50 protein-coding genes and 1 pseudogene (1 of these 51 running past the window's edge) are annotated in these 57,671 nt (G+C 68.1%); 26 read left to right on the top strand and 25 right to left on the bottom strand.

All coding sequences use genetic code 11. The features are described 5' to 3' along the window. On the top strand, positions 1–310 hold the end of the coding sequence (locus ACWDUA_RS17620; RefSeq protein WP_449752294.1) for an ATP-binding cassette domain-containing protein. It extends 2,099 nt beyond the left edge of the window; only the last 310 of its 2,409 coding nucleotides appear in the window; its start codon lies beyond the left edge, outside the window; the stop codon is at positions 308–310. A gap of 24 nt (positions 311–334) precedes the next feature. Here ACWDUA_RS17620 and ACWDUA_RS17615 read toward each other — a convergent pair whose 3' ends face one another. Both ACWDUA_RS17615 and ACWDUA_RS17610 read right to left on the bottom strand, forming a co-directional pair. Continuing rightward, positions 335–850, bottom strand: coding sequence for an FKBP-type peptidyl-prolyl cis-trans isomerase (locus ACWDUA_RS17615; RefSeq protein WP_449752293.1), 516 nt, complete (start codon positions 848–850; stop codon positions 335–337). An 83-nt stretch (positions 851–933) separates the two neighbouring features. Next, positions 934–1,968, bottom strand: coding sequence for an LLM class F420-dependent oxidoreductase (locus ACWDUA_RS17610; RefSeq protein ID WP_449752292.1), 1,035 nt, complete (start codon positions 1,966–1,968; stop codon positions 934–936). Between the two features lie 180 nt (positions 1,969–2,148). Here ACWDUA_RS17610 and ACWDUA_RS17605 point away from each other — a divergent pair, with 180 nt between their 5' ends. After that, on the top strand, positions 2,149–2,739 hold the full coding sequence (locus ACWDUA_RS17605) for a PadR family transcriptional regulator (protein ID WP_449752291.1): 591 nt from the start codon (positions 2,149–2,151) through the stop codon (positions 2,737–2,739). Positions 2,740–2,767: 28 nt separating this feature from the next. Here the strand turns inward: ACWDUA_RS17605 and ACWDUA_RS17600 are convergent, their stop codons facing one another. Then, positions 2,768–3,172 (bottom strand): nuclear transport factor 2 family protein, encoded by a 405-nt coding sequence (locus ACWDUA_RS17600; RefSeq protein ID WP_449752343.1) that lies wholly within the window; start codon positions 3,170–3,172, stop codon positions 2,768–2,770. An 85-nt stretch (positions 3,173–3,257) separates the two neighbouring features. Beyond that, entirely contained in the window at positions 3,258–4,163 is a 906-nt protein-coding gene (locus ACWDUA_RS17595; RefSeq protein ID WP_449752290.1) for a LysR family transcriptional regulator, read from the bottom strand. Between the two features lie 717 nt (positions 4,164–4,880). Here ACWDUA_RS17595 and ACWDUA_RS17590 point away from each other — a divergent pair. Both ACWDUA_RS17590 and ACWDUA_RS17585 read left to right on the top strand, forming a co-directional pair. Beyond that, positions 4,881–6,722: an acyclic terpene utilization AtuA family protein gene (locus ACWDUA_RS17590; RefSeq protein WP_449752289.1), complete on the top strand. Its 1,842-nt coding sequence runs from the start codon at positions 4,881–4,883 to the stop codon at positions 6,720–6,722. Next, positions 6,719–8,212, top strand: coding sequence for a CoA transferase (locus ACWDUA_RS17585; RefSeq protein ID WP_449752288.1), 1,494 nt, complete (start codon positions 6,719–6,721; stop codon positions 8,210–8,212). Before ACWDUA_RS17590 ends, ACWDUA_RS17585 begins: the two co-directional genes overlap by 4 nt. On the opposite strand, the gene ACWDUA_RS17580 is transcribed toward ACWDUA_RS17585, so the two are convergent. The 4 genes from ACWDUA_RS17580 to ACWDUA_RS17565 form a co-directional block, all read right to left on the bottom strand. Next, the gene (locus ACWDUA_RS17580) at positions 8,186–9,271 is read right to left on the bottom strand and encodes a hypothetical protein (RefSeq protein WP_449752287.1); all 1,086 of its coding nucleotides are present in this window, start codon (positions 9,269–9,271) and stop codon (positions 8,186–8,188) included. The two genes, ACWDUA_RS17585 and ACWDUA_RS17580, sit on opposite strands and share 27 nt — an antisense overlap. A 54-nt stretch (positions 9,272–9,325) precedes the next feature. Then, entirely contained in the window at positions 9,326–10,561 is a 1,236-nt protein-coding gene (locus ACWDUA_RS17575) for an acyl-CoA dehydrogenase family protein (protein ID WP_449752286.1), read from the bottom strand. A 62-nt stretch (positions 10,562–10,623) separates the two neighbouring features. Continuing rightward, entirely contained in the window at positions 10,624–11,565 is a 942-nt protein-coding gene (locus tag ACWDUA_RS17570; protein ID WP_449752285.1) for a LysR substrate-binding domain-containing protein, read from the bottom strand. A 229-nt stretch (positions 11,566–11,794) separates the two neighbouring features. Continuing rightward, complete coding sequence (locus tag ACWDUA_RS17565) at positions 11,795–12,787, bottom strand: isopenicillin N synthase family dioxygenase (RefSeq protein ID WP_449752284.1); 993 nt, start codon at positions 12,785–12,787, stop codon at positions 11,795–11,797. A gap of 214 nt (positions 12,788–13,001) precedes the next feature. On the opposite strand from ACWDUA_RS17565, the gene ACWDUA_RS17560 reads away from it, so the two are divergent. The 3 genes from ACWDUA_RS17560 to ACWDUA_RS17550 are packed head-to-tail and all read left to right on the top strand — an operon-like array spanning position 13,002 to position 18,744. Continuing rightward, positions 13,002–14,459 (top strand): DUF3375 domain-containing protein, encoded by a 1,458-nt coding sequence (locus ACWDUA_RS17560; RefSeq protein WP_449752342.1) that lies wholly within the window; start codon positions 13,002–13,004, stop codon positions 14,457–14,459. After that, positions 14,456–15,403: a DUF4194 domain-containing protein gene (locus ACWDUA_RS17555; protein ID WP_449752283.1), complete on the top strand. Its 948-nt coding sequence runs from the start codon at positions 14,456–14,458 to the stop codon at positions 15,401–15,403. The genes ACWDUA_RS17560 and ACWDUA_RS17555 overlap by 4 nt, the downstream gene beginning before the upstream one ends. Further along, positions 15,400–18,744, top strand: coding sequence for an ATP-binding protein (locus ACWDUA_RS17550; RefSeq protein ID WP_449752282.1), 3,345 nt, complete (start codon positions 15,400–15,402; stop codon positions 18,742–18,744). Before ACWDUA_RS17555 ends, ACWDUA_RS17550 begins: the two co-directional genes overlap by 4 nt. Before the next feature lie 78 nt (positions 18,745–18,822). On the opposite strand, the gene ACWDUA_RS17545 is transcribed toward ACWDUA_RS17550, so the two are convergent. From ACWDUA_RS17545 to ACWDUA_RS17515, 7 genes are all read right to left on the bottom strand, one after another. Next, on the bottom strand, positions 18,823–19,242 hold the full coding sequence (locus tag ACWDUA_RS17545) for a DUF5313 domain-containing protein (protein WP_449752281.1): 420 nt from the start codon (positions 19,240–19,242) through the stop codon (positions 18,823–18,825). Positions 19,243–19,408: 166 nt separating this feature from the next. After that, positions 19,409–19,762, bottom strand: a complete 354-nt coding sequence (locus ACWDUA_RS17540; protein WP_449752280.1) for a VOC family protein — start codon at positions 19,760–19,762, stop codon at positions 19,409–19,411. 102 nt (positions 19,763–19,864) lie between these two features. Continuing rightward, complete coding sequence (locus ACWDUA_RS17535) at positions 19,865–20,923, bottom strand: ABC transporter permease (RefSeq protein ID WP_449752279.1); 1,059 nt, start codon at positions 20,921–20,923, stop codon at positions 19,865–19,867. Positions 20,924–20,961: 38 nt separating this feature from the next. Next, a complete protein-coding gene (locus ACWDUA_RS17530) occupies positions 20,962–21,606 on the bottom strand; it encodes a TetR/AcrR family transcriptional regulator (RefSeq protein WP_449752278.1) in 645 nt (214 codons plus the stop codon). Between the two features lie 95 nt (positions 21,607–21,701). Continuing rightward, positions 21,702–22,175: a hypothetical protein gene (locus ACWDUA_RS17525; RefSeq protein WP_449752277.1), complete on the bottom strand. Its 474-nt coding sequence runs from the start codon at positions 22,173–22,175 to the stop codon at positions 21,702–21,704. Positions 22,176–22,317: 142 nt separating this feature from the next. After that, complete coding sequence (locus ACWDUA_RS17520; protein ID WP_449752276.1) at positions 22,318–23,364, bottom strand: ParB/Srx family N-terminal domain-containing protein; 1,047 nt, start codon at positions 23,362–23,364, stop codon at positions 22,318–22,320. Between the two features lie 219 nt (positions 23,365–23,583). After that, positions 23,584–25,821, bottom strand: coding sequence for an NADP-dependent isocitrate dehydrogenase (locus ACWDUA_RS17515; RefSeq protein ID WP_449752275.1), 2,238 nt, complete (start codon positions 25,819–25,821; stop codon positions 23,584–23,586). Between the two features lie 196 nt (positions 25,822–26,017). Here ACWDUA_RS17515 and ACWDUA_RS17510 point away from each other — a divergent pair, with 196 nt between their 5' ends. After that, positions 26,018–26,437, top strand: coding sequence for a hypothetical protein (locus tag ACWDUA_RS17510; protein ID WP_449752274.1), 420 nt, complete (start codon positions 26,018–26,020; stop codon positions 26,435–26,437). A 199-nt stretch (positions 26,438–26,636) separates the two neighbouring features. Here ACWDUA_RS17510 and ACWDUA_RS17505 read toward each other — a convergent pair whose 3' ends face one another. Next, positions 26,637–27,488 carry a 3-hydroxybutyryl-CoA dehydrogenase gene (locus ACWDUA_RS17505; RefSeq protein WP_449752273.1) on the bottom strand — a complete coding sequence of 284 codons (852 nt, stop codon included), beginning with the start codon at positions 27,486–27,488 and terminating at the stop codon, positions 26,637–26,639. 192 nt (positions 27,489–27,680) lie between these two features. On the opposite strand from ACWDUA_RS17505, the gene ACWDUA_RS17500 reads away from it, so the two are divergent. Further along, the gene (locus ACWDUA_RS17500; RefSeq protein ID WP_449752272.1) at positions 27,681–28,472 is read left to right on the top strand and encodes a hydroxymethylpyrimidine/phosphomethylpyrimidine kinase; all 792 of its coding nucleotides are present in this window, start codon (positions 27,681–27,683) and stop codon (positions 28,470–28,472) included. 268 nt (positions 28,473–28,740) lie between these two features. Then, positions 28,741–34,230, top strand: a complete 5,490-nt coding sequence (locus tag ACWDUA_RS17495; protein ID WP_449752341.1) for an ATP-binding protein — start codon at positions 28,741–28,743, stop codon at positions 34,228–34,230. Positions 34,231–34,305: 75 nt separating this feature from the next. On the opposite strand, the gene ACWDUA_RS17490 is transcribed toward ACWDUA_RS17495, so the two are convergent. Continuing rightward, positions 34,306–34,872: an ester cyclase gene (locus ACWDUA_RS17490; RefSeq protein ID WP_449752271.1), complete on the bottom strand. Its 567-nt coding sequence runs from the start codon at positions 34,870–34,872 to the stop codon at positions 34,306–34,308. A gap of 121 nt (positions 34,873–34,993) precedes the next feature. On the opposite strand from ACWDUA_RS17490, the gene ACWDUA_RS17485 reads away from it, so the two are divergent. Both ACWDUA_RS17485 and ACWDUA_RS17480 read left to right on the top strand, forming a co-directional pair. Next, positions 34,994–35,710, top strand: a complete 717-nt coding sequence (locus ACWDUA_RS17485) for a TetR/AcrR family transcriptional regulator (protein WP_449752270.1) — start codon at positions 34,994–34,996, stop codon at positions 35,708–35,710. 84 nt (positions 35,711–35,794) lie between these two features. Beyond that, positions 35,795–36,811, top strand: a complete 1,017-nt coding sequence (locus tag ACWDUA_RS17480) for an FAS1-like dehydratase domain-containing protein (protein ID WP_449752269.1) — start codon at positions 35,795–35,797, stop codon at positions 36,809–36,811. A gap of 48 nt (positions 36,812–36,859) precedes the next feature. On the opposite strand, the gene ACWDUA_RS17475 is transcribed toward ACWDUA_RS17480, so the two are convergent. From ACWDUA_RS17475 to ACWDUA_RS17460, 4 genes are all read right to left on the bottom strand, one after another. Next, positions 36,860–38,257, bottom strand: coding sequence for an aminotransferase class III-fold pyridoxal phosphate-dependent enzyme (locus ACWDUA_RS17475; protein ID WP_449752268.1), 1,398 nt, complete (start codon positions 38,255–38,257; stop codon positions 36,860–36,862). A 115-nt stretch (positions 38,258–38,372) separates the two neighbouring features. Continuing rightward, entirely contained in the window at positions 38,373–38,627 is a 255-nt protein-coding gene (locus ACWDUA_RS17470; protein WP_449752267.1) for a hypothetical protein, read from the bottom strand. After that, complete coding sequence (locus tag ACWDUA_RS17465) at positions 38,620–39,450, bottom strand: COG4705 family protein (RefSeq protein ID WP_449752266.1); 831 nt, start codon at positions 39,448–39,450, stop codon at positions 38,620–38,622. Before ACWDUA_RS17465 ends, ACWDUA_RS17470 begins: the two co-directional genes overlap by 8 nt. A gap of 15 nt (positions 39,451–39,465) precedes the next feature. After that, positions 39,466–40,185 (bottom strand): phosphatase PAP2 family protein, encoded by a 720-nt coding sequence (locus ACWDUA_RS17460; RefSeq protein WP_449752265.1) that lies wholly within the window; start codon positions 40,183–40,185, stop codon positions 39,466–39,468. 96 nt (positions 40,186–40,281) lie between these two features. On the opposite strand from ACWDUA_RS17460, the gene ACWDUA_RS17455 reads away from it, so the two are divergent. Then, positions 40,282–40,962, top strand: coding sequence for a response regulator transcription factor (locus ACWDUA_RS17455; protein ID WP_053776798.1), 681 nt, complete (start codon positions 40,282–40,284; stop codon positions 40,960–40,962). Here the strand turns inward: ACWDUA_RS17455 and ACWDUA_RS17450 are convergent. Next, positions 40,932–42,458 carry an ATP-binding protein gene (locus ACWDUA_RS17450; RefSeq protein ID WP_449752264.1) on the bottom strand — a complete coding sequence of 509 codons (1,527 nt, stop codon included), beginning with the start codon at positions 42,456–42,458 and terminating at the stop codon, positions 40,932–40,934. The two genes, ACWDUA_RS17455 and ACWDUA_RS17450, sit on opposite strands and share 31 nt — an antisense overlap. Positions 42,459–42,559: 101 nt before the next feature. Between ACWDUA_RS17450 and ACWDUA_RS17445 the strand changes: the two genes are divergently transcribed. After that, entirely contained in the window at positions 42,560–43,321 is a 762-nt protein-coding gene (locus ACWDUA_RS17445) for an ABC transporter permease (protein WP_053776838.1), read from the top strand. A gap of 86 nt (positions 43,322–43,407) precedes the next feature. Here the strand turns inward: ACWDUA_RS17445 and ACWDUA_RS17440 are convergent, their stop codons facing one another. Continuing rightward, positions 43,408–44,178, bottom strand: coding sequence for a metal-dependent transcriptional regulator (locus tag ACWDUA_RS17440; protein ID WP_449752263.1), 771 nt, complete (start codon positions 44,176–44,178; stop codon positions 43,408–43,410). 133 nt (positions 44,179–44,311) lie between these two features. Beyond that, positions 44,312–44,764, bottom strand: a complete 453-nt coding sequence (locus ACWDUA_RS17435) for an Lrp/AsnC family transcriptional regulator (protein ID WP_020789986.1) — start codon at positions 44,762–44,764, stop codon at positions 44,312–44,314. A gap of 119 nt (positions 44,765–44,883) precedes the next feature. On the opposite strand from ACWDUA_RS17435, the gene ACWDUA_RS17430 reads away from it, so the two are divergent. From ACWDUA_RS17430 to ACWDUA_RS17420, 3 genes and pseudogenes are all read left to right on the top strand, one after another. Next, positions 44,884–45,498, top strand: a complete 615-nt coding sequence (locus tag ACWDUA_RS17430; protein ID WP_449752262.1) for a LysE family translocator — start codon at positions 44,884–44,886, stop codon at positions 45,496–45,498. A gap of 146 nt (positions 45,499–45,644) precedes the next feature. Continuing rightward, positions 45,645–46,007, top strand: a pseudogene (locus tag ACWDUA_RS17425) (FAS1-like dehydratase domain-containing protein); the annotation flags it as partial. Beyond that, a complete protein-coding gene (locus tag ACWDUA_RS17420) occupies positions 45,911–46,480 on the top strand; it encodes a MaoC/PaaZ C-terminal domain-containing protein (protein ID WP_449752340.1) in 570 nt (189 codons plus the stop codon). The pseudogene ACWDUA_RS17425 and the gene ACWDUA_RS17420, both read left to right, overlap by 97 nt. Here ACWDUA_RS17420 and ACWDUA_RS17415 read toward each other — a convergent pair. Then, the gene (locus ACWDUA_RS17415; RefSeq protein WP_449752261.1) at positions 46,425–47,954 is read right to left on the bottom strand and encodes a PucR family transcriptional regulator; all 1,530 of its coding nucleotides are present in this window, start codon (positions 47,952–47,954) and stop codon (positions 46,425–46,427) included. The two genes, ACWDUA_RS17420 and ACWDUA_RS17415, sit on opposite strands and share 56 nt — an antisense overlap. Before the next feature lie 88 nt (positions 47,955–48,042). On the opposite strand from ACWDUA_RS17415, the gene ACWDUA_RS17410 reads away from it, so the two are divergent. The 9 genes from ACWDUA_RS17410 to ACWDUA_RS17370 all read left to right on the top strand — a co-directional run bounded on the left by ACWDUA_RS17410 (position 48,043) and on the right by ACWDUA_RS17370 (position 57,439). Continuing rightward, positions 48,043–49,029 carry an isopenicillin N synthase family dioxygenase gene (locus tag ACWDUA_RS17410; protein WP_449752260.1) on the top strand — a complete coding sequence of 329 codons (987 nt, stop codon included), beginning with the start codon at positions 48,043–48,045 and terminating at the stop codon, positions 49,027–49,029. Between the two features lie 334 nt (positions 49,030–49,363). Next, positions 49,364–50,356 carry an isopenicillin N synthase family dioxygenase gene (locus ACWDUA_RS17405; RefSeq protein WP_449752259.1) on the top strand — a complete coding sequence of 331 codons (993 nt, stop codon included), beginning with the start codon at positions 49,364–49,366 and terminating at the stop codon, positions 50,354–50,356. Continuing rightward, on the top strand, positions 50,356–50,640 hold the full coding sequence (locus tag ACWDUA_RS17400; RefSeq protein WP_449752258.1) for a 2Fe-2S iron-sulfur cluster-binding protein: 285 nt from the start codon (positions 50,356–50,358) through the stop codon (positions 50,638–50,640). The genes ACWDUA_RS17405 and ACWDUA_RS17400 overlap by 1 nt, the downstream gene beginning before the upstream one ends. Before the next feature lie 152 nt (positions 50,641–50,792). Next, positions 50,793–51,197, top strand: a complete 405-nt coding sequence (locus ACWDUA_RS17395; protein ID WP_449752257.1) for a VOC family protein — start codon at positions 50,793–50,795, stop codon at positions 51,195–51,197. Between the two features lie 141 nt (positions 51,198–51,338). After that, positions 51,339–52,712, top strand: a complete 1,374-nt coding sequence (locus ACWDUA_RS17390; RefSeq protein WP_449752256.1) for a uracil-xanthine permease family protein — start codon at positions 51,339–51,341, stop codon at positions 52,710–52,712. Positions 52,713–52,785: 73 nt separating this feature from the next. Further along, a complete protein-coding gene (gene hydA / locus ACWDUA_RS17385; protein ID WP_449752255.1) occupies positions 52,786–54,207 on the top strand; it encodes a dihydropyrimidinase in 1,422 nt (473 codons plus the stop codon). Positions 54,208–54,220: 13 nt separating this feature from the next. Beyond that, the gene (locus tag ACWDUA_RS17380) at positions 54,221–55,243 is read left to right on the top strand and encodes a TIGR03842 family LLM class F420-dependent oxidoreductase (protein ID WP_449752254.1); all 1,023 of its coding nucleotides are present in this window, start codon (positions 54,221–54,223) and stop codon (positions 55,241–55,243) included. Between the two features lie 31 nt (positions 55,244–55,274). Continuing rightward, entirely contained in the window at positions 55,275–56,597 is a 1,323-nt protein-coding gene (locus ACWDUA_RS17375; RefSeq protein WP_449752253.1) for a M20 family metallo-hydrolase, read from the top strand. A gap of 86 nt (positions 56,598–56,683) precedes the next feature. Further along, positions 56,684–57,439: a 1-acyl-sn-glycerol-3-phosphate acyltransferase gene (locus ACWDUA_RS17370; RefSeq protein ID WP_449752252.1), complete on the top strand. Its 756-nt coding sequence runs from the start codon at positions 56,684–56,686 to the stop codon at positions 57,437–57,439. Positions 57,440–57,671 lie beyond the last annotated feature (232 nt).

Raw genomic sequence — 57,671 nt, 5'->3', positions numbered from 1 at the left:
GCTGAAGCTCGCCGTCGAGATGGGGGAGAAGGGTGAGATCTACATCCTCGACGAACCCACCACCGGTCTGCATCTCGCCGACGTCGAGCAACTGCTGTCGCTGCTCGACCATCTCGTCGAGCAGGGCCGGTCGGTGATCGTGATCGAACACCACCAGGCGGTGATGGCCCACGCCGACTGGATCATCGACCTGGGTCCGGGTGCCGGCCACGACGGCGGGCGGGTGGTGTTCGAGGGCACCCCCGCCGAGTTGGTGGCCGACCGGCAGACACTCACCGGCCGTCACCTCGCCGACTATGTGGCCGGCTGACCGGGTCCGATCAGCCGGGTCCGATCAGCTGACGACGTCCTGGATCTCGATGACGAAGACGAGGGTGTCGCCGGCCTGGATACCGGCGGACGGCTGCCCGGAGGTGTACCCGTCGGCGGGGGCGATCGAGACCACGACGGTGGAACCGACCTTCTGACCGGCGATCGCCTTGCTGAACCCCGGGATCACGTTGCCCAGCGGAAACTCAACGGGCGTGCCGCGGCCATAGCTGCTGTCGAACTCCTGGCCGTCGCGCCCGTTGACGCCGAGGTAGTTGACGCGCACCGCCGCGGTGTCGGCGACCACGGCACCGCTTCCTTCGGCGAGGACATGCACCTGGGTCTCGGTGACCGTGTACGGCGTGGTCACCGCGATCTTCGGTGCGGTGTCGCCGCTGGGCGGGGTCACCGAGATACTCCCGGTCGCGCCCTTCGACTCCCACGTGTCGGCGGCCGATGTGTCGTCGGAACCGCACGCGGCGACCACGGTGACGAGGAACAGGGACACGAAGGCAGCGCACAGGCCGCGGTACAGACGCATGCGGTCACGCTAGCCGACGCGCCGACCGTCCCTCGCCGGTGGTGTCAGGGGTGCCGACGCCCCGGAGATCACGGCGTCGGGGTTCACGACACCAGCGTGGCCAGCTGCTCGACCTCGGCGACACTGCCCGGCGAGACCAGCATGGTGGACACCCCGGCCCGTTCCCAGACGCCGATCTGCTCACGAACATGGTCGAGATCGCCGACGATCGCCGAGTCGTCGACCACCTCATCCGGGATGATCGAGGCGGCCTCGTCCTTACGACCCGAGCGGAACAGTGCGGTCACGTCGTCGACCACCTCCGAGTAGCCCATCCGACGGTAGACCTCGGCGTGGAAGTTGGTGTCCTCGCTGCCCATTCCGCCCATGTACAGCGCCAGGAACGGCTTGATGGCGGCATAGCTGGCGTCGCGGTCGTCGGTGATGACGATCTGTGCGGCCGCACAGATCTCGAAGTCCTCGCGGCTGCGTCGGGCACCGGGCCTGGCGAATCCCTCGTCGAGCCACTCGTTGTAGGTGTCGGCCAGGCGCGGGGTGTAGAACAGCGGCAGCCAGCCGTCGGCGATCTCGGCGGCGAGGGCGATGTTCTTGGGGCCTTCGGCGCCGAGCATCACCGGGATGTCGGAGCGCAACGGGTGGGTGATGGCCTTGAGGGGTTTCCCCAGGCCGGTGCTCCCGGGGCCGTCATAGGGCAGCGGGTAGTGCGGGCCCGCACTGGTGACCGGGGCCTCACGTGCCCACACCTGCCGCATGATGTCGATGTATTCACGGGTGCGCGCAAGGGGTTTCGGGAACCTCTGCCCGTACCAGCCTTCGACGACCTGTGGGCCGGACACGCCGAGTCCCACGATGTGGCGTCCGCCGGACAGGTGATCGAGGGTCAGCGCGGCCATGGCGCAGGCGGTGGGTGTGCGCGCCGACAACTGCAGCACCGACGTCCCGAGTCGGACACGTTCGGTGGACGACCCCCACCACGCGAGCGGGGTGTAGGCGTCCGAGCCCCACGCCTCGGCGGTGAAGATGCTGTCGAATCCGCTCGCCTCCGCGGCGGCGACGAGCTCGCGGTGCGCCGGGTTCGGGCCGGCACCCCAATATCCCAGTTGCAGACCGAGTTTCACTGAACGTCCCTTCGTCGACGGAGTGGGGTGAGGGTGTGGGTGCCGAGGTCACGGCACGTGTACTGGTAACCGAACCTATCCCGTCGGTGCACCGGTCACAACCCCCAACATAGTCATATCCATGACTGATGGCGTGGCTAGAATGGTTCAGACCGTGACCACTGTGCGAAAGGGGGCCCGATGGCTCTGCGTCACGCCATCCTGGCCGAGCTGCTCGACGACGCCGGCGCGTCGGGATACCGGCTGACGAAGACCTTCGACGTCGCCGTGGCCAGCTACTGGTACGCCACCCCGCAGCAGCTGTACGCCGAGCTCACCCGGCTGGAGGCGGAAGGGCTGATCAGTGGACGCGAAGTGGTCCAGGAGCGCCGCCCCACCAAGCGGGTGTACACGCTGACCGACGCCGGCCGCAACGTGCTCGAAGGCTTCGTCGAGACGACGTCGCGCCCGACGTTCATGCGCGACGACCTGCTGGTGAAGGTGCGCGCCTGCGACATCGGCGAGGTCCCGGCCCTGATCGACGACCTCCGTGCACGGTCGCAGCAGGCGCTGGCCAAGGCCGAGTTCATCGAGGGCCTGCTCGCCAAACTGCGTGGCGACATGTCCGAGGACCGGTTCCTCGCCGAGAGTCCGCACATCGGGCCATATCTGACCGGCCTCCGGGGAATCGCCTACGAGCGGGAGAACGCGGCGTGGTGCCGTCGGGCCGCCGACGTCCTCACCGCGCGTGCCGACGGGCGACCCGCGACCGATCCACCGGCGTCGGCCTGAGGGCCCGTCGGCCGGCGAACGACTGCGGCTACTCGACGCCGAGTTCGGTCGCCACCTCGGCCTTGATCTGCTCGAACTGCGCACCCATCGCCGCGGCGAGTGCGTTCGCCCCCGACAGCGGTCGCACCATCACCATGAAGTCGTCGATCCGGCCCTCGTCGTCGAGGTGCAGGAAGTCGCACCCGGTCACGGACTTGTCGCCGACCTTCGCCTCGAACACCAGCGCATGATCGCGTCCCTCCGGATCGCCGATCTCGCGGATGTAGCGGAAGTCGCTGAACACCCGCAACACGCCGCGCAGGATCGCCGCCGTCATGGGCTTGCCCTCGTACGGACCGAACGCCACCGGGCTGGTGAACACGACGTCGTCGGCCAGCAGGTCGGCCATCGCCTGCGCATCATGGTTCTCGACGGCCTCGCGGAATGCACGCATCAGATCCCCTTTAGTCATGGATTTGAGTATTGGACCCCACCCTAGGATGACCGCGCCCTGGTGTCCAGGGAATCGGTGTGTGGGCTCAGCGTGGAGCGGGCATGTCACACACCAGGTCGACCAGATCGGCGACGAGGGGTTCAGCGGCGGCGCGGCGTTCGCGCCACACGGCCACGGTGCTGATGTGGGCACGGGTCTTCTCCAGTGGGATCACCTGGACCGGTTCTCCCTGGAACATCCGGCTGACCACACCCTCGCCGAGGGTCACGAGTGCGAACGCCTGTCCCGTCGCCACCAGGTGGGCGAGTCCGGCGAAGTTGCCGTCGCTCAACGTGATCCGCTTGTGCACGCCACTGCGTTCGAGGAGGGCGTCGAGGTTGCGGTAGATCTCGGGGGCGGCGTCGTGGTTGATCGAGGCGAACGGGATGTCAGCGAGGTCGGCGAGCGAGATCGACCGCGGCGAGCCGGTGACAAGGCTTGATGCGACCGCCGCACCCACCGGCTGACGATCGAGCATCACGCTGCCGAGGCCCTCGCCTCCCGCCGGTCCGTGCACCAGGGCGAGGTCGATCTCGCCTGCCCGGAGATCACGGAGCAACGGAGCGGTGCTCGCCGGAACGAGCCGCGGTCGGATGTCGGGATATGACTCGGCCAGCGCATCGAGCAGACGATCCCGCAATGCCGGGGTCACTTCGGGGGCGATGCCGATGACGGCCTGTCGGTCGGACTGCTCGTTCGCCGCGGACACGACGGCCGGAAGTCCGTCCACCTGGTCGAGGATGTCGACCGCACGTGGCAGCAGGGCCCGACCCGCATCGGTCAGGTCGATCCGTCGGTGCGCCCGGACGAACAACTCGGTGCCGAATTCGCGCTCCAGGTCTTTGATCCGCTGACTCAGCGGCGACGCCGCCATGTGCAGACGCGCCGCGGCCCGGCTGAAGCTGCGCTCCTCGGCCACGGCGACGAAGTATCGGAGATGGAGCAGATCCACGCCGCTCAGCGTATGCCACACGCCAGGTCGACCCCCGTGTGGTCGACGGCCGGTTGCTGATTGAGCCGGGACCGAGCATCGCGAGGACCCGTGTCGAAATCTCTGCAGCCTGCATTGGGTGCGTGACCACCTCGGGGGTGGCGGCGTCGGCGAGCCCGGCCGGCGGGGGTTTCGACTCGTCTCGTCGCTACGCTCCTCGTCGGCTCAACCATCAATGGCCACACGATGATTGAGCCGGGACCGAGCATCGCGAGGACCCGTGTCGAAATCTCTGTAGCCTGCGTCGGGTGGTGACCACCTCCGGGGTGGCGGCGTCGAGGAGCCCGGCCGGTGGAGGTTTCGACGTCTCTTGTCGTGGTCCGGTTGCTGATTGAGCCGGGACCGAGCATCGCGAGGACCCGTGTCGAAATCTCTGTAGCCTGCGTCGGGTGGTGACCACCTCGGAGGTCGCGGCGTCGAGGAGCCCGGCCGGCGGAGGTTTCGACTCGTCTCGTCGCTACGCTCCTCGTCGGCTCAACCACCAATGGCCACACGCTGATTGGGCCGGGACCGAGCATCGCGAGGACCCGTGTCGAAATCTCCGCAGCGAGGGCTGGGTGTCAGGTGTCGATGACCACTGCGGTCATCGACGTGTTCGCGGATCGGTCGTGGTGCGCGTGGTCATCCACCGATAGCGTCGGACTCGAACCACTCGCCGGCGACCGAAAGGAAGAACCGATGACCCGCGCACCGATCAGGATCGCCAACTTCTCCGGATATCTGGGGGATCGGCGTACCGCCATCGACGAGGCGCTCGCCGGTGACCCGGTGGACGTACTCATGGGCGACTACCTCGCCGAGATCACCCTCGCCTCGCTGTCGGCGGCCTACCACCGTGACCCGAGCCGCGGATACGTCGAGTATTTCGTACGCCAGCTTCGTCCCCATCTGGCGACCATCGCCGAACGCGGGATCAAGGTGGTGACCAACGCGGGCGGATTCCATCCGGCACGGCTGGCAGAGGTGTTGCGCGCCGAGATCGTCACCGCCGGGGTGGATCTGCACGTCGCCCACATCGAGGGCGACAACGTCCTCACCGACCTCGAACGACTCCAGTCCGAAGGCCATGTCTTCGACAACCTGGACAGCGGTGCGCCACTGAGCAGCTGGACCGCCACGCCGATCGCCGCCAACGCCTACCTGGGCGGATGGGGAATCACCGAGGCCCTGCACGCAGGCGCCGACATCGTCGTCTGCGGACGTGTCACCGACGCATCGCTCACCGTCGGCCCGGCAGCGTGGTGGCATGGCTGGTCCACCGATGACTGGGACGCCCTTGCGGGGGCTGTCGTCGCCGGCCATATCATCGAGTGCGGACCCCACGCGGTGGGCGGCAACTTCTCCGGCTTCCTCGACATCCCCCACCGCACGGTGCCGGGCTTCCCGATCGGCGAGATCGCCGCCGACGGCACGTGTGTCATCACCAAACATGCCCGCGATGGGGGTGCGGTCACCGCCGACACCGTCACCGCGCAGTTGGTCTACGAGATCCAGGGCCCGGTCTATCTGAATTCCGACGTCACCGTGCGGCTGGACCACGTTCGCGTGGACGAGGTCGGACCGGACCGGGTGGCGGTCACCGGAGCCGCGGGTGCGCCCCCACCTTCCACCACCAAGGTCGCACTGTTCGGCCAGGTCGGCTTCAGTGTGGTCAACACGGTGTTCGTGACCGCACCTCACGTCGAGGAGAAGATCGCGCTGATCCGCGATCAGCTCGTCCGGGAACTGCCCGATGGTGTCGACGTCGACCTGACTCCGATCGGTACCGCCGCCGACGATCCCGAATCGCAGTGGGCGGCGACCGTCGCGCTGCGGGTGATGGCGACCGCCGACGACGCCGAGACACTCACGTCGGCGCACGTCGGCGCTGCGCTCGGCAGCCTCTACCTGCAAGGAATCCCGGGATACTTCCATGACGGTGCGGCCGGCCTGCACTCGGCGCCGCAGCCTCGGATCGACTACTGGCCCGGTCTGCTCGACCAGACCGCAGTCGAACACCGGGCGGTGTTCGCCGGCGGCAACTCGCTGCCCGCGCCGGTTCCGGCCACCGCACCGGTGATCGCGCAGCCGGTCCACCCGGAGCCTCGCGAGGCTCCGTTGTCGGATCGGGTCACCCGCGTCCCGCTCGGAACCCTGGTGCACGCCCGTAGCGGTGACAAGGGCGGCAATTCCAATGTCGGTGTGTGGACGCCGGATCCGCGTGCATGGCTGTGGTTGCGGAGGTTCCTGACCACCGACGAGGTCCGGCGACTGCTGCCGGAGACCAAAGACCTCGACATCGTCCGACACGAGTTCCCGGACCTGCGCGCCATCCACTTCGTGTTCAAGGGACTGCTCGGCACCGGCGGATCGTCGAATCTACGTATCGACCAGGTGGGCAAGGCGATCGGGGAGTACCTGCGCTCTCGGCAGGTCTTGATCCCCGACGATCTCCTCGGCACCGCCGACCCCGAACTCGGCACCGCCGGGCCCGCAACCGCCGGTGTACCCGGACACACCGACACGGAGGCCGCGCAGTGACCGCCCTGACCGAGCGACTCCGGCACGCCGTCGCCAACCCCGCGACCGACGACACCTTCGATCCCACAACCGAACTCGGCGACGTCCTCGCCGGAATCGGCATGACAGCCGCCGACACCGGCGGTGCGATCGACTTCATCGGCGCCGACCCGGTGGTGCCGAGCACCATGCGGCTCGGCGGTGCGTCGGCGATAGCGCTGGCCGCCAAGTCCGCAGCCGTCGCGAAACTGTGGCGGATGCGCGGTGGCGCCGGTCAGGATATCGCGGTGGATCTCCGCAGCGCACCACATCGGTTGTGTCCCTTCTACGACGCGCGCTGGGAACTGCTCAACGGCTATCCCTGCGGGTCGCCCGCGAACGCGTCGAATGCCCTCGGATTCCGGTTCTATCGGACCGGCGACGACCGCTGGGTCATGCCGCTCAACCTCTATCCGAAGATCAAGATCGCCGCGCAACGTCTGCTCGGGGTACCCGAGGACACGCGGGCGGTGACCGAGGCCATCGGGACCTGGAAGGGCCGCGAACTCGAGGCCGCGGGTGCCGAGGCGGGTGTGGTGATGCCGATGCTGCGCACCACTTCGGAGTTGATCGACGAGCACCACTACCGCGATGTTCTCGCGGACATGCCGCTGATCGAGATCACCCGTATCGGCGACGGCGACCCGATCCCGCTGCCCGCGGGCGCCGAGCAACCCCTCGACGGAATCCGTGCGCTGGGAATGGGCCACGTGATCGCCGGCGCCGGCGCCGGCCGGGCCCTGGCGCTGCACGGCGCCGACGTGCTCAACCTCTGGCGCCCCAACGAACTCGAACACGACGCCACCTACGTCACCGCGAACGTCGGCGTGCGCTCGTCCACGATCGATCCCTACCTGCCCGACGGTGCCGAACGCATCGGGGCGCTGCTGCGTGACGCCGATGTCTTCTACGCCAACCGCCGACCCGGCTACCTGACCAAGATCGGGCTCGGGCCGGAGGTTTCGGCCGGTCATCGCGGGATCGTCTACGCCACAGCATCATTGAACGGTGAGACCGGTCCGTGGTCGGGCCGTGTCGGATTCGACCAGACCGCGGGCAGCCTGGCCGGCCTGATGCTGCGCGAAGGCGGGGGTGACCAGCCTGCGCTGCCACCGATTCTCGTCGTCAACGACTACATCGTGTCGTGGTTGATGACGGCCGGGATCGCCGAGGCCCTGGCCCGGCGCGCCGAGGTCGGCGGCAGTTACCGCGTCCACGTCTCGCTGACCCGGGTCGCGCTCTGGATCGCCGCTCTGGGCGTCTTCGACCGCGACTACGCCCACGAGATCGCCGGCACCGACTCCGGCGGGGGAGCACACCGCTACCTCGATCCCGAGACCTTCACCGCCGACACCCCACTCGGCACGTACCAGGGCGTGACCGACCAGGTCCGGATGTCGGGCACCCCGGGCCGCTACCGCACCGTCCTCGTCCCGCGTGGGTCGTCACGCCCGGAGTGGTTGCCGCGCTGATCCGCCATGATCGGTGTCGGGCACGGTGAGCAGTTCCGAGTCGCGCAGCTGCTGCCACGCCAGCAGTACCGCCGACAGCTGCTCTACCGAATGGCGACCCAATCCGCACTCGGTTCCATATCCGAACCGGGGAAGGAACTCCGCGGCGATCCGCGCCCGCTGCGTGGCACCGTCGGCGCCGTCCTCGGCATGGACGAGTCCCAGATGGAACTCGGTGTCATCCTCGAGGGCGAGGTCACGCAGTGGTCGCCAATGGGCCCGCCGGGTCCAGGTCGCGACGGTGGCGGCGTGGAAGGCGTCGATGCGCCGGCTGACATGACGCGACAACCCGTTGGCGAGGACCACGATGGCCGACGCGTCGCGAGGCAGGATGTGTCGCCCACCGCGGGCTGCGGCTGCCGCATCCGGTGGATCCCCCATGAACGGTGACGCCCCGAACTTCGAATCGCCGTAGCAGAGGTGAAAGGTCAGTTCGGCCGCCTCGTCCACCCAGTCTCCGAGGCGTGCCGTCGCCGTGAAGATCGCCTCGTGCCCTGCATAGGGGTTGGCGAACCAGCCTTCGATGGTCGCGAGTTCGGTGGGGAGGTCCCACTGTACGGCCAGGTCGCGCGCCGGGATCACCTCCTGCAGTGCCACCACCGACTCCCGGAGTGCGTCTTCGTAGGCGGTGGCCACCTCCACCTGGGAATCGCCGTCGACAAAGGAGTTCACCGCGTTGAACGGGGTCGGGATCGACACCAGGAACCGGGAATCCGCCGCCAGGCGTCCCGCATCACGTGCGCGGACGAATGACCGGTACGAGTCGGCGGCGGTGGTGTGGTAGTCGACCGGACCGAAGACGACCGAGGTCCCGGGACGCACGCGTGCGCGACCGTCCGTGACGTCGAGGGTCGGATTCGCGAGGAAGTGACCGGCCTGCGTCAGCACCCAGTTGGCTCGGTCGCCGGGTTCGCCGTCGGGCACACGTGTCACACCCGGTTGGAGATGTTCGCCGACGAGATCGAAGGCGGCGTCCACATCGGGGACGTTGATGCTGCCGGTGAGGTAGAAACCGGTCATCGAGATCTCAACTTTCGGTCGGTGGAAGGTTTGGTGGAATTGCGGGCCGGACGGTCAGAGCAGCAGGCCATGGCGCGGCGGGAAGGTGCCACGCAGAGTGTGATTGCCGAGATGGACGTACTTCCAGCGTGCGGGATCGTGCAGTGAATGGGTCCGCACATTGCGCCAGTGCCGGTCGAGCCCATACCGGCGGTCGGTCGCCGACGCCCCGGCGAGTTCGAGTACGCCGCCGGCGATCTCGACAGCGAATTCCTGTGCCAGCGCCTTGGCCGCGGCGACGGTCAAGGATGCTGATGCCGCCGACTCCCGGGACAGTGGTTGCTCGCCGATCGCGTGGTCGATCAGCGCGGTGCCGCTCTGCAGGACGGCCTCCAGCGCGTACAGTCGTGCGGTGAGTTCGCCGATCCGGCGGACGACGTGCGGTTCGTCGGCGGCGCTGTCGACTCCCGCCTCGAACCAGGGCCGGCTGCGAGTTGCGATGAATCGGGCGCCGTCCTCCAATGCGGCACGGGCGATCCCGATGTCGACGGCAGCGTGCAGGGCCTGGTCGAAGGCGCCGAGAACGGTCGGGGCCGCGGTGTACGGATCGGGGTCGGTGCCTTCGTCGATCACCCGCTCGTCGACGACGACCACCGACTCGAACTGCACACGGCCACTGGCGGTTCCGCGCTGCCCGAATCCGGTCCATGCCTCGAGATCCAGGGTGACCCCCGCTGCATCGGGCCGCACGAACACCGTGGCTCCGCGTGCGGGCCCGTCGTCGTCGATCCGTGCTGCGACGGCGATCCACCTGGCTCCGAGGACCCCGGTGGCGTAGAACTTGGTGCCGTCGAGCTGCCACCGCCCGTCGGTGTCGCGGCGGATGGTGGTCGTGCGCTCGACTGCGGTACGGGTTCCGCGTTCGGTCGAGGCGTTGCCGAGTTGGGCACCGCCGAGCACTGCGGCGTAGATCTCCGGGGCGGGTGCAGTGTTCCCCAGTCCACGGATCGCGGCATTGATCACATAGTGCGACAACAGCAATTGGCCGACCGCCGAGTCGGCGCGCGACAGCTCACGGAGAACCTCGACGGCCGTCGACGGTGGGAGGTCGGGACCGCCGTACTCGGCGGGCACCAGGATTCCGAGGAGCCCCGAGCGGGCGACGACGGTCAGCGCCTCGGTCGGGAGGGTGCCGTCGAGTTCGCGTCGTAGGGCACCGTCGGTGATCTCGCCGGCCACGGCGTCGGTAACGGAACGTACGTCATCGACGGTGAAAAGTACAGGGACAGTGTTTATCTCGATAGACGTCAACGGCTTCTCCTTGGTCGGTCGCAGCCGAGGCTATCGGTGTCCACCCCTCCGGCGGGGCGGCGTCAAGCAACTCCCGCGGGGTGTTCAGGAAGTCTGGAAGCCCGCGCCGCGCCCGCGCTCTGCAGCAACCCGACGAGGATCGCCACCGGACTCTTCGGAGCGGGAACCGCGGGAGTGGCGACGGCGATCCGCCGCGATGGTCGCGGACCCGCGATCGGGCGGATCGTGACGTCGTCGCGCACCGACTGCATGGCCAGCGTCGGGACCAGCGAGATGCCCAGCCCGGCGGCCACCATCGCCTGCACCGTGGCGTAGTCCTGGGATTCGAACGACACATCAGGGATGAAACCCGCTGTGTCGCAAGCTCGTCGGAAGACCTGTGCGTCGGGACACCGACCGGTGGCCGAACTGACGATCCACTGTTCGCCGGCGAGGGCACGGAGTGGGATCGCGGTGCTCGCCGCGAGCCGGTGTGAGCGGGGGAGCACCGCGAGGAACTCGTCGTCGCACACCGGTGCGGTCACGACGCCGCGATAGAACGGACCGGTACCGGCGACCTCGGTGACCACGCAGGCGTCGGCATCACCATCGGTGAGCAGGGCGATCCCGTCGTCCGGATCCGCGACGAGGATCTGCACGTCCACGTCGGGGATCGCCCGGCGTAGACGCACCAGGGAGGGCGGGACGATGGTCGACGCCGCGCTCGAGAACGCCGCGAGGCGGACCGGCCGTGCGTCGGCGCAGGCGGCACGTTCGAGGTCGCGTTCGGTCTCGGTGATCTGATCGAGCAGATCGGGGACGTGCCGGAGCAGCCGTTGTCCGACCGATGTCAGCCGTACTCCGTTCGGAGTCCGGATGAACAGGTCATGCCCCAGATCCCGCTCGAGGGCGGTGACCTGTTGGGAGACCGCCGAAGTCGTGTATGCGGTCGCCGTCGCCGCCGCGCTCATCGAGCCGCGCCTGGCCACCTCGGCGAACACCGTCAACTTGCGAACGTCGAACATCCGCCGACCGTAGAGACCACACCGTTCGTCGACCAGCCTTGTACGCAGCACGCGGGAAATACTCCGCGGGTCGTGAAGGGGTGGATCCGCTGGATCACGGGGTGCCCCCGATGGCGGGATTCTCGATGCCGGGATGTCGTCGACAGGGGTGTCCGTCGCCCGGCCGGCGACGTCGGCCCGCGCGGTCAGCGGTCCGGGCTCCCCTCGGCCGGGTCGAGGACGTCGGTGGTCAGTACGCCGACGCCGGTCCCGCCGGCACGATCCCGTGGTGGCGTTCGGCGACGTCGGGGTGCGCGCGGGTCCGCGACTTCCAGGCGTTCTCGCCGTAGGTGTGGAAGATCGGGTTGTCCGGGTCGGTCTCCACACCGCGGGACAGGGCGGCGAGTTCGGCGGGCAGATCGATGATCGGTATCCGTGCGTCGAGCGCCGGGTTGAAGAAGAACGGGATCGACACCCGGTCGGTCCCGGGTGCCGGGGCCAGCACGCGATGCCGCGTGGCACGCAGGTAGCCGCCGGTCGCGACCTCGAGCAGCTCACCGATGTTGACGATGAACGCCCCCTCGACCGGTGGCGCGTCGATCCAGTCGCCGTCGAGGGTCTCCACCTGCAGTCCTGCCGAACCCGGCTCGACGAGGAGCAGCGTGAGCACCCCGGAGTCCTTGTGCGCCCCCACTCCCTGCTCGCTGTCGGCGGTCCCGGGATAGCGCACCACCTTCATCAACGTCGCCGGCCGATCGGCGAAGGCTGCGTCGAAGTGGTCGGCGGGTGCACCGAGCGACTGCGCCCACAGCCGCAGCAGTCGCACTCCCACCTCGCCGCAGGCATCGATCCACGACTCGAACACCTCCCGGAATCCGGCGGGCTCACCCGGCCACAGATTCGGTCCCTGCAGGTTCCAGTAGCCCTCGGCGTCGTCGATCACCGGTCGGTCCGGGCCGATGTCGATCTGTTCGCGCCAGTCGACCTGACCGTTGGTCAGTTCGCCCCCGAGTCGGGAGTAGCCGCGGAACTGTGGGCTCCCGAGCTGGCTGATCGTGTTCTTCTGCTCGTCCGGCAGGGCGAAGAACTCGCGGGCCAGGGTCAGGACGGCGGCGATCCGGTCGGCGGGGATTCCGTGTCCGACCAGGTAGAAGAACCCGTGCTGATGGGCCGCCTCCCGTAGGGCGGTGCGGAAGGTGTCCGGATCGGTGTCGGCGTCGGCGAGGTCCAGGATCGGCAGCATGACTCCATGCTGGCACCGCGTCGCGCACCCGGACCAGCCCGTGCAGACTTTCTTCACAGGGTGAGCGGAATCCGCACAGCCGCGGGTGTGGCTCACCTGACCTGCACAGTTGTCCGGTGATTCACAATCGTGCAGACGCGACGACGGTCGTGGCGGCCGGTCGTGGGAGACTACTACCTCGAATCCGATGTCCCGACAACCCTGTGAGGCGGCGATGGAGAGCACTGCGCAGCCCACGCTGACCCAGGCGTGGGATGCCAATCGGTCGATCCAGAAATCGGCGGCCGTCCGGCTGTTCGCGGCGACCAATTCGGCGTTGTACGTCACGTTGATGGAGCGTCACCTCGACTTCGGTGCGCGCCGAACGGAGACCGACCTGGCGATCCGCCTCGAACGCGACATCGCCGAGCTCGGTCTCATCGACCAGCCGAGCGGCCTGGAACTGCTCAAACTGTGGGCCAAGCACGGCTGGCTGCACCGTGTGCCGGATCCGGTGGTCTCCGCCCAGAACATCTGCCACCTGACCCCCGAGGCCCGGTCGGTCCTCGACTACACCCGCCGGCTCCGCCGCGAGGACTCCGTGGCCACCGGCGGATCGATCAACGGTGTGGCTGCCGGCCTGCGTCGGGTGGCCGGTCAGGTCAGCAACGATCCGCATCAGCTCCGAGAGGACCTCGAGCACCAGATCGAGGAGCTCGATGCCGAACTGGCCGATCTCGACGCCGGACGACGACGCGACCCGGATCTGCGGGCGGCCGAGGACGAGGCCCGCGCCATCGCCTACCAGATGGAGCAGATCCTCTCCGACATCGGCCAGTACGGCAGCATGCTCGACCGCATCACCACCGCACTGCTCGACGACCCGAACGATTCCGACCTCGCCTACCGTGACCGGCAGCGACAGATGTTCGACGACTACGAGGAGTTGCTCGAATCGCCGCAGAGCGGGTCATACCACGCGTTCACGCACATGGTCCAGGACCCGTCGCAGCGCGCCCGACTGGTCGCCGACATCCAGACCGTCACCGACCAGTTGCCCGGCATCGACCCCGGCCTGCGATCGGTGATGGACAACTTCTTCGGTCTGGTCACCGAGCAGATGGGCGAGGTGGGCCGAATCCGGCAGCGTTGCGCCCGACGTATCCGACGGTTCGTCGCCTCCGGCACCCTGGAACAGAGCCGCGGCATCGCCCGCCAGCTCAACGACGCGCTGGCCACCGCGAACGAACTGCTCTCGCTGTCGCTCGCCGACCGTCGGCTCGGCTACGAGATGCCGCTCGCCCCCCCGTCGATCATCTCCAACGGTCGCCTCGCGTTCGAGATCCGTACGCCCGAACCGCCGACGCCCGCCGTGGTGGCAGGCGGTGAGGCCAATCTGGACTCGTTCGTCTCCCTCGCCGGCCAGGTCGACACCGTCGAGCTGACCGCCGTCGTGAACACCGCCGTCGAGGACGGCCCGGTCTCGCTGGCCGACATGATCGATCAGCTCGACCAGCCCTTCCTGGCCCACGTCATCGTCCTGTGGTCGTGGGCCCTGCGACAGCCCTCCGATGCCGCCGGCGAGACCACCGTGGTGCGTTTCGCCTCCCTCGAGGGGGAAGACCGCTACATCGAGGTGCCGGCCCTCACCTTCACCGAACCGATCCCGACCGCGGAGGTCGACGCACTGTGACCAGCACGACCAACTCGACCGATACGACGGGAGGCGCCGACCTGTCCGGTACCACCGACACATCCGCTGCGGACGACGTCACCTCGCCGCCGACCGATTCCACGCCCGCCGTTCCACCCGTCCCCGACGAGTTCACCGGCTACGACGACCTTCCCGCCGTCGCCCGTGGTTCCGGTGACGACGGCCCGCGCACGCCACGTTTCGACGGCGATGTCAGCGCGATGCCCGACCGTGCGTGCTGGGCGTTGCAGAACCTGCTCGCCCGACGCTACGTCAGCGGCGACCGCACCCCGCAGCTGTGGGCCTGGGTGATCGAGTACCAGGAACTCCTGCGGATCCGGCTCTCGGAGCTCGATCTGCGGCTGCGGCTGGCCACCGAGCTCGAGGTGGCCTTCGTCGAGCAGGCCGGCTACGACTCCCGATGGGGTCGGCGCCTGCTCAAGCGCGAGACCATCCAGACCTACGACGCCATCCTCGCCCTGCATCTCGCCAAGCACGTGCGGGCCGCACGCGAGGAGCGCGTTCTGATCACCACCGAGGAGATCCACGAACTGTTCGCCGGGGTGTCGAACACCATCGACCGCGACCTCGCCTTGTTCGACAAGCGGATCGTCAAGGCGATCGACAAGCTCGAGGAGATCGAGATCCTCCGACGGCACCGGGACGATCCGGACACGTTCACCGTCAGTCCGGCGATCACCGCGATCATGACCGCATCGGTGATCACCGACCTGCAGCGCCAGTTCGAACAGTTCATCGGATCCGGCGAGGAGCCGGCCGAGTCCGGAACCACCGATCACCGCGGTGGCGGGAGCACACCCGACGGGTTCGACGGCCTCGGCCATGACGGGGACGACGACCACGGCGATCCCGGCAGCGCCGCCGCCGACGACACCGCGGACGACGACACCGAGGACACCGCAGACGAAGGAGACGACTGGTGAGCGATCGGGTCGACCAGTTCCACCTGTCCCGGCTCCAGCTGATCAACTGGGGTGTCTTCGACGGCTACCACTCGATTCCGTTCAGCACCAACGGTTCTCTGATCACCGGGTCATCCGGCAGCGGCAAATCGTCACTGCTGGATGCGATCTCGCTGGCGTTCCTGCCCGACCACCGCCGCAACTTCAACGCCTCCGGTGACGCGACCGCCGCGGGTGCGGCCAGCGGCAAGCGCACCGTCGGCAAGTACGTGCGCGGCGCCTGGGGTGAGCGTCGTGACGGCGTCACCGCGACCCGCGAGATCATGTACCTGCGGGGCACCGGACCGGCGTGGGCGGCCATCTCGGTCACCTACACCTCCGACTCCGGGACGTCGATCACCGGTCTGGTGCTCAAGTGGCTGGCCACCGGCAAGATGACCGACGCGCACAGCGCCTACTTCATCGCCGACGACGACGTCGACATCGTCGACGTGTGCAACGAGTGGGCCCAGAGCAACCACAACTCGGCACGGCTGCGCGAGCGCGGCTGGCGCGGTGGGCCGGGGGAGGGCAAGTACCTGGCGTCGCTGTACTCGCTGATCGGCATCCGCGGATCCGATGCGGCACAACAGTTGCTCGGAAAAGCCAAGTCACTCAAGAGCGTCGGCGGTCTCGCCCAGTTCGTTCGCGAGTTCATGCTCGACGAACCGACCAGTATCGCCGGGATCAAGGCTGCCCTCGACCAGATCGATCCGCTGGTCGAGGCGCGGGAACTGCTCGACGTGGCGCGGCGCAAGCGCACCATCCTGGGCAACATCGAGGCCGTCCAGGAACGGTATGCCACCGAGGCGGCCAAGTTCACCGTCCTCGACACCATCGACACCGCGGCAGCACGTGCCTATCTGACCAATCTACGGCTGCGCAACGCCGGACCCGAGATCGCCGATCTCGACGACCAGATCGCGCGTCTGGACGGCGATCTCGCCGCGCTGACCGCCCAACACGACCAGCTGCGCACCGATCACAGCCATCTGCTGTCGCGGATTTCCTCCAGCACAGCCGATCTCGCGCCGTTGCAGGAGCAGTTGGCGGCGGCGCAGAAGGCGGCCAACGAGGTTTCGGTGCGCCGCGCGTCCTACGAGTCCAAGATGTCGGCGCTCGATGTGGAGATCCCGGAGACCGCCGAGGACTTCTGGCAGCTGCGCGAGACGCTGATCGAGGACGCCACCCGTCTCGACGGCCGGCTCGAGGCGGGCAAGCACCACTACGCCGAGGCCCTGGCCGAGGAGGTCACCGCCCGCACCCGCCGCGACGCCGCCTACGAGGAGCTCACCCGCGTCCGGACGGCCGGGTCGGCGCTGCCGCGCGCCGAACACGAGATGCGCCGCGTCCTGGCCGATGCCCTGCAGATCGACGAGTCCGAGCTGCGGTACGTCGCCGAGATGGTCGAACTCGACCCGGAACAGGAACGCTGGCGTCCCGCGGTCGAGAAGGTGCTGCGCACCGCAGGCCTGCGACTGCTGGTACCCGACGACCACTTCCGTTCGGCGCTGCGGTTCGTCAACACCCACGACATGCGCGGTCGCATCCAGCTGCACCGGGCCGAACGCCGGGCCGTCCCCGCGATCGAGCCGGGCACCCTGGGCGCCACGCTGCGCGCCGTGGACCCCGACCATCCGAGTTCGGCCGAGGCACTCGCGATCCTCGGTCGCCTCGGCAACTACGCGTGCGTCGACTCACCGGCCGACTTCGCCGAGCACACCAAGGCGGTCACCGACCAGGGCCTGCGCAAGGACTCGGCGAAGCTCGCGATCAAGGACGACCGACAGGTCCTGCGCGCCTCGCAGTACATCTTCGTCGGCAACGTCGACGCCAAGATCGCCGCGCTACAAGAAGAACTCGACCACGAGGAGACTGTGCACGAGGCGGCGCAGCTCGCCAGTGCGTCACTGGAGACCGAGCGCACCGACAAGGCGCGCCGTCGTGACGCCTACCGGGCGGTGTGTGAGCAGTTCACCCAGTGGAGTGAGATCGACGTCGACACCGCCGACGACCGGGCCGAGCGGCTCAGTGATCAGTACGAGCTGCTGATGGAGGACAACCCCGACATCGAGGCGCTGCAGCGCAAGGCCGAGGAGATCTGGGAGCAGGTCCGCGCGGCGATCTCCAAGGCTGCGCTGGTCCGGGACCGGATGGCCACCCACGATCACCGCCGCACCGCCCTGCTCGACCTCGTCGACCGGATCAAGCCGGAGGACATCCCTGCCGCCGCCGAGACCGCCCTCGACGCGTTCCGGGAGGATTCACCGGCGACGCTGGATGTGCTTGCGCCCGAACCCTATCGGCAGGAACTGATGAAGGCCGTGGTCCGGGACCGTGACCGGATGCGCGCCGACGCCCGACGTTCCCGTGACGAGCTCGCCCGGATCCTCGACACCTATGACGAGGAGTTCCCGGACGCCATCCCCAACGACAGCGACGATTTCGACGAACGGATCCACGACTACGTGGCACTGTGCCGTCGCATCGACGAGCGGGAGTTGCCGTCGGCGTATGAGCGGATGCGGCGCCTGATCACCGAGCAGGCGCCTGGGGCGATCCTCAACCTGCACATGGCCGCCGACGCCGAGGAACGTCGCATCCTCGACCAGATCGAACGTGTCAACGCCGGTCTGGGATCGGTGGCGTTCAACCGTGGTACCCGGCTGCGGCTACAGCCGGGTCGCAAGGCCCTCGCCGCGGCCGCCGAGCTCACCGAGAAGGCCCGGCTGATCGCGCAGCGTTCCACCGCGGTCGCCTTCGGTGACGAGCAGGCGATCCTCGAGCAGTACGCCGACATCCTGATGCTGCGTGAGCGGCTGGCCGGCGGTACCCCGGAGGACCGGCAGTGGACGCGGGATGCGCTCGACGTGCGCAACCGATTCGACTTCTACTGCGCCGAGCACGACGTGCAGACCGGGGAGACGATCCGCACCTACTCCAATGCCGGGGACAACTCCGGTGGCGAGCAGGAGAAGCTCATGGCGTTCTGTCTGGCCGGTGCGCTGAGTTTCAACCTGGCCAGCCCCGACGGGCACGACAACCGGCCGATCTTCGCGCAGCTGATGCTCGACGAGGCGTTCTCGAAGTCGGATCCGCAGTTCGCCCAGCAGGCGTTGTCGGCGTTCCGGAAGTTCGGTTTCCAGCTGATCATCGTGGCGACGGTGCAGAACACCAGCACCATCCAGCCCTACATCGACAACGTGGTGATGGTGTCGAAGACAGAGGACGCGAACGGCCGTCCGGTGGCCACCGCGATGTCGACATCGATCGGGGCGTTCGCCGATCTGCGGCGGTCCTCGGGCAAGAACCAGCTGATCTGAATCACCGGTCGACCGGAACGAGAAGAGCCGGGGCGGAATGATCCCGCCCCGGCTCGTGCCGGTGGATTCGACGCGCGGTCACATGGGCCGGCTGCCGCCGCGGTACTTGCGGTGGTACTCGTCGTAGAGGTCGGCGTTCTTCTCGCGCTCGCGCTTGTTGATCAGGTCGGGGTCCAGGCCGTGTTGGGACAGCCGGTAGCGGCGGTACACCCGGTTCAGGGCGATCGAGAAGAAGATATAGGGGATCAGGATCGGCACGGTCATGTTCGCACGCACCACCCACTCGGCGGGAACGAACAGCAGTGGGATCAGGATGATCACACAGGGGATCGCCCACCAGGCGACCATACGGGCGGCGGCACCCGGCCCGGCGAGATCGTTGGCCACCCAGGTACGCATCGAGTCGGGGAGTTTCGCCCCGTAGACGTACTTGATGTACTGCAGACCATGCGGACGTTCGTCCGTGTCGGCCTCGGCGTCGGAGTGCGTGCGGACCATGGGGGCTTCCTCGTTTTCGACCGGTACTTCGGCTTCCAGTGTCGCAGACCCGGGTGGGGTGCGGTGGCACCACGAGCATTCGGTAGTGCGCAATTGAATTGTACTCTCGCGATCTACGCCGATGCACATCGCGCCGTGCACCCGTCCCGGGAGGGCTACGGCCGGGTCACCTCGTCAGCGGTGAGTAGAACACCAGCCCGTTGCCCTTGTTGTCGTAGACCACCGCGCGACGCTCGTGCGCGTCGTCGTACGGGCCCTTGACGATCCCGCCACCGCTCGCCTCGATCGCCTTCGCCGCGGCATCGACGTCGGCGGTCTTGATCCCGACGACCACCTGACCCGGGATCGGGTGATCGATCTCGGTCGCCAGCGCCAGGGTGACCGCGCCGCCGTCGAGGGCTGCGAAATGCGCGCCGTCGCGGAACTTGAGGGCCATGCCCAGGGTGTCGCTGTAGAACCTGATCGACTCGTCCAGGTCGTCGGTCGACAGGACGATCATGCGGACTTCGTGCTCACTCATCGAGACTCCTTCTGTGACAAACCGTCTCCCAGCCTAGGCCGCACGGGACCGATCCCGACAGGTCCCGGTCCGGAATTGGTCCAGAGGTCCCGGGTACCGACGTCAGAGCCGGTGGTGCTCGTGGCTGATCGGGTAGAGCACGTCGACGTCGACCGCGGAGGCGGCGTCGGTCCGGTTGCGGCGGATGTTCCAGATCAGGACCACCAGGGCACCGAGTCCGGCATACAACCCCAGGCACACCCACGCCGCCGTGCTGTCGGCCGACGGGAAGTACAGCGTGTTGCGGATCAGTTGGGCGCCACCACCGGTGGGTAGCCATTCACCGAGACCCGCCCAGAAACCGGGCAGGAAGGTCCATGGGATCGATGCGCCCGAGATGGTCGCACCGATCAGGAAGTAGACGCCGCCGGCGAGGGAACCCACCGGGCCGAACAGGGTGACGAAACCGGCGGTCGATCCGGTGATGGCCAGGGACACCAGAAGATAGGTCCAGAACAGGGTGATGGTGTCGGCGGAGCCGCCGATCCCGAAGAACGACGAGAACAACAGCACGATCAACGCCGACACCACCGCGTAGGCGACGAGCGCACCGACGTGCCCGACTCCGCGCCGGACCGAGCGAGGGACCCGCGGCATCAGCCGGCCGAGCCCGAGTGAGGCGATGCTGCCGCCGAGGGAGATCACCTGCAGGATGTAGCCGAGGGAGGAGCCGTTGATGTCGTCGGTGGACAGTGCCACGACATCGTCGGGGAGGGTCTGGGGTAGGCCTTGCTGTTGATTGATCTCGGCGGCAAGGGTTTTGATCGTACCGGCCGGGAGCGCACCGCCGGCGCCCGCGGTGACCGCCACGACGCCGGCGGCCGTCACGTCCAGGCCGCCGGCCACCTCGCGGGTGCGGATGGCCTCGGTGAGTGCCCTGCGATCGGGAAAGGTGGTGGCCGTGAACGAGCCGTCGGCCTGCAGGTGTGTGGTGAGGGCCTCCGTCTGGGCGCTGGGCCCGACGAGCCCCACCGGCAGGTCGCGGGGCGACGGAGAATGCCCGACGCCGAGGTAGAACGACCCGAGCCCGAGCTGGATCAGGGCACCGGCGAAGACGACTGCCACGAGCAGTCGTCGATAGCGGGTGCCGAACGACAGCGGTTCGGTGGAGATCAAGGACATGCGGGAATCCCTTTCGCGGGCGTCGCCGGGCGATGTGCTCAGGCGGCGTCGAGAACGGCCAGGTGACCGGCGACGGCCACCGAGATCTGGGTCCGGACATCGGCGAGGGTGTCGCGGTCGGGGTAGGTGTGGGTGGAGTGCCGGGCGATCGCCAGATTCGTGACGCCGAAGATCATCCGCGCGGTCAGCAGTGCGCGATCGGGGTCGGGCACGAGCCCCCGCGTGCCCGCGTCGTCGACGAGTCGTTGTGCGATGTGCCCCTCGAGGTCGCCGACCAAGGCCAGGCCCTCCTCGCGGTAGCGGTCGCCGGACACCCCGAACAGCAGTTCCCGCTGGTAACTGCATCCGTTCCCAGGGTCGGAATCGACATAGGTGACCACCGGACCGATCATCGCGAGGATCGCCTCGGTGGTGTCCGGGATGCCGGCCGCGGCCGCGACCCCGGCATCGATGGCCGCCCGGAAGTCGCCGTTGAGCACCATCAGCAGCAGCTCGCTCTTCGACGACGCGTACCGGAACACGGTGCCGGCGGCGACGTCGGCGCGGTCGGCCACCTGGCTGGTCGACACGGCCTCGAAGCCCTGCTGGGCGAAGAGGTCGGCGGCCGCGCGGAAGATCCGCTCGCGTTTGTCGCGCATGTTGCGCACCCGACGACCGGGTGACGGTGTGGACGTGGGGGTCACCTGATCTCCCTCCTGCGACGGTCGATGATCGTACTCATTTCTGAGTCTAGTCATTAATCGCCGGGAGTCCGCAAGGTGACGGCGACGCCGAGTGATCACATCGGTGGTGCGCCGATCCCGGAGGCGCCGATCCCGTAGGCGTCGGCGCCGACGTGACGATCGCCGACGTGACGATCGACGGCCTGTTGCGGTGCGCGACATTCGGGGTGGCGCGGACCGAGTGGGCCCTCGGGCGTGCTCAGCAGCCGATCGCCCGCGTCCGGTCCGGCCGCGGTCGGGACGCGGGGCGTACTCGAGGCCCGCCTGCGCATCGGTGGCGGGTGGTGCACCCGAATCGGTGACGTCAGGCCTGCGCCGGCGGGACGGCGGTCGGTCGGCACACCGAGGGCGCGGACGCCGGTCATCCCGCCGCCGCCGAAGTGGCTGCCGGTCGGGTGACGGTGAGGCCGGACCGACCGATCGGCAATCCAGGTGCCGAACCGTCCCGGCGGCCGGTGTGCGCGAAGGGTTCCCTCACCCCGGGCGTGCATCGGGCGCACGAGGATGGTCGGGCCCCGGTAACCGACCATCCCGACGCTTCCTGCCGCGGTCGCCGACCGCGCTCGCCCAGGTCCGGGTTTCACCGAGTCGTCGTGCCCGGGAACGGCCCGTGGGCGCGAGGCGGCGACGCCTCGCGCCCACCGAGGATGTTGCGTTCGCAGGTGATCGGCGTCAGCTCGCAGACCCCAGCTGCGGAAGCAGCCCGAGGCTGTTCTTGTAGGCGATCGCCGCGGTCAGCTTGCCCGGCCTCGATTCGGTCAGCGGTGTGATCAGCTTCGCGAATTCCTTCTCGTCGAACGACTTCCGCTTGCCCAGCTCCGAGGCGGTGAATCCACCGGCGATCTGCTCGTCGTTGCTCGCGGCGATCATCGTGTCGCCGATGTTGCGGAGCAGGCGCTGGTACGAATCGGCGTTTCGCAGGTCGAAGCGGGCCGGATTCACCCCGGCGTCGTTACGGTCACGAAGCCATGCGCCCCAGTAGAACTCCTGGAACGGCGGCGTACCGCCCGGGCTGGAGAAGCTCACGTCGTCCAGGAAGTACAGTGCGGCACGGTAGGTGTCGTTGCCGAACTGCCCGAGCCCCAGACTCTTCGGCAGCTGTGCCGGGCTGATCGACGCGCCGGCGGTGTTCTTCAGCCACGTCCACTTCTTGTCCCGCATGGTCTTCCAGAACTGGGCGGGGGACTGGTCGGAGAGGTTGCCGGCCACACGCAGGCGGACATGGGTGGACGGTCCGCCGCCGATGGTCTCCCAGAACGAGGTCAGGGTGTGGTGGCCGTCGGTGAGGTACAGCCGGCCACCGGGGCCGATCACGACGGTCTTCATCTCGTCGGTGTCGGCGGCGGTCTCCGAGCCGAGCGGGACCTCACAGGTGAAGCTCGCGGGATCGGAGATCCGGGAGGCCGCGGTGAACGACGAGACGCCGCGCTGTCCGTTCGTCTCGCACCAGGTGTCGAATCTGAGTTCGGCGGCGTTGGGGCCGAAGGTCCAACGCCCCAGACGGGCGTAGACCTCGTCGTATCCGAGGGAGGGCTGAGTGGGGTGCAGATCCGAGATCTGCACGTCGAGAAGCGAATCGGCGGCCGCTGCACAGTAGCGCGCACGATCGGCGGCGCAGTTCGGGGCGGCATCGGCGGCCGGTGACGCCACCAGACCGAGGGCGCCGGCGATCGCACATGCCGCGGCGGCCAGGGCGATTCGGGGAGAATGTCGGTTCACGAGCCGAAACGTTAACGGCCCCAGATGAACAGACGCCGAACCTTCGATGTCGGGCTGACGCCGTGGCCATTCGCCGAGCCGGCATCGCCACCATGAGCGGCCACGAACGCCGGAACCGCCACGACCATCGTGGTCGTGGCGGTTCCGGCGTCGATGGGGCGGATCTCGCCGACCGGCTCCGTCAGGTCGTGACCCGTCGGTTCGGCCTCGCGGGTGGGATCAGCCGAGCGCCGAGACCAGCGCCTCGTTGAAGGTCGCACTCGGGCGCATCACGGCGGCGAGCTTCTCGGCGTCGGGGGCGTAGTACCCGCCGATGTCGACGTGATCTCCCTGGACCTTGTTGAGCTCGTCGACGATGGCGGCCTCCTGGGCCGCGAGGGTCGCGGCCAGCGGGGCGAACTTCGCGGCGAGATCGGCGTCCTCGGTCTGCCCGGCGAGGGCCTGCGCCCAGTACATCGCCAGGTAGAACTGGCTGCCGCGGTTGTCGAGCTCGCCGGTGTTACGCGACGGTCCCTTGTTGTTCTCCAGCAGCTTGCCGGTCGCGCTGTCGAGGGTCTTCGCCAGGATGAGCGCCTTGGCGTTGTCGGTCTTGCGGCCGAGATCCTCGAGGCTGACCGCGAGCGCCAGGAACTCACCCAGCGAGTCCCAGCGCAGGTGGTTCTCCTCGATGAGCTGCTTGACGTGCTTGGGGGCCGAGCCGCCGGCGCCGGTCTCGTACAGGCCACCGCCCGCCATCAGCGGCACGATCGAGAGCATCTTGGCGCTGGTGCCCAGCTCCAGGATCGGGAACAGGTCGGTGAGGTAGTCGCGCAGGATGTTGCCGGTCGCCGAGATGGTGTCCAGGCCACGGATCAGGCGCTCCATGGTGTAGCGGATGGCCCGGACCTGCGACATGATCTGGATGTCCAGACCGTCGGTGTCGTGATCCTTCAGGTAGGTGTGGACCTTGGCGATCAGTTCGTTCTCGTGCGGGCGGTACGGATCGAGCCAGAACACCACCGGCATACCGGATTCGCGCGAGCGGGTCACGGCGAGCTTCACCCAGTCGCGGATGGGGGCGTCCTTGACGATGCACAGACGCCAGATGTCGCCCTCTTCGACGTTCTGGGTCAGCAGCACCTCGCCGGTGGCGATGTCGGTGATGTTGGCGACACCCGCCGCCGGTACCTCGAAGGTCTTGTCGTGCGAGCCGTACTCCTCGGCCTTCTGTGCCATCAGGCCGACGTTGGGCACGGTGCCCATCGTGGTGGGGTCGAACGCGCCGTTGGTCTTACAGAAGTTGACCATCTCCTGGTAGATGCGGGAGAAGGTGGACTCCGGGTTGACCGCCTTGGTGTCCTTGGGACGTCCGTCGGCGCCGTACATCTTGCCGCCGGCGCGGATCATGGCCGGCATCGAGGCGTCGACGATCACGTCGCTGGGCGAGTGGAAGTTCGAGATGCCGCGGGCCGAGTCGACCATCGCCAGCTCGGGACGGTGCTCGTGACACTTGTGGAGGTCGTCGACGATCTCCTCGCGCTTGGACGCGGGCAGGGTCTCGATCTTGGCGTACAGGTCGGACAGACCGTTGTTGACGTTGACGCCCAGCTCGTCGAAGAGCTCGCCGTGCTTGGCGAAGGCTTCCTTGTAAAAGGTGCGCACCGCGTGGCCGAAGACGATCGGGTGGCTCACCCGCATCATGGTGGCCTTGACGTGCAGGGAGAACATGACCCCGGTCTTGTAGGCGTCCTCCATCTGCTCCTCGTAGAACTCGATGAGCGCGTTCTTGCTCATGAACATGCTGTCGATGACGTCGCCGTCGGTCAGCGACACCTCGGGCTTGAGCACCACGGTCTCGCCGGCATTGGTGATCAGTTCCATCCTGATCTTGCGATCGCCCTTGACCGTCAGCGACTTCTCGCCGTGATAGAAGTCGCCCTCACGCATATGCGCGACATGGGTGCGCGAGGCCATCGACCACGTGCCCATGCTGTGCGGGTGCTTGCGCGCGTACTCCTTGACCGCCTTGGGGGCGCGGCGATCGGAGTTTCCTTCGCGCAGAACGGGGTTCACCGCACTGCCGAGACACTTGGTGTACCGGGTGCGAATCGCCTGCTCGGCCTCGGTCTTCGGATTGTCCGGGAAATCGGGGATGTCGAATCCCTTGCCCTGGAGTTCCTTGATGGCGGCGAGCAGCTGGGGCACCGATGCGCTGATGTTCGGCAGCTTGATGATGTTGGTGTCGGGATCCTGGGTCAGCCGGCCGAGCTCGGCCAGGTTGTCCGGAACCTTCTGGTCGTCGGTCAGGCGCTCGGGGAACTCGGCGAGGATACGAGAGGCCACCGAGATGTCACTGGTCGCGACATTGATGTCGGCGGCATCGGCGAAAGTGCGAATGACCGGCAGGAATGCGTGCGTCGCCAGCATCGGCGCCTCGTCGGTGAGTGTGTAGATGATGGTCGGCTTTTCCTGGGTCATGTTCCGCCTTCGCCTCGTAATCGTCACGCGACGTCGCGGTCCGTGTTGCCCGACGTCGCCTACATGTCGCCGTGGTCCGTGTTGCCCCGGCGTCATCCAGTATCTCGTATCACGTCCGGGGGAGCACAGTGCGCTCCTCGGTGGGATTCCGGCGCGGGTCTTGCCAGGCCAGCCTGTCAAGCGTAGCTTGACAGGCATGGTCGCGCCGTTCACGCCGGACTATCTCGGCACCGGGTTGATCGTCGACATCGCCCCGGCGGTGTCGGCGGTGATCGCCGCCGCCTCGACCGAGGCCGCCCGCCAGGCCGCCGAGCTGACCGGAGCCGATCCCGACCCGGGAGCCCACACCGCCCCGGATGCCGATGCCGGACCGGGAGCCGTGCCGAATCAGCCCGACGTCCACGCCGATGCGAAGGCCCTGGCCACCCAACTGGTCCGCCTACGCATCGAACTGGCCGCCGGACTCGACCCGATCGACACGGTCGTCGTGCTGCGCCGCGGAGAGGTCACCTGGGCCGCGATCGCCCAGGCCGCCGGGACCTCCCGACAGGCGGCCCACGAACGGTGGGGGCGTCGTGTCCGCGAAGAGGTCGACGGCCAGGATCCCGACGACTGACCGAGATCCCGACCACTGACCGAGATCCAGACGACTGACCGACGGCGCCCGGGTTGCCCGTCGGGTCGACCCGGAGCTGATCCCGGCCTCACCTGATCCCGCCCGGTCGATCGACCGCACGGACGCCGATGCCCGGCCGGTACATCACCGGCCGGGCATCGTGTCTCGGGCGCGGTCACCTGCTTCCGCGTCCCCGGACTCAGTTCGAGTAGTCGTAGAACCCCTTGCCGCTCTTCTTACCGAGGTAGCCGGCCTCCACCATGCGCTGCAACAGCGGCGGCGGGGCCAGGTGCGGCTCGCGGAACTCCTGGTAGAGCGACTCCGCCACATCGAGCACGACGTCGAGGCCGACGGTGTCGCTGAGGGTGAGCGGGCCCATCGGATGGGCGCAGCCGTTGACCATGCCGGCGTCGATGTCCTCCTTGGAGGCGTAGCCGCTCTCGTACATGCGGATCGCGCTGACCAGGTAGGGGATCAGCAGGGCGTTCACCACGAACCCGCCGCGGTCGCCGGCGGCGATGGTGCGCTTGCCGAGGTGATCGCGGGCGTACTCGGTGACCTTCTCGATCGCGGTCGGCGAGCTGGCCAGGCTGGAGATGATCTCCACCAGGGGCATCACCGGTACCGGGTTGAAGAAGTGCACACCCACCACACGACTCGGGTCGGCGACGTCCTTGGCGATCCGGATGATCGGGATCGACGAGGTGTTGGTGGCCAGGATCGCATCGGGCGAGGTCACCTTGTCCAGCTCGGCGAAGAACCCCACCTTGAGCGACTCGATCTCCGGCAGCGCCTCGATGACGAGTTCTCGATCGGCGAAGTCGCCGATCGAGGTGGTCAGGGTCAGGCGCGAGAGCGCCTGCTGCGCATCGTCTTCGGAGATCTTGCCGCGGCTGACGCCACGGCCCAGCGACTTCTCGATGCGGGCACGAGCACCGTCGGCCGCGGCCTGGTCTCGCTCGAGCACCAGCACGTCGTCGCCCGCACGGATGGCGATCTCGGCGATGCCGGCACCCATGGTGCCGCCGCCGACCACTCCGAGCTGTGTCATGAAAAGCCTCCCGATGTCGGTGTTGGATCGTGGGCAACGTTAGTCCGTCAGAACGTCCCACGTGCGCGCGGATGGCCGCCGACACCACCTCCTGGCAAGCAGGTGCGACGCAGGTCACGACACCCGCCTCGACGGCCCACGACGCACTGTCGGAAAATCTGGGACGGCATTCGATCGAGGAGAAGTGAGGCCATGGCAGACGTGTCGTATGTGATCGCCGGTTCGGAGTCGACCGGTGGCGCCGGGATCCAGGCGGATCTGCGCACCTTCGCGCAACTGGGCACCTACGGGGTGGGCACGCTCACCTGCGTGGTGTCCTTCGACCCGAACGACGGGTGGGGTCACCGGTTCGTCCCGATCGACGGGTCGGTGATCGCCGACCAGATCGAGGCCGCCACCACCGCCCACGATCCCGAGGTGGTCAAGGTCGGCATGCTCGGCACCCCCGAGACGATCGAGGTGGTCGCCGATGCGCTCGGCGCCCGCGAGTGGCGTCACGTGGTGGTCGACCCGGTGCTGATCTGCAAGGGCCAGGAGCCCGGGGCCGCCCTCGACACCGACAACGCCCTCCGCTCCCGCATCCTGCCGCTCGCGACCGTGGTGACCCCGAACCTGTTCGAGGCCGCCACCCTGGCCGGGATGGAGACCCTGTCGAGCGTCGACGATCTCGCCGAGGCCGCCAGGCGGATCGCCGACCTCGGACCGGAATTCGTCATCGTCAAGGGCGGGGTCGGCCTGGCCGGACCCGACGCCGTCGACGTCGTCTGTCACGGTGGCGAGGTGACCGTGCTCAGGGCACCGAAGGTGGGCGAGGAGCGTGTGTCGGGGGCCGGCTGTACCTTCGCCGCGGCGACCACCGCCGAACTCACCAAGGGTGCCGGGGTCCTGGACGCCGCCCGTACCGCCAAGCAGTTCACCCATGACGGCATCGTCGGGCGCCTGGCGTCGAACGTCCCGTTCGACGCGGTGTGGCGTCGCGGCTGACCCCGGTCCGATCCGCCGTCCCGGCCCCACGGGGCTACTCCCGGGTAGGGGCCGGGAATGCCGGAGTCTGTGCCGCGCGCCACACGCGGCGCGTCGGATCCGTACTCGCGCGTAGCGAAACAATTCGCAAGAATCGATCGGGCCTGCCCACTGATGTCCCGGTCTGCCGACCGGGACCTGCCGAAATGTGACCCGACGCCCCCGTCGGATCGCACCGCGACCGTCGCGCGGCCGAACCCGGGCGGGAGACGAAGGAGGGATATCGGTGGTGTTTGCACGTATTGCCATCGTGAACCGCGGTGAGGCCGCCATGCGACTCATCCACGCCGTTCGGGCGTTGTCCGCGGAGACCGGACAGCCCATCGAGGTCATCGCGCTGCACACCGATGTGGACCGCAATGCGACGTTCGTGCGTGAGGCCGACGTCGCCTACGACTTGGGTCCGGCGGCCGCACGCCCCTACCTGAACCTGGAGATCCTCGAGCACGCCCTGCTCGAGACCGGCGCCGACGCGGCGTGGGTCGGTTGGGGCTTCGTCGCCGAGGATCCCGCATTCGCCGAGTTGTGTGACCGCATCGGTGTGACCTTCGTCGGACCGTCGGCCGAGGCGATGCGCAAGCTCGGCGACAAGATCGGTGCCAAGCTGATCGCCGAGGAGGTCGGCGTCCCCGTCGCGCCGTGGAGCCGCGGTCCGGTCGACACCATCGACGACGCGCTCGCCTCCGCCGCGCAGGTCGGCTACCCGCTGATGCTCAAGGCGACCGCCGGCGGTGGTGGCCGCGGTATCCGGGTGATCACCAGCGACGACGATCTGCGCGACGCCTTCGACCGGACCCGAGACGAGGCCGCCCGCGCCTTCGGTAGCGGTGTGGTGTTCCTGGAGCGTCTGGTCACCGGTGCCCGCCACGTCGAGGTGCAGGTGATCGCCGACGGGCAGGGCACCGCCTGGGCCCTCGGCGTCCGCGACTGCTCGGTGCAGCGTCGGAACCAGAAGATCATCGAGGAGTCGGCGTCGCCGGTGCTCGGGGCCGAACAGGTCACCGAGCTCAAGACCTCGGCCGAGCGTCTCGCGGTGGCCGTCGGCTACTGCGGTGCGGCGACCGTCGAGTTCCTGTACCACCCCGGTGAGCGACTGTTCGCCTTCCTCGAGGTCAACACCCGCCTGCAGGTGGAGCACCCGATCACCGAGATCACCACCGGCTTCGATCTGGTCCGCGCCCAGCTGCGCGTCGCCGGGGGCGAGAAGCTCACCGGTGAGGCACCCGCCGAGCGCGGTCATGCCATCGAGGCCCGGCTCAACGCCGAGGACCCCGACCGTGACTTCGCGCCGGCCCCCGGCCGGATCGAGCGGCTCGAGCTGCCCGCGGGTCCCGGTATCCGCGTCGACACCGGTGTCAGCGAGGGTGACACGATCCCCGCCGACTTCGACTCGATGATCGCCAAGGTCATCGCCTACGGCCGCGACCGTGACGAGGCACTGGGCCGGCTGCGCCGCGCGATGGCCGAGACCCGCGTCATCATCGAAGGCGGCTCGACCAACAAGAGCTTCGTGCTCGAACTGCTCAACCAGCCCGAGGTGATCGACGGCAGCGCCGACACGGGCTGGATCGACCGGGTCCGCGAAGAGGGGCGGCTTGTCGCCAACCGCCACTCGGCGGTGGCGCTCGCCGCCGCCGCGATCGAGACCTACGAGGAAGAAGAGGGCGTCGAGCGTCACCGCCTGCTGTCCACCGCCGCCGGTGGCCGCCCGCAGGTCCAGCACGACAGCGGCCGCCCGCTCGATCTCAAGCTGCGCGGGGTGGGCTACCGCGTCCGCGTGGCCCGCATCGGTGCGCACCGCTTCCGCGTCGGGATCGAGGCCGGTGAACTCACCCGCACCGCCGACGTCGACATCGAGCGGTTCGACACCCACACCTCCCAGATGGTCCTCAACGGCGTCCGCTATCGCCTGGTGACCGGCACCCACGGCCCGATCCACCTGGTCGACGTCGACGGCGTGACCCATCGCATCAGCCGCGACGAGGGCGGCGTGGTGCGTGCCCCGGCGCCCGCACTGGTCGTGGCCACCCCGTTGTCGGTCGGCGACGAGGTCGAGGCCGGGGCCCCGGTCCTGGTCCTGGAGTCGATGAAGATGGAGACCCTGGTCCGTGCGCCGTTCCGCGCGCGACTCAAGGAATGCGTGGTCTCCGTGGGTACCCAGGTCGAGACGGGCGCCCCGCTGCTGCGTCTGGAACCGATCGTCGACGACGCCGAGGACGAGACCCCCGAGGTCACCGAAGCGGTCGAGATCGAGTTGCCCGACGCCCCGGTCGACGTGTCCGCGGAGGACCGCACCAGCCGCGGCCTGGAGGATCTGCGCAGCCTGCTGCTCGGCTACGACGTCGATCCGCACGACCGCACCCGGCTGCTCAACGACTATCTGACCGCCCGTGCCTCGGTGATCGAGGGCGGTCGTCGTCCGCTGGCCGACGAGCTCGAGCTGATCACGGTGTTCGCCGATCTGGCCGACCTGAGCAAGAACCGGCCGTCGGAGGAGAACCTCGGCGACGAGCACGTGCACTCCTCACGCGAGGGTTTCCACACCTACCTGCAGAGTCTCGACGTGGAGCGCGACGGCCTGCCGGCCACCTTCCACGCGCAGCTGGGGCGGGCGCTGGCGCATTACGGCGTGCACGACCTGGAGCGCAGCCCCGAACTGGAGGCGGCGGTCTTCCGTATCTTCCTGGCGCTGCAGAACCCGACACAGTCGGTCACCGTCATCGGGACCCTGCTGCGCGAGTGGCTGCACGAGCCCACCCCCCGCGACGAACTGCAGGACAGTGTCGGCAACGCACTCGACCGTCTGGTGGCGGCCACCCAGGTGCGCTTCCCGGTGATCGCCGACCTGACGCGTGGCGTGATCTACGCCTGGTACGGCCAGCCGCTGCTGCGTCGCAACCGTGCCCGCGTCTACCGCGACGTGCGCGAGCACCTGCGGTACCTCGACGCCAATCCCGATGCCTCGGATCGCAACGAGCGGATCTCCGAGATGGTCAGCAGCACCGAACCGCTGGTGCGGGTCCTGGTGCAGCGGATGCAGCGCGAGAACGCCGACCCCACGGTGATGCTCGAGGTGCTGACCCGCCGCTACTACGGCAACAAGGGCCTCACCTCGGTCCGCATCGAGAAGCCCGCCGGGGCCACGTTCGTGATCGCCGAGCGCGACGGCAACCATCTCGTCTCCTCGGCGGTGCAGTTCGACGGGCTGGGCGCCGCCCTCGGCGAGCTCGGCCAGCTCGCCCGCGGGACCGCATCCATCGATGCCGACATCTACCTGAGCTGGGAGGACCAGCCGGACGATTTCGATGCGATGGCCGCAGCCCTCGGCGAGGTCATCGCCGGCGCGGTGCTGCCCTACTCGGTTCATCGGGTGACGATCACCGTCGCCGGTGCCGACGGTGCGTTCATGCATCACCACTTCACCTTCCGGCCCACCGCGACCGGATTGGCCGAGGAGCGCCTGATCCGCGGCCTGCATCCCTACATCGCGCAGCGGATGCAGATGGAACGACTGCGCAAGTTCGACCTCACCCGACTGCCGTCGTCCGACGACGAAGAGGTGTATCTGTTCCGCTGTGTCGCCAAGGACAACCCCTCCGACGACCGCCTGATCGCGTTCGCCCAGGTGCGTGACCTGAGCGCGATGCGCGACGAGGACGGCCGGGTCCTGACCCTGCCGACCGCGGAGACCATCCTGGCCTCGTGCGTCGACTCGATCCGCCGCGCACAGCCGCTCGCCGACCGCAACGCCGACACCAACCGGATCGTGCTCTACATCTGGCCGCCGATGGACCTGTCGGAGGAGAACCTCGACGTGGTGGCCGAACACATCCGTGGCACCGCCACCGGTGTCGGCCTCGAGGAGGTCCAGGTGATCGCGCGTCGTCGCGACAGCGAGACCAACGAGCTGAGCAAGGTCTCGATTCGCTTCGCCGCCAATCCGACCGGCAGTTTCGATGTCGTCGTCGAGGAGCCGACCGACGACCCGATCGAGCCGGTCGACGCCTACCGGCAGAAGGTGCTGCGTGCCGCCAAGCGCAACACCGTGTACCCCTACGAACTGGCCGGGCTGCTCGGTGAGTTCGCCGAGTACGACCTCGATGCCGAGCAGCGGTTGGTCCCGGTCGACCGCCCGAAGGGCGGCAACAGTGCCGCGATCGTCGCCGGTGTGGTCACCACGGTCACCGACAAGTACTCGCAGGGCATCGCCCGCGTCGTGCTCCTCGGCGACCCGACCAAATCGCTGGGCGCGCTCTCGGAGCCGGAGTGTGCCCGCGTCATCGCCGCCCTCGACCTCGCCGAATCGATGCAGGTGCCGTTGGAGTGGTACGCCCTCTCCTCGGGTGCACGGATCTCGATGGACTCCGGCACCGAGAACATGGACTGGGTGGCCCGCGCGCTCAAGCGTGTCGTCGAGTTCACCCAGGCCGGCGGTGAGATCAACATCGTCGTGGCGGGGATCAACGTGGGCGCCCAGCCGTACTGGAACGCCGAGGCGACGATGCTCATGCACACCAAGGGCATCCTGGTGATGACCCCGGATTCGGCGATGGTGCTGACCGGTAAACAGTCCCTGGACTTCTCCGGTGGCGTGTCGGCCGAGGACAACTTCGGTATCGGCGGCTACGACCGTGTGATGGGCCCGAACGGTCAGGCGCAGTACTGGGCGCCGAACCTGGCGGCCGCCCGCGACGTGCTGATGTCGCACTACGACCACACCTATGTGGTTCCGGGTGAGCGCACCCCGCGCCGCGCCCACACCACCGACCCGGTCGAACGCGACATCTCCGATTTCCCGCACGTGATGGCGGGCAGCGACTTCGCCACCATCGGACAGATCTTCTCCGTCGAGCACAACCCCGACCGCAAGAAGCCGTTCGACATCCGCACCGTGATCCGTGCGGTCGCCGACCAGGACCACCCCGTCCTGGAGCGCTGGGCCGGTATGGCCGACGCCGAGACCGCCGTCGTCTGCGACGTCCACCTCGGCGGGGTGCCGGTGTGCCTGCTGGGCATCGAGTCCCGCGAGGTCGCCCGCCGCGGCTACAAGCCGACCGACGGACCGGACGCCTACACCGCGGGCACGCTGTTCCCGCAGTCGTCGAAGAAGGCGGCCCGGGCGATCAACGTCGCCAGCGGCAACCGTCCGCTGGTGGTGCTGGCCAACCTGTCGGGCTTCGACGGCTCGCCGGAGTCGATGCGCAAGCTGCAGCTGGAGTACGGCGCCGAGATCGGTCGTGCGATCGTCAACTTCCGTGGGCCGATCGTGTTCTGCGTGATCTCGCGCTACCACGGTGGTGCGTTCGTGGTGTTCTCCAAGGCGCTCAACCCGAACATGACCGTGCTGGCGATCGACGGCTCGTTCGCGTCGGTGCTCGGTGGCGCCCCCGCCGCCGCAGTCGTGTTCGCCGGTGAGGTCGCCAAGCGGGTGGCCGCGGATCAGCGGGTACGCGAACTGGAGACCACCCTGGCCGCCTCGTCCGGCGGCGACCGCTCGGCGATCGCCGCCGAGCTCGCCGAGACCAGGCAGTCGGTGCGCGCGGAGAAGATCAGCGAGATCGCCGCGGAGTTCGACGGGGTGCACAGCATCCGCCGCGCCGTGGAGGTCGGATCGGTGGACGCCGTGATCGCCGCCTCGGAGCTGCGTCCGCAGATCATCAAGGCGATCGAGGGCAATCCCGCGTGGTCGGACAGCAACGCCCACGCCGGGGTGTCCTGATCACCTGACCCGACGACTCGGGCCCCGATCTCCTGCGAGGTCGGGGCCCGCTCGCGTTCACCGGGTCCGGCGCGGTCAGTTGCCGTCGAGATCCGGGGGAGTGGTGGTCATCAGCCGCGGATCGGGTTGACCGCCCGCGGTTCTGAGCACTCCCACCACCGCCCTGCCCAACGCGAGGAGTCCGCGCGGTCCGCGCTTGTCGATCCCACCGAGCAGCTGCTTGACGATGGTCAGCTGGTCGAAGTAGATCCGTTCGGTGACGAGGTTCTCGTTCTCGTCGAAGATGAAGTACGCGGTCATCCGCGTCCGATGCCGCGACCCGGTGGGCGGGATCTTGCCGAGGTACCCCTTCTGGGTGCCGAGCAGCCAGAACTCGACGATCACCGCATCCACGCTGTGCCGGAACGCGATCAGTTCGTGGTCCTGATCGGGGAAGGCCACGCGGGTGTCCTGGTAGTAGCCGCGGACGTCCGAGTCGCCGTCGTGCACCAGCATCTGGGCGATCAGCTCGTAGTGCGGATGCGGGAACGTCGACAGCGTCGCGTCCCAGTCCTGGGCCACCTCGTCGTGGAAGTGATCGAGGACCAGCTTCTCCCGCGCGCGCAGCACGTCTTCGGGCGGCAGGGTGAATCGTGATCGCATGGGTCTCCTGTGATCGTCGTGAGCGGGCCGTGACCTAAATACCCACACTGTGGGTAATATGGGTCACAGACTAGCGCCGACCTGATGACCGAGGCAACACCATCGGGCAGAATTGTCCGGCGTGACCACCACCTCGGGACCACGCCGTGGCCGACCCCCCAAGGGCGAGTCGGGGCTCACCCGTACGGCGATCGTCACCGCGACCCTCGCCGCGGTCGACCGCGACGGCGTATCGGCGGTGAGCATGCGGTCGATCGCGCGTGCACTCGGGGTGGACCCGAAGAGCCTCTACAACCACGTGCACGGCCTCGACGGACTGCTCGACGCCGTTGCCGAACATGTCCTCGGGTCCGTCGAGCTGCCGCAGGTCACCGGCGACCTCACCACCGACCTCACCGCGGTTGCGCACGCCTTCCGTGCAGCGGCGCTCGCGCATCCACACGCGGCGGCGCTGGTGCTGACGCGTCAACTCGACTCGGTCGAGGGTCTGGCACCGGTGCAACTGGTGCTCGCCACCCTGCGCGACGCGGGTTGTCCCGCCGAGGAGTCCGTCCACATCCTGCGCGCCCTGCTGGCGGCGGTGATCGGTGCGCTGTTGCGTGAGGTCGAGGCCGGCCCGACCTTCGGCTCCACCCTCGCCGCAGATGTCGCGAGAAGAACTGCGGCCCTGGCTGATTCAGGATTCCCTGCGGTCGCCGAGGCCGCACCGTTCATCGCTCGGTTCGACGGTCCCGCCGAGTTCGAGTACGCGGTGGGATTCGCGATCGATGCAGTCCGTGCACGGCTGCGACGCGACTCCGACGCCTCGGGTTCCCGAATCCGGCATCCAGGCCACTGACCTGCACCTATCCTGAGCCGAGGCCCGGCAACCGGCCACAGGGGCCCGGATCGTCATCGCAGTCGGATGACCAGGAGGCCGCCGATGCGTTCGCAACCGTCGACGTCATCCGACGATCCCCGGTGCGTCCGCCGGATGTCCAAGGACCATCACACCGTGGGACGAGAAGAGGTCCGCACCTTCGCCCGCGTGGTCCACGACTGGAATCCGCTCCACCACCGGGAGGCGGCCGCCCACGCGGCCGGACATCGCGCCCTGCAGGCGCCACTGACGTACGCGGCGGCCATCGCGGGACCCATGGAACAAGCCGACCTCCTCGCCGATCTGCCGGGCGGATACGACCTTTCGCAGCTGCTACACGTCGAGGAGCGGCACATCTACCACCGACCGGTCTACGTCGGTGACCGACTCTGGCGGGTGTCGTGGGTGGAGTCCTATCGCCCGTCCGAGCGTGCCGACGTCATCGTGATCGAGAACCAGTTCGTCCGCGCCGACGGCGAGGTCGTGCAATCGATGTGGACCTCACTGCTCGGGCGCAGCGGCGGTGCCGTCGACCCCGATATCGTGCGGGCGGCCCATCAGGTGATGGCGGTCGTGCCGGACATGCCCGAGACCGTCCGCATCGGCCCCGATCCGGACGCCCTCCGTGAACCCGGCGACTTCCGGCCACCCGGCCCGGCGACCACCTGCGCCGACCAGTGGGAACGCGGAATGTTCTTGCCCGAGCACACCTTCGAGATCTCGCGCACCGATCTCGTGCTCTACTCGGGCGTCTCGGCAGACCCGAACCCAGTGCACTTCAGCGAGCACCTCGCCCGGCTCGCCGGGCTCGAGACCGTCGTTGCCCAGGCGATGCTGACGATGGCGCTCGGCGGCGCCTATCTCGGGACACTCGTCGGCGACCCGGCGTCGGTGCGAGAGTACCGCGCTCGTTTCACCAGTCCGGTCTACCTCCGCGCGACCGAGCGGGCGACGCTGAGATTCGGCGCGAAGGTCAGACATCGCGACCCCGAGAGCGGGAGGGCCGAGCTGAGCATCACCGCCACGCACGATGGGCGGCGGATCTTCGGACGATGTTCTGCGACGGTGGATCTGCGCTAGGGCCCCACGGGAGGGTGGCCCCGGTCCCGCTCGTTCTCGGGGTGACGGTCACCGCTCCGCGGTGACGTGCCGGTCGGCGACGTCGAGTGCCCGGTCGAGGATCTCCAGCCCGGCCCGCGCCTCGTCGGCGGTGACGGTACACGGCGGGACGACATGGATCCGGTTGTAGTTGGCGAACGGCAACAACCCGGCCGCCTTGCAGGCTGCGATGGTCTCGTTCATCGCCGGGCTGCTCGAACCGTAGGGCGCCAGTGGTTCACGCGTCGCGCGATCGGCGACCAGCTCGACCGCCCAGAACACACCGACACCACGCACCTCGCCGACACTGGGATGCCGATCGGCGAGTTCGTGCAGGCCGGGGCCGATCACCTCGGCACCGATCGTGGCCGCGTTCTCGACGATCTGCTCGTCCTCCATCGCGCGGATGGTGGCCACCGCTGCCGCGGTCGCGAGCGGATGACCGGAGTAGGTCAGTCCGCCGGGATAAGGGCGGTGGGCGAAGGTCTCGGCGATCGCGGTGTTGATCACCACGCCGCCAAGTGGGACGTATCCGGAGTTGACACCCTTGGCGAAGGTGATCAGATCCGGGGTGACGTCGCCGTGTTCGAACGCGAACCACCGCCCGGTGCGGCCGAAACCGGCCATCACCTCGTCGGCGATGAACACGATGCCGTGGCGATCACAGATCTCCCGCACCCCGGTGAGATATCCGGGCGGCGGGACCATGATCCCGGCGGTACCGGGCACCGACTCCAGGATGATCGCCGCGATCGTGCCCGGACCCTCCATGGCGACGACCTGCTCGAGGTGCGCGAGTGCGCGCTCGCACTCCTGCTGCTGCGTCTCGGCATGGAACTGCGAACGGTACAGGAACGGCCCAAAGAAGTGGACGACGCCGCGGGTACCGGAGTCGGTCGCCCAGCGCCGCGGGTCGCCGGTGAGGGCCACGGCGGTGTCGGTGCCACCGTGGTAGGAGCGGTACCGCGACAGCACCTTCGGCCGGCCGGTGTGCAGTTTGGCCATCCGCACCGCGTGTTCGACGGCGTCGGCGCCGCCGTTGGTGAAGAACACCTTGTCCAGGCCGGCGGGGGTGTGGGTGGTGATCAGCCTCGCCGCCTCCGACCGCGCGTCGTTGGCGTGATGCGGGGCGACGGTGCACAGTTTGGCCGCCTGCGCCGCGATCGCCTCGACCACCTTGGGGTGCTGATGGCCGATGTTGGTGTTCACCATCTGAGAGGAGAAGTCCAGCAACCGCTTTCCGTCACCGTCCCACACATACGATCCCGCCGAGGCGGTGATCGTCATCGGCGACAGCTCGGCCTGTGCCGACCACGAGTGGAAGACGTGGGCACGGTCGAGCTCGTAGGCCCGGGCCGCCTCGGCCCTGGCGTCGGCCGCCGAGAGCCCGTTGGGCAGCGTCGGGGCTTCGTCGTCGATGAGGGTCATGGCCACGCTCCGTACACGGTGATTCGGGTAGTCGCCGTCATCCTAAGGGGACAGCCCGTCGTCCGCGGGATCGAGGGCGCCCCCGCGCGTTGGCGGCTCCGCCCCGCTCGCGATCTCAGGGCCGATCGTGATGATGGCGAGCCGAGGCCCAGCCCGCGTAGTCGTGCATCCAGTCATCGACGTGGACACCGGAGGTATGCCTCCACTGCACGGTGTCGGCAGCGGCATCCCGGTCCAGGGCGGCGAGTGCCGAGAGGGCGAAGCACAGCACCGCCACACCCACTGCGACCATGACCGCCACCCGGAGCCGACCGGGCCTCACCAGGACAGCCCCCGAGTGGATCGGGCCGGCGAACATGTCCTCACGCACCGACGCCCACCTCCGTTCCGGTTCGTCCCCCGGTACGGTCGACCCCGGTGACCGAGAGGTAGGCAACGAGCACCACCATCACGGCCAGGAACACCACATTGGTCACCGTCGTCCCGAACCCCAGCCCCCCGTCCGTGCGTGACTGGGTCAGAAGGTCACCGAGCGAGGCCCCCAGCGGTCTGGTCACGACGTATGCGGCCCAGAACGCGACAACCGCCGGCAGCCCGAATGAACGGTGTGCCACCGCGATCGCGACGATCACCAGTGCGAAGACCGCCGCCGACAGCCGGTAGCCCAGGTCGAGCCGTTCGGCGATCAGGTCGCCCGCAGCGGTGCCCAGCGCGAAGGTCACCAGGATCGCGAGCCAGTAGAAGGCCTCACGGGGCACGGTGCGGATCGAGTGGATCGACAACGTGCGCTCCACCCGGTACCACGCGGCGAACACGAGGATCAGCGCCACGGCGAACACCGTCGTCGAGGTGATGAGCGGAACACCCCACGAATCGGTGAGGGTGTCGGTGACGAGCGTGCCGGTCACACTGATGACCAGGACGGTCCACCAGTACACGACAGGGATGTAGCGCCGCACCGAGAACTGGGCGATCAGCGCGATCACGGCCAGCACGAGGGTCACGATGGTGGTGGTGCGCAGCCCCGCACCCAAGGTCATGTTCAGATAGTCGGCCGCGGTCTCACCGACCGTGGTGGCGAGGATCTTGATGATCCAGAAGAAGATGGTGATCTCGGGGACCTTGTTGGCCCGCAACGCCGTCCACACCGGGGTGCCGACGGCGGCGGTACGGTCGTCTCCACACGGGCTCATCTGCTGCCCCCCCGATCAGCGCAACACCGCGCGATGGCGGGCGGCGTCCGGTCCGGGTGCGGCACCCGGCAACAACTTCCGCGCCGCCGACGGCTCATGCGGACCGAACCTGGCCAGCACCGCGACGCTCAGTTCCGTGACGGTCACGCCGACCGCCACCCCCAGTGCCGCTCCGGCCACCACATCGCTGACCCAGTGCACACCGAGATACAGACGCGTACCCGCGGCGACCACGACGACCACGGTCGCCAGGAACCACGCGACCATCCGCGTCGACCGCCGGGCCCGATCGGTGACGAGCACCACCAGCGCACAGACCAGGGCGGTGGTCCCGGTGACGTGTCCGGACGGATACGAGTAGGTCATCTCGAGCACTCCGAGCTGATCGAGCGCCGGGGGCCGGTGACGGGACACGATCAGCTTGGCCACCTCACCGAGTGCCCCCGCGACGGCGACCGTGGCGATCAGCGCGACGGCACGGGTCAGAACCCGGTCCCGGATGAAGAACCCCAGTGCCGCGATCGCGGTCCACGCCGTCACGCTGACCGGACCGAACACGAGGGTGATCTGGGTGATGATCGTGGTGGCGGTACCGCCGCGGTGGGCGACGAACCAGCTCATCACCGCGTCGTCGATCCCGGTGGGTGAGCCGTCGAGCATGAAGGTGATCGCACCGATGCAGACGACGAGGATTCCGGTGATTCCGACGGCAATTCGCAGGGGATGACTTCGCACGTCCTACACCGTGCTCCGGGGCCGCTGTGAGGACGCTGAGGTCACCTGAACGGGTCGTGCGCGGGAATCCCGGGTGGATCGTCCATAGTGGGTTGCATGCGCATCCTCGTGGTCGACGATGATCGGCACGTGGCCGAGACACTGCGCCGGATGATGGTGGCCGAGGGCTGGGTGGTCGAGGTCGTCCACGACGGCGTGCGGGGCCTCGAGAAGGCCACGATCGAACGCTTCGACGTCATCGTGCTCGACATCATGATGCCCGGGCTCAACGGCTACGAGGTGGTGCGCAGGCTCCGCAGTGCCCGCGTGTGGACGCCGATCATGATGCTCACGGCCAAGGACGGGGAGTACGACCAGGCCGACGCCTTCGACTTCGGCGCCGACGACTACCTCACCAAGCCCTTCTCGTTCGTCGTGCTGATCGCGCGTCTGCGTGCCCTCGCGCGACGCGGTGCACCCGAACGTCCGGCGGTGCTCACCGCGGGTGATCTCACCCTCGATCCCTCCGCACACACCGCCCACCGCGGTGGCACCCTGCTCAAGCTCACCCCGAAGGAGTTCAGCCTCCTCGAGTACCTCATGCAGCACAAGGGTGAGGTGGTGTCCAAGTCGGAGATCCTCGACTCGGTGTGGGACCCGCACTATCGCGGTGACGACAACGTCGTCGAGGTCTACGTCAGCTATCTGAGGCGCCGGATCGACGCCCCGTTCGGCTGCAAGACCATCGAGACCATCCGGGGGGTCGGCTACAAGTTCGCCGCCGACGGAGGTGGCTGATCGGGCCAGCCGTGCACCGGGAGCGTGAACCCGATCGCCGCACCCCCCGATTCCGAATCGCCGATCGTCAGCTCACCGCCGTGTGCCCGGATGATCTCGCCGACGATGGCCAGCCCGAGGCCGGATCCGGTCGAGTCGCCCGCGCTGCGCTGCCGGGCGGTGTCCAGGCGTACGAACCGCTCGGTGATCCGATCCTTGTCCTCGTCGGGGATCCCGGGTCCGTCATCGGAGACGACGACAGTGACCGTTCCGGCCGGATCGGTGTCCACATCCGTGGCGTCCATCGGCGAGCCGTCCACATCCGTGCCGGCCACAGCGGTGCCGGCCCCCCGGGGCGGCGCGTCGCCGATCCGCTCCATGGTGATCGACAGACGCCCGCGCGCATAGCGGGCCGCGTTGTCGGCGATGTTGCGCAGGGCGCGCGTGAGCTTCTCGGCATCACCGGTGATCCGGGTGGCGACGATCCGCGTGTCGATCTCGAGGTCGGTGACGGCCTCGAGCCGGGCCACCTCGGCGCTCACGATCTCGTCGAGGTCGACGTCGTCGAGCCGCAGCGGCACGCCGCTCTCGTCGGCGCGGGCGAGCAACAACATGTCGGCCACCATCTGCTGCAGACGCAGTGCGTCCGGCAGCATCACCTCGGACGCCGTGGCCGTGTCGATCGGCTGATCGGTGGCACGCGACAGGTCGAGGAGCCCGACGAGCGTGGTCAGCGGACTGTTCAGTTCATGTGAGGCGTTGTTGACGAACTGCAGCTGGCGGCGCCGGGCGGACTCGATCCGCCCGAGCATCCCGTTCATCGTGTCCGCGAGGGCGGCGATCTCGTCTCCGGTGGCCGGCACCGGCACGCGTTCGGTCAGGTCGCCGCCGGAGATCTCGTCGACCCGATGACGGATCCGATCAACCGGTCGCAGCGCTCGACCCACCAGCACATACGTCAGCCAGGCCATTCCCACCACGACGATCGGGAAGACGATGCAGCAGAGCACGGCGACCAGTCCGACGGTCCGGTTGATCGGCTCCTTGCGTGCCCCGACCTCGACCGTGAGGACACCATCGGAGGTCGACACACCCAATGCGCTGACACGGAGGTCGTCATCCATGTCGCCCTGCTCGGCCTCGTGTTCGCTGCGGTGCTGTCCCGGTTGCAGCGTCGGCAGCAGCGGCTCGACATACCGTGGGTCGTTCGTGACGACGACGCGCCCGTCTGCGTCCACGACCTGGATCACCGCGATGTTCTGGCCGGTCGTCAGGAGCGACCGGTCGATGGTCGACAGGCCTCGGTCCCGCACATTGTCGGCGATCTGTTGCGCCCGGGCCGCGGTGGTGGCGTCGGCGCTGCGCACCAGCACATGGTGGAGGGCGAAGACCATCACCACCGCGGCGATCGCGAGCGCGATCGTGACGAGAGCGGTGGCGATCAGGGTCAGGCGCATGCGCACCGGTCGCGTCCTGCGCACCGCGCGGCTGACGGCCGTTGTCAGGTGAGCACGCATCCGTCGACAGTAACCGCGGTGCGGGACGTCGCCACGATCGTCCTCAGCGATGTCCAAGCCTGCCGATTGCCCGACGACCGGCCGGGCGACAGGATGTGCGGGTGACCAATCTGAACGGCGCGCTGATCCCGATCGGCCCCGGACTCCTGGTGGTCGTCGCCGTCCTCGCGGTGGCGGCGGTGCTGGTGAACCGATGGAGCGGGCCGGGATTGGCGACGACGACAGCTGTGGCGTGCCTGCGCGCGGTGGTCCAGCTGGCTGCTCTCGCCGCGATCCTGGCACTCGTGATCGGCCGGTTGTGGGCGTCGGCACTGTTCGTCGTGGTGATGGCGTCGGTGGCGGCGTGGACGTCGGCCGGTCGGGTCACCGGTCGGCGTGCCCGGCCGGTGGCGTTTCTCCGTTGTCTGTTGCCGGTCGCGGCTCCGACGCTGGTGCTCGTCGTCGTGCTCGTGCTGATCGGGATCCTGCCGGCGAACGGTCTGGTGATCATCCCGACCGCCGGGATCATGTTCGGCGGCGCGATGAACACCACGTCGCTGGCCGGCAAGCGGGCCCATGACGAACTGCGTACCCGGAAGGGTGAAGTGGAGGCAGCACTGTCGTTGGGATTCCTCCCGCGGGACGCGCGCCTGGAGATCTGTCGTCCGGCCGCGATCACCGCGCTCATCCCGGGCCTGGATCAGACCCGGTCGGTGGGACTGGTGACGATCCCCGGCGCGTTCGTGGGCATGGTGCTCGGTGGCGCGTCGACGACCGCCGCGGCGGCGATGCAGTTGTTCGTGTTGATCGCGTTGCTCGCGGTGAGCGCGGTCGCGGCGGTCATCACCGTGGAGATGGTGGCGCGCAGCCGGTTCGGACTCTGACCGTACTGTGGGTTCTGCCGACACACGGTCTGTCATCACGCGGTCGGTCAACCCACGCGGTCGGTCAACCCACGGCCGGGCGGATCTCACACCACCCGCAGCGACCCTCGGCTCGGGCCGGCCGCCCCGGTGTCGACCCGGAGGACGTGGCCACGATTGCGGGGCAGATCGACGACGTCGAGTCCCCGTACCTCGAAGTGGTTGCGGCGCACCCGGACCGTGACCCGTGCTCCCGGGATGATCCCGGCGGAGATCAACCGATCCATCAGCGGGACATCGTCCTGACCGCTCTCCGCGATCAGCGTGACGGTCCCGGTGACGGTGGTTCCCGGCGGTCCCAGGTCGACCAGCGGGACCGCGGAGACCGGTTCGGCGGGTGCGAAACCGAGGAGGTCGAGTCCGGGGACGGGGTTGCCCCACGGGGAGCGGCGCGGATCGTCGAGGGTCGCGGCGATCGACCGTTCGACGTCCTCGGTCAACACGTGCTGCCAACGCAGGGCCTCGGCGTGCGCCGCCTGCGCAGGCATCCCGAGGATCTCGGTGAGCATGCGTTCGGCCAGGCGGTGGCGCCTGGCGACCACGACGGCGTGGCGGAGCCCGAGGTCGGTCAACCGGACGTGGTGGTCGGTACCGACGGACACCAGCCCGGCCGAGGTCAATCGGGCCACGGTCTGGGTGACCGTGGGTCCGGCTTGCCCGAGCCGTTCGCTGATCCGGACCCGGCGCGGCACCACGCCGTCCTCGACGAGCGTGTAGATGGTCCAGAGATAGGCCTCGAGTGCGGGGGTCATCGGCACAGTCGGAATGTCCACGGCCGAGGAACCGTCGGTGACGTCGCGAGTTGAGGAGACCGGCATGGCAAGGACTCTAGGGTCGGAATGCGAGCCGTCCCAGCGCTCCTAAGCGTGCCCTAAGCTTCGCCGGTCGGCCCGCCGCAGAGAATCACCGCCGCAGAGAATCACCGCCGCAGAGGATCACCGCTGCAGAGGATCACAGCGGGAGGGGCCGATTCTCGACGACGGTCTTCATCACCAGCGTCGAGACCAGCCGCCGCACCCCGGGCAGGGTGGCGAGACGCTCGTCGTAGATCGTCTGGAATGTCTGCTGATCGCGTGCGATGACGCGCAGCAGGTAGTCGGGGTCACCGAAGAGCCGTTGCGCCTGCAGGACGTAGGGGACGGCGGCGACCGCCTCTTCGAACGCGTCGATCGCGACACGGTTGGCCGACTCCATCGAGACGAAGATGAGCGCCTCGAAGGTGAGTCCGAGGCCGCCGGCGTCCAGAAGGGCGTGATATCCACGGATCGCCCCGGATGCCTCGAGCGCTCGCAGTCGCCGATGGCAGGGGGACAGGCTCAGGTTGACCCGGTCGGCCAGCTCCGTGACGGTCAACCTGCCGTCGGATTGCAGCGCCGCAAGAATCTTCTTGTCAGTACGATCCATGAGAAAGAATCTACTCAGGTTCAGCGCTCATGACGCGATGTGCGCAAACATTTCCGCCCGTCTCCGGCATAGCGTTTCGGTAGTAGATATCGAGAAGACACAAGGGTTGAGGTGTAGGAATGGCATGGCAGTCGGTCGCCGCATTCTGGGCGGTCTCGCTGGTGTTCGTCCTCACTCCGGGCGCCGATTGGGCGTATGCGATCGCTGCCGGGGTCCGGGATCGGACGGTGGTTCCCGCCATCGGCGGCATGCTCGCCGGCCACGTGCTCGCCACCGTGGTGGTCGCGACCGGGATCGCCGCGGTGATCGCGGGCACGCCGGAGGTGATGACCGTGGTCACCGTCACGGGTGCGCTCTACCTCGCATGGCTGGGGATCGCGACCCTGCGCCATCCACCCACGCCGCAGATCGCCGAGACATCGGGTGACATCTCGTGGATTCGTCGGGCAGGCAAGGGTTTCGGTGTGAGCGCACTCAACCCCAAGGTGTTCCTGCTGATCGTCGCCCTGCTACCGCAGTTCACCACGGCAGGTTCCGGATGGCCGATCGGCTGGCAGATCACCGCCCTCGGCGCCGTCCACCTCATCGGGTGCGCGGCGGTCTATGCCGCTGTCGGCCTGGGTGCGCGGCGGGTGTTGCGGGCCCGGCCGTCGGCGGCGCGGATGGTGGCGCGGGTGTCGGGTGTGGCGATGATCGGGATCGGGGCGGTATTGGTCCTCGAGAACGTGCTGTGACCGTGACCCCGCTGCTCGTGGAGCCCGCCTGGACCCGAAGCGGGTGCGATGGACGAGACTCGCCATCGATTCGAGACCAAACGCTGCCACACCTGGAATCGGAGGGTCCGACATCCGACAGCCCCGCAGAGGGGGCCGTCCCACGAATGAGCACCAGACCGCTCGACACCGACGTGGACAACGAGGTCGACGAACTGATCGGGGTACGCCAGATCTCGGGGGACCATCGCAAGGTGGGGCGCGAGGGGGTCCGCGCGATCGCGCGTGTCGGACATGACGGTCGTCCGCTACACCGAGACGAGGCGGCCACTGCCGCCGCCGGACACCCGGCGCTACTCGCGCCGCTGACCTGTTCGGCGGTGATGGGCGGGCCGATGGCGCGAGGACAGTTGCTCGACGCGATCCCCGGCGAGTGCTCGCTGTCCCAGGTCCTCCACGTCGAGCACCGGCATGTTCATCACCTACCGCACTACGACGGCGACCGGGTGTGGCGCGTGGCGTCGATCGACTCGTTCCGCTCCTCACCCCGCGCCGACCTGGTGCAGTACTCGGGTATCGCGGGGATCCCAATTCGATCCATTTCGGCGCCCGGCTCACCCGGATGGCCGGTCTGGACACCATGGTGTCCCAGGCCATGCCGACGATGGCGATGGCCGGCGCCCACGTCAGCGCGTTCGTGGGCGACCCGGCGGCGGTGCGTGGGTTCCGCGCCCGGGTCACCAGCCCGGTGTTCGTACATCCGGACCACCCCGACGAGGTCACCTTCCGTGCCAGGGTGAAGGACCTCGACCTCGGTGCCCGGCGCGGCGAACTCGCCATCACCGCAACACATCTGGGCAAGCGGGTGTTCGATCGGTGCTCGGCGTTCGTCGATCTGCGTCAACGGCCGGTCCGAGAACCTCGACGGTTGGCCGATCAGATCGAGCTCAGCCGACCAGGTCGTCGGTCTTGTTGTCCAGGGCGAACATCCGCAACGCGGTGAACACGGTCAGCCGGTGTTCGGGATCCGACATGATCGGTCCGACGATGGTCTCGATCCGGGTGATCTTCCCGCGCAGCGTGTTCGGATGGATGTACAGGCGGCGCGCCGATTCGCTGATGTTGCAGTCGGTGGCCAGCAGCAGCCGCAGCACCCGCCGTTGTTCGAGTGCGTCGTCGGTGTTGTCGGCGATCGACCCGAGCGTCTCGGCGACGAACACGCGACGCACGTGTTCGGGCAGTTGGTAGAGGATCGCCAGGACACCGAGATCGGCGTGCCGGGTGAGCCGGTTGATCGCGCCCGTGCGGCTCCCGACCGCCGCCGCCCGACGGGCCTGGCGGAACGACCCCGTGTAGCCGCGGACGTCGCTGGCCGGATCTCCGGAACCGATGGCGATGGGAACCGGAACGGCCCGGCAGATGTCGCGGGCGACTGCCGTCAGATCGACATCGGCACGCAGGAGCACGACACACAGACCCTCTTTGACGATCGTCACCGACGCCCCGTCGAAGCGCAGACACACCGAGTGGATCTGCGCCCGGAGCCGTTGCAGCCCTGCCATGTTCACCGACACGCTGAACACCTCGACAGCAATCGCGACCGCCGGGAGTCCCGAGAACAGCGTCAGCCGCCGACTCCGGCGAACCGCCTGTTCCCGGAGGGCGAGATCGTCGCCGAGGATGTCCTTGAGCGCCCGTGCCGCTTCCATCGCGCGCTCGTCACCCATGGTCGGCAACCGCGTGTGCAGCGCGAGGAGAGGCCGTGCCAGCTCGATCATCTCGTGCTCGGACTCCCCGAGTGGACGAGCCCGCCGGATCACCAGGGAGGAGCGTGGGCCGAGCCGGACGGTGATGTCGGTGCCGCGCGAACCCACGCCCGTGCCGGCCCGGCCCGCCGTTCGGGCACCGGTGTCATCGGCGATGAAATCCACTGGCGCCTTGACCATCTCGGAGAGAACCAGCACCAGTTCGGCAGGCGACGCCGCCGCCCGCAGCAAGCGCTGCGGGATGTCGGCGGCTGCCGGTTCACTGCCGGGCTCCGGATCGCGGGGGCGCTCGACGAGCCTGCGGACCCGTTCGGTCAGACCCGGCCGTGAGTCCCGGTCCCACAGGACCGCGATCCCGCACCGCTCGGCCTCGGACACGAACGCCGCCGGCGGGTTCAACGGACGAGCCGGACACACCATCACGGCGCCGGGGGCGTGATGGTGCAGCACGGGGCCGAGGAGGGCCACCAGATCGGGCATCGGACCGTCGACCCGGTCGGGTCGCCACGTCATGAGCACGAGATCGCCCTCGCCCGGCACCGGCATCTCGTCGTCGCGGTCATCGAGGTCGACGACGCGCCGGATAATGTGCCCGGTATCGGCGCGTTCGGTGACGATCACCGTCTCGGTCTGCGCCGCCAATGTGGCGACGGTCACCGCCGGACATGACCCCGGTTCGGCTGCCAGGGGAACGTCACCCCGGTCTGCCATGTCTTCCTCCTGGGTTCACGCCGCCGTACGGCGGCCCAACGGCCGAACGGATCCCGCCGCCGGACGGCCAATGATGCACAGTAGTCGGATGACCTCGCTCCCGCCGCTCAGCCTTGCCGACGTGTGCGGTCCTTCGGCCTCCGCACGCGCCCGTCAGTTCGACCTCCTCGACGCCGCGTTGTCGAGCGTCGGGTACGCCTACCTGGACGGTCACGGCATTCCCGCCGACCTGACCACCGAACTGTTCGGCACCACCAGGGACTTCTTCACCGGCGATCCACGGATCCGGCATGAGGTGGCGCAGCCCGAACCCCAGCAGGTCCGGGGATGGTCGGGCGTGGGGTCGGAGAGCATGTCGTTCGTCCTCGACGAGGAGTCACACGGTGACCTCAAGGAGAAGATGGACATCGGCCCGCTGGACATCACTGCCGACGACGCCGACCCGTACACCCTGCGCTTCGTCAACCTGTGGCCACGTGGACATCCCGGCTTCCGTCCGGCGTGGGAGGAGTACTACCGGCACCAGCGTCGGATCGGCGCGGCCCTGCTCTCGCTGACCGCCGAGGGATTCGACCTCCCACGCGATCATTTCGAGCCGCTGTTCACCGACGAGCTGAGCATGCTGCGGGCGCTGTTCTTCCCCGAACAGGTGGCCGAACCCCTGCCGCACCAGTTCCGGGCCGGCACCCACACCGACTACGGCGCGTTCACCATCGTGTGCGCCGAATCCACCGTCGGCGGCCTGCAGGTCTTCGATCCGGACGGTGAGTGGCTGGAGATCGCCACCTCGCCGTCCCGGCTGGTGATCCTGGTGGGCGATCTCCTGGCCGAATGGACCGCCAACCGGTGGCCGGTCACCGTCCACCGCACCGTCAACCCACCTCGCTCGGTCGCCTTCGAGAGTTCACGGCTGTCTTTCGCCTTCTACCAGCATCCGTCGTACTCGACCGCGATCACCGAGCTGCCCGCCCTGGCGACCCGTTCCGGCGGATACACCGAAGAGCTCCTGGCGGGGCCGCACCTGGTGGAGAAGTACGTCCGGCAGACCACCTTCGACGACTACCCCCGTCGCTGATCGCACCCGTAGCCGAATCACCCCGTAGCCCAATCACCCCGCAGCCCAATCACCCCGCAGCCCAATCACCCCGCAGCCCAATCACCCCGCAGCCGAATCACCGGGGCCGGCGATCGGCCCGGACGACTCATCCCCCCGGCGCACGTGTGCCCGTGTTACGCGGGTGCGTCGTCCCATCACCGGGAGATGTCCGTTCGTTTCCTCTGTGTTTCCGCTGTGACGGTCGGTCAGCCACCTCGGACACATGTGGTGAGCCGTGCCCATTCTCCTGGCGTCCGCGACCCGACAGACTCATTCACGTCGGAACAATTGCTTTGTCGCTCAGGAGGTTTTCGTGACCGTAGTGCCCATCATCGACGTCTCCGCATTGCTCGGGGACGACGAGGACGCCAAGAACGCCGTGGGTGAGGCCTTCGACGAGGCCGGCCGGGAGATCGGCTTCTTCCAGGTCGTCAACCATGGTGTACCCGACGAGGTCATCGATGCCATGTACCGCGTCTCCGACGACTTCTTCGCCCTCGGCACCGAGGAGAAGCGGCTGGTCCAGCAACCCACCCCGGAGGCCGTCCGGGGCTACTCCTCGATCGGCGAGCAGGCCTTCTCCTACAGCGAGGACATCCGGCAGCCGCGGGACCTGCACGAGAAGTTCGACATCGGCCCGGTCGACGTCGATCGCTCGGATCCGTACTACTCGCCGGACAGCTCCGGACCGCACTTCCTGCCCAATACCTGGCCCGCACGACCCGACGGTATGGAGGAGATCTGGACCTCCTACTTCCGCGAGATGAACGCGCTGGCACGTCGATTGATGAGTGCCTTCGCGCGTGGTCTCGACCTCGCCCCCGACTACTTCGTCGACACGATCGACCGGGACATCAGCATGCTGCGCGCGATCAACTACCCGCATATGGACACCCCGCCGCAGCCCGGCCAGATGCGCGCCGGCGCGCACACCGACTACGGCAGTCTCACCATCGTGCGTCAGGAGGAGGCACCCGGTGGGCTCGAGGTGTTCACCCAGGACGGCGACTGGGTTCCCGTCCCCGTGGTGCCCGGTGCGCTCGTGGTGAACATCGGTGACCTGATGGCCCAGTGGACCAACGACCAGTGGATCTCCACCCGCCACCGCGTCCGCCCACCGCAGCCGGACGCCGCGGGCAACACACGTCGGATGAGTCTGGTGTTCTTCCACCAGCCCAACCACGATGCACTGATCGAGTGCCTGCCGAGCTGCGTCGAAACAGGTCAGGAGCCCCGTTACGCACCGATCAGCTCGGGTGACCACCTCACCTCCAAGTTCGAGAAGACCATCTCGTTCGCCGGCTGATGGATCGGACGGCAAACCAGGCCTTCGAGATCGAACTGGCCCGGACCGGTGAGGTCGTGGTGGTCCCGTCCGACCGCTCCGCACTGTCGGCGCTGACGGCGGCCCGCGACGGGCTGGACTCCAACTGCCTTCGGGGCGAGTGCGGCGCGTGCGTCCAGACCGTCCTGTCCGGCGAGCCGGATCACCGCGACACGGTGTTGTCGCCACGGGCGAAGGCGGCCGGGCGACGGTTCATTCCCTGCGTCAGCCGTGCGTCCGGTGGGCGCCTGGTCCTCGATCTCTGATTGCGGACCTGCGACGTCCGCCACGGCTACCGACATGGCATTCGCAGAAGTCGCTGCGGTACAGGCGGTCCCGCAGCGAGGCCACACCAGCTGTCGTCTGGGGACCGCTGTATGAGAACCGTTGTATGACAACCGCTGTATGAGAGGACACCATGCCCGGCCCCTACCTGTCGTTCGCGAGTGTGATCGCCGACGACATCGTGGCCCTGAGTTCGTTCTACGCCGAGGTCTTCGGACTCGACGAGGTCACCGAGTTGCGCTCGGAACACTTCCGTGGCCTCCGGCTCGGCGACACGATCCTCGGGTTCAGCACTCCGCATGCGTATGAACTGCTGAATCTCACCGCACCCGAGAACAAGTCGGGGACCACCTCGTTCATCACCCTCGAGGTCGACGACGAATCGTTCGTCGACGACCTCACCACCTCCGCGGTCGCCGGCGGGGCCCGCTGCGTCGCCGGCCCCGCCCGCACGTACTACGGCGCGTGGCAATCGGTTCTGCTCGATCCGGAGGGAAATGCGTTCCGGATCAACCACCTTCGACTCGGCGACCACTGACGTCCGCCCGAATCACCACCGGATGGCCACCTCGACCCGGGAGGTCGTCCACGACATCGGCGTCGACCACATCTGATTCACCGTCCGGCACGCCGGACCAGTCATCACCATCCGGCCGCGCGCCGGGTGGGGAGGAGCACCATGTCACTGTTCGGTTGGCAACGTACTGATGGCGATGGGGTGGTGGCACCGCATGAGCGGCTGCCATGGCCCGGCACCATCGGTATCGGTTTGCAGCATGTCGTCGCCATGTTCGGCGCCACCTTCCTGGTTCCCGTCCTGACCGGGTTCCCGCCGGCCACCACCTTGTTGTTCTCAGGTGTCGGCACCATCTTGTTCCTGCTGATCACCCGTAACCGGCTACCGAGCTACCTCGGTTCGAGCTTCGCGATCATCGCCCCGGTGACCGCCGCCTCCGCCTCCCATGGTCCGGGAGGGGCCCTCGGCGGTCTGATCACCGTCGGCGTCCTCGTGATGATCGTCGGCGCCGTGGTCCATTTCGTGGGCATCGGGTGGATCGAGAAGTTGATGCCACCGATCTGCACCGGTGCGATCGTCGCGCTCGTCGGCTTCAATCTGGCACCGACCGCCAAGACCAACTTCGAGCAGGGGCCGGTGACCGGCTTCATCGTTCTGGTCCTGATGCTCGCCTGCCTGGTCCTGTTCCGTGGCCTGCTGGGCCGACTGTCGGTGTTCGCCGCGGTGGTCATCGGCTACCTGATCGCCCTCGCCCGCGGCGAGGTGGACACCTCGGGGATCGCCGACGCGGCGTGGATCGGCCTGCCCGACTTCACCTCTCCCACCTTCCACTTCTCGGTACTGCCCATGTTCATCCCGGTGGTGCTGGTGCTCGTGGTGGAGAACATCGGCCACGTGAAGTCGATCAGCGCCATGACCGGTACCAACAACGACAAGTACATGGGCCGTGCCCTGTTCGCCGACGGCCTGGCCACCACCGTCTCCGGTCTGGGTGGCGGTTCGGGAACCACCACCTACGCCGAGAACATCGGTGTGATGGCGGCTACCAAGGTGTATTCGACCGCCGCGTACTGGGTGGCGGGTGTCGCGGCGATCGTGCTGGGCATGTGCCCCAAGGTCGGTGCCGTGGTGGCCGCCATTCCGCCGGGTGTCCTCGGTGGCGCAACCATCGCGCTGTACGGCCTGGTCGGCATCCTCGGCGTGCACATCTGGGTGATCAACCGCGTCGACTTCTCGCAGCCGATCAATCAGTTCACCGCTGCCATCGCGCTGGTGATCGGCATCGCCGACTTCACCTGGACCATCGGCGATCTCAGCTTCGGCGGCATCGCCCTGGGCGCGATCTCCGCCGTGGTGGTCTACCACGCCTTGCGGATCATCGGGACCTGGCGCAAGACCGTTGCCCCGCAGCCGGATCCGACCGCAGAGAACCTCGAGATCGAGCTGCCGCCCCGGGATTCGGCGTCTGCCACCGACGACCTGATCGTCCCCGCCGACACCACCGCGGAACCGGCCCGGGCCCGCACCCAGGGCTGACCGCTCGACCGCCCGCATCTCGACCCCCCGTGTACCGACGCCCGGTGTACCGGCGTCACGACAAGGAGTGAACATGGCAACGACGCTGATCACCGGAGGCACCGTGGTGTCGAGTACGGGTCGCCAGCGCATCGATGTGCTCGTCGACGGCGAACGCATCGCCGCACTGATCGACCCCGCCGCGCAGCCCTTCGGTCCAGGGCTCGCCGACAACGTGGACGAGGTGATCGACGCGTCGGGGATGTATGTCATCCCCGGCGGCGTCGACGCCCACACGCACATGGAGATGCCGTTCGGCGGCACCACCGCCTCCGACACCTTCGAAACCGGCACCCGTGCGGCCGCGCACGGCGGTACGACGACCATCATCGACTTCGCGATCCAGACCCCCGGGGAACGCCTGCAGGACACCCTCGAACTCTGGCACACCAAGGCCGCCGGCAACTGTTCCGTCGACTACGGCTTCCACCAGATCGTCGGTGACGTCAACGCCGAATCCTTGCGTGCCATGGACGAACTCGTGAACGAGGGCGTCACCAGCTTCAAGCTGTTCATGGCCTACCCCGGCGTGTACTACTCCGACGACGGCCAGATCCTGCGCGCCATGCAGACCTGCGCGGCCAACGGTGCGTTGATGATGATGCACGCCGAGAACGGTATCGCCATCGACCAGCTGATCGCCCAGCACGTCGAACGCGGCGAGACATCTCCCTACTACCACGGGGTCTCTCGGCCGTGGCAGCTCGAGGAGGAGGCCACCCACCGCGCGATCATGCTCGCCGACGTCACCGGTGCGCCGCTCTACATCGTGCACGTGTCCGCCAAGCAGGCCCTCGAACAGATCGCCACGGCCCGCGGTGCGGGCAAGAACGTCTTCGCCGAGACCTGCCCGCAGTACCTGTACCTGTCCCTCGAGGAGCAACTCGGCGCCGCCGGATTCGATGGCGCGAAATGGGTGTGCTCCACACCGCTGCGGTCGCGCGCGGAGGGACATCAGGACGAGCTCTGGAAGTTCATCCGCACCCACGACGTCGCCGGCGTGGCCACCGATCACTGTCCGTTCTGCATGAAAGACCAGAAGGAGATGGGCCTCGGCGACTTCTCCAAGATCCCCAACGGGATCGGGGGAGTGGAGCACCGCGTCGACCTGATGTACCAGGGAGTCGTCGACGGCCGCATCAGCCTGGAACGGTGGGTCGACGTCTGCTCGACGACACCGGCCCGGATGTTCGGTATGTACCCGCGCAAGGGCATCATCGCCCCGGGTGCCGACGCCGACATCGTCCTCTACGACCCGAAGGGGCACACCAGCATCGGGCTGGGCAAGACCCACCACATGAACCTCGATCATTCCGCGTGGGAGGGATTCGAGATCGACGGTGCGATCCGCCAGGTGATCTCCCGCGGCACGACGATCGTCGACAACGGCATCTACCGCGGCCAATCCGGGCACGGGCAGTTCGTCTCCCGCGCCCTGTCACAGAACCTCATCTGATCAGGAGAACGACATGGATTTCGGAGTCGTGATGCAGAACGACCCGCCCGCCTCGCGCGTCGTGGAGCTGGCGGTGGCCGCAGAGAATCGTGGGTTCTCCCATGTGTGGACCTTCGACTCGCACGTGCTGTGGCAGGAACCCAATGTGGTCTACAGCCAGATCCTGGCGGCCACCCGCACCGTGATGGTGGGTCCGATGGTGACCAACCCGGTCACCCGCGACCCCAGTGTCACGGCCTCGACCTTCGCGACCCTGAACTCGATGTACGGCAACCGGACCGTGTGTGGCATCGGGCGCGGAGACTCGGCGGTACGGGTGGTGTCGGGCAAGCCGTCGACCCTGGCCACCCTGCGCGAGGCGATCACCGTGATCTCCGCGCTCGGTAACGGCCGAGGGGTCGAGATCAACGGCACCACCGTACAGTTCCCGTGGGGGAGTCGTTCACGCCTGCCGGTCTACGGGGCCGGGTACGGCCCCAAGGCCCTGGAGCTCATCGGCACGCACTGTGACGGGTTCATCCTTCAGCTCGCCGATCCGGCGATCGTCGAGTGGACGACGAGCCGGGTCAAGAAGGCTGCCGCCGCGGCCGGCCGCGATCCCGATGAGGTGTCGATCATCGTCGCCGCACCCGCATATGTCGGGGACGACATCGATCATCAACGGGCACAATGCCGATGGTTCGGCGGCATGGTCGGTAACCACGTCGCCGACCTCGTGGACAAGTACGGTGGCGATGGTGCCGGCGATGTTCCACCCGCGCTGACCGACTACATCGCCAACCGAACCGGGTACGACTACAACCAGCACGGCCGGGCAGGCAACAGCCACACCACGTTCGTGCCCGACGAGATCGTCGACCGATTCTGCATCCTCGGCGGCGTCGAGGAGCACGTCGCCAAGCTCGAGCACCTGCGTGAGCTCGGCGTCGACCAGTTCGCCGTGTACCTGCAGCACGACGGCAAGGACCAGACGCTCGCCGCCTACGGCGACCACATCATCCCGGCACTCAATCCGGTTGCGCTCGCCCGGATCTGATCCGCGCCGACATCCGAGGAGGAACCACACCATGACCACCGAGGCAGGGGAACAGGCCATCCATGTCCCCGCAAACGCAGAAGACAGTCAGGAATTTCTGGCCGACTTCGCCCAGATGTCGACGTTCGGGGCCACCCCGGCCGGCGGTGTCGACCGCGAGGCGGCAACCGATGCCGACGCCGCGCAGCGCAAATGGCTCGCCGCGTGGCTGACCGAGCGTGGCTTCGAAGTCCGGTTCGACCGGATCGGCAACATGTTCGGTCTGCTGGAGCTGGTTCCGGGTGCACCCTATGTCCTGGCCGGTTCGCATATGGACTCGCAGCCTCGGGGCGGACGTTTCGACGGTGCGTACGGGGTGCTGGCCGCCGCTCATGCCTTCGACCGGTTGCGTCGCCTCTATGCCGACCCGGTGTGTCCGACCCGGCCGTCGTTCAATCTGGCATTGGTGAACTGGTTCAACGAGGAGGGCTCACGCTTCACACCGTCGATGCAGGGGAGCGGTGTGTTCACCGGCAAGCTCGACCTCGACGCCGCCCTCGCGACCGCCGACGGCGACGGAGTGACGGTGTCGGAGGCCCTGGGCCGTCACGGAATGCTGGGCGACGAGGTGTTCCCGCTGAACGACTCCGGTGGCTTCCGCGACGAGCGGGTGGCCGCTTACGCCGAGATCCACATCGAGCAGGGCCGCGAACTCGACAAGGCCGGCATCACGATGGGTGTGGTCCCGTCGACCTGGGGAGCCAACAAGTACGAGATCGGTGTCGTCGGGTGGCAGGGGCATACCGGTGCCACCGCGATCACAGATCGCCAGGATGCGCTCTACGGCGCGGCGCGGATCGTCGTCGCACTGCGCGAGCTCGCCGAGATCTACGGCGACGAGCTCCACACGTCGTGCGGTCAGCTCACCGTCTACCCGAACTCGCCGGTCGTCGTCCCCCGGGAGGTGCACATGCACCTCGATCTGCGGTCGTCGTCGGATGACATCCTCGCGGCCGCCGACAGTGACCTGTCCCGGATGTTCACCGAGATCGAGATCGCGGCGGACGTGCAGATCGAGAAGCGATTCGCGCACACCTGGAAGGGACACGACTATCCCGCGGGCGGAGTTGCATTGGCCGAGAGCACCATCGGTGACCTGGGATTCCGATCGATGCAGGTCCGTACGCGGGCCGGACACGATTCGACGAACATGAAGGATCTCGTCCCCACTGTGATGTTGTTCATCCCCAGCGTCGACGGCGTCTCGCATGCCGAGAACGAGTACACCGCCGACGACGACATGCTCGCAGGTGTGACCGTACTGACCGAGACCTTGGCCCGGATGGTCGAGGGAGCGCTGACCGGGTCCGATTGATCGAGCGCATCTCCGAGTCGGGTCTGCGTTCGGTGGTTCGCCCGGGCCACTTCCTACGCTTCCGTAACTTACGGTAGCGTAGGTTCATGTCCGTGACCGTCGATGTGACCCTGAACGACTTCGAGAACGTCTACGACTTCTACCGCGAGCACCAGCAGCCGGTACTCAAGGCGAAGGCGATGTATGCAGTCCTGGCGGCGAAGTATCGGCCACAGGTCCGCTACGAGACCGGTGCCCGGCGGCTGATCCGCCATCTTCGGCGGGACGGCTGCGTGATGGTGATCTCGGCCAACCACGTGCGGGAGACCGATCCGTTCGTGCTGGCCGCCACAGGATTCCTCTCCGAGGTACGACCGCACATCGGCCATGTGCGGGTGCTCGCGAAGGATCCGCTGTTCGCGGAGCCCGAGCAGCGCAGAAAGATCGACCTCCTGGGCGGGATTCCGGTCTTCCGGCCGAAGGATCACGGTGTGCGCGAGACCATGGTGCCGGGCCGGCGAATGATCGACATCTGCGTCGACCGGATGACTGCCGGCGACTGGATCGCCGTCTTCGCCGAGGGGACCTGTAATCTCACCGATCCTGCGCACATCCAGCCGCTCGGCAGCGGGATGGGGCACATCATCAAGGGGTCTCTTGCCACCGGTCGGCGGGTTGCATTGCTGAGCATCGGAATCGCCTACCGCGACAGCTCGGACAAACGTCCGGCAGTGATGATCAACCGCCCGATCGAGCTGACCGCCGACGACGCCAAGACCCCCGCTGCGGCCACCCGGCTGGCGGCGGCCGACCTGCAACGCGCGGTCGACCTCGCATGGCAACGGGCGCATCCGGGTACGTAGGTGGAAGCTCGGTCCCGGCTCAATCATCAAGAGACTGTTGGTGGTTGAGCCGACGGGGAGCGGTTCGGTCCCGGCTCAATCAGCCACCACCCGTTGGTGGTTGAGCCGACGAGGAGCGAAGTGACGAGTCGTGTCGGAACCTCTGTCGGCCGACTTCGCCAACGCGACCACCTTGGTGGTGGTCACGCACCCAGCCCACGCTGCGGAGATTTCGACTCGGGTCCTCGCGATG

It is taken from the genome of Gordonia sp. NPDC003376, from assembly GCF_053589235.1.
This window is presented reverse-complemented; position numbering and strand designations above follow the sequence as displayed.

Excerpts from the sequence above, each read along its gene's own strand:
- ACWDUA_RS17440 (WP_449752263.1), bottom strand. The coding sequence starts at position 44,178 with ATGCCGGTCTCCTCAACTCGCGACGTCACCGACGGTTCCTCGGCCGTG.
- ACWDUA_RS17395 (WP_449752257.1), top strand. The coding sequence starts at position 50,793 with ATGCCCGGCCCCTACCTGTCGTTCGCGAGTGTGATCGCCGACGACATC.
- ACWDUA_RS17475 (WP_449752268.1), bottom strand. The coding sequence starts at position 38,257 with ATGACCCTCATCGACGACGAAGCCCCGACGCTGCCCAACGGGCTCTCG.
- ACWDUA_RS17605 (WP_449752291.1), top strand. The coding sequence starts at position 2,149 with ATGGCTCTGCGTCACGCCATCCTGGCCGAGCTGCTCGACGACGCCGGC.
- ACWDUA_RS17415 (WP_449752261.1), bottom strand. The coding sequence starts at position 47,954 with ATGGCAGACCGGGGTGACGTTCCCCTGGCAGCCGAACCGGGGTCATGT.
- ACWDUA_RS17370 (WP_449752252.1), top strand. The coding sequence starts at position 56,684 with ATGTCCGTGACCGTCGATGTGACCCTGAACGACTTCGAGAACGTCTAC.
- ACWDUA_RS17600 (WP_449752343.1), bottom strand. The coding sequence starts at position 3,172 with ATGCGTGCATTCCGCGAGGCCGTCGAGAACCATGATGCGCAGGCGATG.
- ACWDUA_RS17380 (WP_449752254.1), top strand. The coding sequence starts at position 54,221 with ATGGATTTCGGAGTCGTGATGCAGAACGACCCGCCCGCCTCGCGCGTC.
- ACWDUA_RS17480 (WP_449752269.1), top strand. The coding sequence starts at position 35,795 with ATGCGTTCGCAACCGTCGACGTCATCCGACGATCCCCGGTGCGTCCGC.
- ACWDUA_RS17465 (WP_449752266.1), bottom strand. The coding sequence starts at position 39,450 with ATGAGCCCGTGTGGAGACGACCGTACCGCCGCCGTCGGCACCCCGGTG.
- ACWDUA_RS17390 (WP_449752256.1), top strand. The coding sequence starts at position 51,339 with ATGTCACTGTTCGGTTGGCAACGTACTGATGGCGATGGGGTGGTGGCA.
- ACWDUA_RS17540 (WP_449752280.1), bottom strand. The coding sequence starts at position 19,762 with ATGAGTGAGCACGAAGTCCGCATGATCGTCCTGTCGACCGACGACCTG.
- ACWDUA_RS17375 (WP_449752253.1), top strand. The coding sequence starts at position 55,275 with ATGACCACCGAGGCAGGGGAACAGGCCATCCATGTCCCCGCAAACGCA.
- ACWDUA_RS17450 (WP_449752264.1), bottom strand. The coding sequence starts at position 42,458 with ATGCGTGCTCACCTGACAACGGCCGTCAGCCGCGCGGTGCGCAGGACG.
- ACWDUA_RS17615 (WP_449752293.1), bottom strand. The coding sequence starts at position 850 with ATGCGTCTGTACCGCGGCCTGTGCGCTGCCTTCGTGTCCCTGTTCCTC.
- ACWDUA_RS17560 (WP_449752342.1), top strand. The coding sequence starts at position 13,002 with ATGGAGAGCACTGCGCAGCCCACGCTGACCCAGGCGTGGGATGCCAAT.
- ACWDUA_RS17400 (WP_449752258.1), top strand. The coding sequence starts at position 50,356 with ATGGATCGGACGGCAAACCAGGCCTTCGAGATCGAACTGGCCCGGACC.
- ACWDUA_RS17515 (WP_449752275.1), bottom strand. The coding sequence starts at position 25,821 with ATGACCCAGGAAAAGCCGACCATCATCTACACACTCACCGACGAGGCG.
- ACWDUA_RS17590 (WP_449752289.1), top strand. The coding sequence starts at position 4,881 with ATGACCCGCGCACCGATCAGGATCGCCAACTTCTCCGGATATCTGGGG.
- ACWDUA_RS17580 (WP_449752287.1), bottom strand. The coding sequence starts at position 9,271 with ATGACCGGTTTCTACCTCACCGGCAGCATCAACGTCCCCGATGTGGAC.
- ACWDUA_RS17430 (WP_449752262.1), top strand. The coding sequence starts at position 44,884 with ATGGCATGGCAGTCGGTCGCCGCATTCTGGGCGGTCTCGCTGGTGTTC.
- ACWDUA_RS17505 (WP_449752273.1), bottom strand. The coding sequence starts at position 27,488 with ATGACACAGCTCGGAGTGGTCGGCGGCGGCACCATGGGTGCCGGCATC.
- ACWDUA_RS17490 (WP_449752271.1), bottom strand. The coding sequence starts at position 34,872 with ATGCGATCACGATTCACCCTGCCGCCCGAAGACGTGCTGCGCGCGCGG.
- ACWDUA_RS17510 (WP_449752274.1), top strand. The coding sequence starts at position 26,018 with ATGGTCGCGCCGTTCACGCCGGACTATCTCGGCACCGGGTTGATCGTC.
- ACWDUA_RS17565 (WP_449752284.1), bottom strand. The coding sequence starts at position 12,787 with ATGCTGCCGATCCTGGACCTCGCCGACGCCGACACCGATCCGGACACC.
- ACWDUA_RS17570 (WP_449752285.1), bottom strand. The coding sequence starts at position 11,565 with ATGTTCGACGTTCGCAAGTTGACGGTGTTCGCCGAGGTGGCCAGGCGC.
- ACWDUA_RS17545 (WP_449752281.1), bottom strand. The coding sequence starts at position 19,242 with ATGGTCCGCACGCACTCCGACGCCGAGGCCGACACGGACGAACGTCCG.
- ACWDUA_RS17435 (WP_020789986.1), bottom strand. The coding sequence starts at position 44,764 with ATGGATCGTACTGACAAGAAGATTCTTGCGGCGCTGCAATCCGACGGC.
- ACWDUA_RS17410 (WP_449752260.1), top strand. The coding sequence starts at position 48,043 with ATGACCTCGCTCCCGCCGCTCAGCCTTGCCGACGTGTGCGGTCCTTCG.
- ACWDUA_RS17535 (WP_449752279.1), bottom strand. The coding sequence starts at position 20,923 with ATGTCCTTGATCTCCACCGAACCGCTGTCGTTCGGCACCCGCTATCGA.
- ACWDUA_RS17525 (WP_449752277.1), bottom strand. The coding sequence starts at position 22,175 with ATGGTCGGTTACCGGGGCCCGACCATCCTCGTGCGCCCGATGCACGCC.
- hydA (WP_449752255.1), top strand. The coding sequence starts at position 52,786 with ATGGCAACGACGCTGATCACCGGAGGCACCGTGGTGTCGAGTACGGGT.
- ACWDUA_RS17500 (WP_449752272.1), top strand. The coding sequence starts at position 27,681 with ATGGCAGACGTGTCGTATGTGATCGCCGGTTCGGAGTCGACCGGTGGC.
- ACWDUA_RS17455 (WP_053776798.1), top strand. The coding sequence starts at position 40,282 with ATGCGCATCCTCGTGGTCGACGATGATCGGCACGTGGCCGAGACACTG.